We start from the raw sequence: 57,671 nt of genomic DNA, 5'->3' as shown, positions 1-57,671 counted from the left end.
GTGGGTGCGCGACTACCGGGTCGACGGCTTCCGCTTCGACCTCATGGGTTACCACAGCGTAGGGACCATGGCGCGCCTGCGCGAGGCGCTGGCCGAGATCGCCGAGGACGCTGTCGGCCACCCGATCTACCTCTACGGCGAGGGCTGGAACATGGGGGAGGTCGCCGACAACGCCCTCTTCCGGCAGGCCCGTCAGGGCCAGCTCGGGGAGCTGGGCATCGGCACATTCAACGACCGCGTGCGCGATGCCGTCCACGGCGGCTCCTTCGAGCAGGCCGACCCGCGGGCGAATCAGGGCCTGGGCAACGGCGAGCTGACCGCCCCCAACGCCCTGGAGAACCGCGATGAGGAGCAGGTGCGCCACGACCTGGCCTGGCGAAGCGACCTGCTGCGGCTGTCCCTGGCCGGCAACCTGCGCGACTACGGGCTCGCAACCTCCGACGGGCGGTGGCGCCGCGGCGAGGAGATCACCTACGGCGACTCCCCGGCCGCCTACGGCGACCAGCCCATCGATTCGATCGCCTACGTGGCCGCCCACGATGACGAGACCCTCTTCGACCGCCTCACCTACAAGCTGCCGCTGGGCACCGCGATGGCCGACCGGGTGCGCATGAACACCCTGTGCCTGGCGGCCATCACCCTGGGGCAGTCGCCGTGCTTCTGGGCGGCGGGCTCCGAACTGCTGCGCAGCAAGTCGTTGGACGCCGACTCCTACAACTCCGGCGACTACTTCAACGCCATCGACTGGACCGGTCGGGACAACGGGTGGGGTCGGGGGCTGCCCCCGGCGAATCGCAACTTCGAAACCTGGATCATTCAGGCCGAGATCCTCATCCGCGACGACCTGCGCCCGACCACCCACGACATCGCCTCCGCACGCGCCCAGGCTCTCGATCTGCTGCGGCTGCGGCGCTCCACCCCGCTGTTCTCCCTGGGATCGGCCGAGCTGATCCGCGAGCGCGTGAGCTTCCCGACGGCCGGTCCGCAGGCGCAGCCGGGCGTCATCGTCATGGTGATCGACGACGGCGCCGGGGAGGCGGACGTGGACCCGGCGCTGGACGGGGTCGTGGTGGTGTTCAACATGACGCCCCGCGAAGTCAGCCAGCGGGTCGACGCCCTCGTGGGTCGTTTCCTCGAGCTCTGCGACGTTCAGGCGGAGGGCGCCGACCCGGTGGTGCGCGACACGCGCTTCGACTCGGCCACCGGCACGGTGACGGTGCCCGCGCGCACGGTCGCCGTCCTCGTCGAGGCCTGAGCGGGAGGCCGTCTCAGACGCCAGCGGAGGGCGCCACAGTCTCGGCGCCCTCCGCCTCGCCGGCCCCCTCCCGGGCGGTCGAGGGCTCACCGGCGGTCGTCGCCTCCTCGACCCGTCCGCCGTCACGTCGGTTCTCGGCGCGCGACCGCCCGCGCCAGGCCCCGACGGCGACGAGCAGCAGGCCGGCGAGGATCCAGCCGAGCAGCACCCACGGCGCCAGGCCCATGCCGCGCCCGTCGAAGTAGGCGGCCGAGCGCAGCCAGGTGCCGGCCGCCCCCACGGGGAGCATCTGCCCGAGTGCGCCCCAGCCGCGGGGGAGCCACTGCGGCCCCGTCGCCAGCCCCGACAGGGGGTTGGACACGAACATCATGACGACCGCGCCCAATGCGAAACCCGCATACCCGGCCACGGCGTGCAGTCCGATGAGGGTCAGGCAGATGGCGGCGATGCCGGCGGTCAGGCCGGCCCAGGTGAGCCAGAAGCCGCCATCGACCGCGCCGAACCAGGGCTGCAGCACGACAGTGGCGATGAGGGCTCCGGCGGCGGCGATGGACACCGCCGCGATCACCCGCTTCCAGGGGGCGGCCGTCAGGACGATGGCCAGCAGAACCGCCGAAGCCATGCCGCCGAAGACGAGCGGCAGGCCGATGGAGGTCAGACCGGCACCGGTCGGGTCGCCGCTCGCCAGGGGGGCGACGTCGACGACTTCGACCGAGTCGGCCGCGGCGGCCCGGGCTTGGGCCTGGGCCACCTGCATCTGAGTCTCGTCGGCGCCCTGTGCCTGAGCGGCGGTCGCCGCGGCGGCGCCGGCCTGCTGCTGGGCCTGAGCCTGCAGACCGGTGGCGAGGTTCTTGAGCAGCGCCGCGTAGGGCGACCCGGCGCCCGAGGCGGTGACGACCTCGATGCCGTCGGCGCTCGCGGCGATTCCGCCGATGGCGTCGCGATCCTGGACGGCGCGGGTGACGGCGTCGGCGTCGTCGACGACCGTGACGTCGAAGGAGCCGGGTGCCGCGGCCTCGAGGCCCGCAGTCAGCTGCTCGCGCTGCTCGGCCGGGGCTGCGACGGCCAGCGGCAGGTCCTCGGCCCCGGAATTGATCGCGGGAGCGAGGAAGGCCAGGAGCATGAGGAGGATAACGACCGGCACGCCGGCGGTGACGGCCAGAAGCATCCTCGTACTGCCGCGGCGGCCGGATGATGCAGAGGACATGAGAACCCCTCTCTCGTAAGTGGAACTTACCGTTCCGGAAACAAACGGATCATATCCCTCCGCATATAGTGGTGCAAGGCCGCCGCCCCACGACCGTCGGGACCGGCGAGAGCGAGAGAACAGGAGAACCGCCGTGCGCGCCGACGCCGTCGCGAACCGTGAGGCGATCATCACCGCCGTCATCAAGCTGTGGGCCGACGCCGGCACCGGCGTCCCTCTGCGCGCCATCGCCTCCGAGGCGGGGGTCGGCATCGGCACCCTGTACCGGCACTTCCCCGGCAAGGAGGATCTGGCTCGCGGAGTCACCGACGCCGTCGTCGCCTCCATCGACCGGATCGCGGAGCGCTACGACGACAACCGCCGAGAGGATCCCGCCAGCGCCTGGCGCGACTTCGTCGCCGAGCTGGTCTCGCTGCACCTGGGCCGACTGATCCCGCAGCTCGTTGCGGACCCCGATCTCGCCGCGAACGCCGCGTGGGCGGAGCGCGCCCGCCGGCGCGGTCTGGCCCGACTCGACGCCGTGCTCACTCATGCGAAGGCGGACGGGCAGGTGCGCGACGACGTCGGCGCCGCCCACCTCCAGATCGCCGTCGCTCAGATCTCGTGCCCGCTGACCGACTACGCGGACCGGCTGGTTCCCGGCTGGGACCGCTGGCTCGTCGAGGTTCTCCTGCGCGGCCTGCGCCCATGAGGCCGGGGCCCGGAATCATGCGGCCGACGCCCCGCGCCGTCACCGCGGCGGGCGGACCCGATGCGGTCGCTCAACGAGCGCGGGAGGGGTCCGCCCCTCGACCGCAGTTGACAGCGCCGCCGCATCGCACGCTACGCTGACTGCATGATTGCCGCGACGCTCGTGACCCGTGCCCTGCCGGTGCGCGCCCTGGTCATGCGTCGAATGCACATGCGCTGACAGCGCCAGCCGTCGCTGTTGCCCGAATAACGGTCAGAGTCCGAGCCCTCGTGCGCCTGCGCGCCGTCGGTTCGTCGCACTCCGCGGAACCGCTCCCGGCGGCCCGTGTTCATCCTTCTCCGCTCGTCGCACGCGCCCGCCGCCCGACGGCGCCGCCGCGCGTGCTCGTCTCAAGGAACCGATCAGCCATGTCCACGCTCCCCCTCGTCCTCGACTCCGCCCTCTCCTCGCGCCCGGACGCCGCCCTCGGCATCAGTGCCGCGTCGGACGCCGGCGCCGGTGCGACCCCCTCCCCCTTCGACGTCGTCCACGACCGCACCGGCACCGGCTCCCTGAAATGGGATTTCGCCGCCGAGCGCGGCCGCCCCGCCTCGGCACTGCCCCTGTGGGTGGCGGATATGGATCATATTGCCGCGCCCTGCGTGACCTCCGCCCTGCTGTGGCGGGTGCGTCACGGCATCTTCGGCTACTCCGAGCCCGACGCCGTCTACAATGCCGCCCTGACCGGCTGGTTCGCCCGCCGCCACGGCTGGCGGATCGACCCCGCCTGGAACGTCGTGACCCCCGGGGTCGTCCCGGCCCTGGCGCTGGCGGTGCGAGCGCTGAGCGCCCCCGGCGATGCCGTCGTCATCGAGGAGCCCGTCTACTACCCCTTCCGGGAGGTTGTCGAGGCCAATGGGAGGACGGTCGCCCCGGTTCCGCTGTCCCGGGACGCCGACGGCGTCTATCGGCGCGACCTGAGCGCTCTGGAGGAGACCCTCGCCCGCACGGGCGCGCGGTTGCTGCTCCTGTGCAACCCGCACAACCCGGTCGGTCGCGTATGGTCCCGCGACGAGCTCGCCGGGTTGGCCGAGGTGACCGGCCGCCACGACGTCGTCGTCGTCGCGGACGAGATCCACGCCGACCTCGCCCTGCCCGGCCACCGCACGACACCCTTCGCCTCGCTGGGCGCGGAGGCGGCTGCTCGGACGATCGCCTGCACCTCCCCGTCGAAAGCCTTCAACCTGGCGGGCCTGCAGGTCGCCAACATTCTCATCCCCGACCCCGGTCTGCGCTCCCGCTTCCGCGTCGAGCTGGACTCGGCCGGCTATTCGCAGCCCAACACGCTGGGTCTGGTCGCCTGCCGGGCCGCCTACGAGGGCGGGGACGCCTGGCTCGACGGGTTGCGCGAGCACATCGCCGCCGCCCGCGAGCACGTCGTCGACCGCCTGGCGGCCATCCCCGGCGTCGAGGCGGCCCCCTGCGAGGGCACGTACCTGCTGTGGCTGGACTGCACCGGTCTGCTCGCGGCCGCGGGTCTGAGACCGGACGAGCTCGACGACTTCGTGCTGGAGGAGGCCGGGCTGTGGCTCGACGACGGCGCGATCTTCGGCGCTGGCGGACGAGGCTTCACCCGTATCAACGTCGCCTGCCCGCGCGCCACGCTGGATGAGGCCCTCGATCGTCTCGAGGCCGCAGTGGCGGCCCTGCTGTCCCGTCAGGAGCACCGGGCCGCGGCCGATCGGCGCCCTCCGGCGGTTCCCGCCGCCTGAGCCGCCGCGATCGGTCGTGCCCGAGCCGAACCAACCCGACCTCCCACCGCCTCACACGCCTTAGAAAGACCTGCACCATGACCACCCCGACGACCGCCTCCTTCACCGTCCCCGCCCAACAGGACTCCCTCGCCCACGGCGAGAGCTCCGGCTGTCGCGCCGTACCGCTCCACCATCACGCCTCCTGGAGCGCCGAGCCGCCGGCCTGGGGCCTGGGCACGATGCTCGCGCACGTGGGCACCGCCACCGATCCGGCGACCGGCGCGATCACCACCCCCATCCACCTGTCAACCGCCTTCGGCCACCCGGGCCTGCGCGAGTCGACCGGCTACGACTACACGCGCACGGCCTCACCCACCCGCGACGTCCTGCAGGACGCCCTGGCGCGTCTGGACGCCGGAACGGCAGCCTTCGCCCTGTCGTCGGGGATGGCGGCGGTCCAACTGGCGGTCGAGACCCTCGCCCCCTACGGCGGTCGGGTGGTGGCGCTGGAGGACCTGTACGGCGGCACCTACCGCTACCTCCAGGTGCTGGCGGAGGAGGGCGCCTACGACGTCGACTTCGTCATCGGCGAGGAGGGCCTGCGCGGGGCGCTGAAGAACCCGGCGTCCCTGGTCATGATCGAGACGCCGACCAACCCGATGATGGCTGAGATCGACATCGAGCGCGTCGCCGGCTGGGCTCACGCCGCAGGCGCCCTGCTGGTGGTGGACAACACCTTCTACACCCCGGTCGTCTGCCGGCCGCTGGAGCGGGGGGCCGACGTCGTCGTCTACTCGGCCACGAAGTACCTGGGCGGGCACAACGACGTCATGGCCGGCGCCGTCGTCGTGGCCGACCCGGAACTGGGCGAACGTCTGATGTACCGGCTCAACACGACCGGCGCAACGCTCGGCCCCTTCGACTGCTTTCTGCTGCTGCGCGGGCTGAAGACCCTGTCTCTGCGCATGAAGCGTCACGAGGCCAACGCGCTCCTGGTGGCGGAGTTCCTGGAGGCGAGCGAGCACGTGAGCCGGGTGCTGTATCCAGGGCGCTCGGGCATGGTCTCCTTCGATCCCGCCGACGACGTCGATATCGCGGTCTTCCTGGAGACGGTGCGAGTGTTCACCTTCGCCGAATCCCTGGGCGGAGTGGAGTCGCTGGTGACGTGTCCGAGCGTGCAGACGCACGCCGACGTGCCGCCCGCCACCAGGGCCGCCTACGGGCTGACGGATCGGCTGCTGCGTCTGAGCGTGGGCATCGAGGACGCCGAGGACCTGGTCGCCGACCTGCGACAGGCCCTCGAGGCGGCCGCAACGAGCGGTAGCGACTGATAGCACGCAGCTCCGACTGATTCCTGCACCTGCGATATGGCGAACAACGGCAGAAATGACTCGCGCATGCCCTCATCATGGTTGCATCCAGGGCTCCTCGCCGTTTTCAATGAAGTGATCGAAACGCGTCCTTTAACGGCAACCGGACGCAAGCGCCACGTGACCCGTACCCGGTCAACGACAGTGCGCCCGAGCGACATGTATGGTAGTCGGCCATGAGCAGCACGTCGCGCCGGGTCCCGTCGGGTCGAATCCGCACTTGCGATCGCGCCGACCAGGATCGGGGAACCGAGGCCTTCATAAGTCTGACGCTCAGTGCTCCAGCTCTTCTCCTCGGCTTCGTCTTACTGATCGAGTATTCTCCTCCTCTCGCCGTCATGCTCTTCTCGATCGGCTTGGGCCTCATGCTGCACGGGGCCGGCCGGCTCGCGCTGCGCCGGCGGACTCGCACATCAGACAATCGTTGGCGCACAGGCAACGGCTGCATATGCTTCGGGCCGTCCTGGGGATTCCTCCTGTGGGAGCAGCTTCCGCCTTCGGCGATCACGGTCGGCGCCATCTCGACCCTATGCATCATCTACGCCTCGCACGACGCCCATTCCGACCGGACCGGCACGCTGATTCTCTCGCTGGTCCTGCTTACGACCACGGTCTTCACCTGGGCGCCCATGCCCTTCAATCCACCGCGAACTCCCGAACTCGTCCTCGACCCCACCGGACTATGGCTGTGGCCCGACGGACGGTACCGCACATACATTCCATGGGACCGGCGGCCGGCCGTCGCAGGGCGAATACGCCGTCATGCGCAACCGTGCGCCGTCATCACCCTCGACGTCGGCGACCCAGTATATGTCCCCATGTCTCCCGTCCCTATGAACTACGTCCAGCTGCAGCGGCTCGTCGAGTTCTACACCAACCACCCCGAATCGCGCGCCGAGCTCACCACCGACCAGGGCCTGATACGCGTGCGAGCCCTCATGCGCGCCCCCGTCTGGGAAATCGAGGAGACCATGCGCCCGGCCCCGGGGCCTCCGGTCCGATTCGCGACGCCGAACCCGCCGCCCCTCCCGGGGCCGCAACCCGCGAGCGCGCCGATCGCGTCCCCAAGCCCCCTCCCCGCCGGACCCGTGCCCGCGCCGGTCCGGGGCCCGGCCGCTTCTCCGACCGACTCCGCGGCCGCCCCGCCCGAGGGCCGGGCAAGGCCCGGAGCTCCGGCCCCGCCCGCGGCGCTCGCCTCGCCCCCGGCTCCGCCCATATCACCCCCCGACCCCCAACGGCTCTGCCCGCCCTCGACTGCGGGAAGGCGGACCGCCGCACGCTCGATACGCCGTTGTACCTCGCACTGCACGCCGTCGTCGTATTCCTGTTCTTCGTCTCCGCCAACGTCGGCCAGGACACGGCGCTCGCGGTCCTCGTCCCGGGAATCTGTCTTCTCCTCCTGCTTCACGCGGCGGCTCTGCGGGCAGCGCAGATCCCATTGAGAAGCGCTCGCCGTCACTGGGTCAGGGACGCCAGGGGCATTTGGCTGCCCGAATCTCGGATCCTCCCTCTCACCAGGCATCTGGGAGCGCTGGCCCTCGCCCTTCTCGCGCTCGTCGGCTACTGGACGGCCGCCATCGACGACAACAGCCGCAGCCGCGAACATGTCCTCATCCCGTCCCTAGCCGTTGCAACGGCCTGCCTCGCCGTCGCCGTCACCACCTGGTGGAGAACCCCGCTGCCGCGTTCGGGTCCGGGGATCGTGCTGAGCCCCGACGGGTTCCGCACCGCACCGGGCACGCGGCGCGAGGCCGCTTTCCTGTGGGAGGACGGCCCCCGCGTCGTCGGCGCCCTCACCACTGGCCCCGCACTCGTCCTCATCCCCGACGCCGGCACCCTCCCCGCCGACATGGGCGCCACGCCTCTGACGTACGTCCAGTTGCAGCGGGTGGTGGCGCTGTACTCCGGCCACCCCGAGGTACGCGCCGAACTCGCCACCGACCAGGGTCTGGCGCGCGTGCACTCACTCATGCGCACCCCCGTCTGGCGGGCCGAGAAGTACCTGGCCCCCATCGTGGACCCGCACGTCGGCTCGGCCCAGCCGCCCGTCGGCTCGTACGGGTTCCCCGCACCGGCCGACGCCGCCGTGGGCGCCATCGCAGACGCCCCGCCCGCATCCGACGCGTCCCGCCGACCCCAGCCGCAGCTGCCGTCCGAGACTCTCGACTGCGCGAGCGCCGACCGGCGACGGCTGGCGGCGCCCCGGCGCGCCGCCCTCCAAATCCTTGGAATCGCGGTCGTTCTCGGTGGTGTTCTCGCCACCGATCTGACGACGGCGCTCACTCCCCTGCTGCTCCTCGTTCTCATCCTCTCCCTGCTGCGGCTGGCCGCGCTCCGGATCCTGCAGATCCCTTCGGAGCGCGCCGACCGACAGTGGAGAGCCGGGGCAGGCCGTATCGAACTGCCGCCGCTATGGGCGGCTCCGCTCATGGCGCGCTTGGGTGCGATGGCCCTGTCCGCGATCGCGTTCTCCTGCTGGGCGATCGCCCTGACCGCTGATGCCTCCGAGGAACAGGCGCGTGCGATGTCGATGGTCGCCGCGCTGGTGTGCGTCCTCGTCGCGGGGAGAGCGTGGCGACGGGCCCGCGGACCGCACGGCGGGCCCGAGATCGTCCTCGATCCCGTCGGCCTTCATCTGGCCCCGGGCACCCGTCGTCGGACCACATTCCGCTGGGAGACCCGCCCTCGTGTCGTCGGCGGCCTGCCGTCGGGCGCGATCCTCATTCATGCGCCCGAGGTCGGCCTGGTCCGCGCACCCATGAACGCCGTCGCCGTCGGCTATGTCCAGCTCCAGCAGGTGGCCGACTTCTACTCCGACCATCGCGAGCTGCGCGCCGAGCTCGCCACAGACCGGGGCCTGGCACGCGTGCGCTCCCTCATGCGCATCCCCATCTGATACGACGCCGGGCGGGGTCGCTGTCCGAATCCCGCACAAACGCGATCCGAAGCACCACGAGCCCTTCGCACAACCGCACGGTTCGGGCGCCCGCCCACTCGACCGACGGTGTCCGGCGGATGTTCGTGCGGGATGCGGACACACTCACGGCCAGGACGCCCACGCCTCACCAGCTCACGGGAACCGGCGCCCCCTCCCGGTAGCCGGAGGCCGACTGGATCCCCACGACCGCCCGCTCGCGGAACTCCGGAATCGATCCGGCGCCCGTGTAGGTGAAAGCCGACCGAACCCCCGCCACGATGGAATCGATCAGGTCCTCCACCCCGGGCCGCGCCGGGTCCAGGTACATGCGGCCGGCGCTGATGCCCTCCTCGAACAGGGCTTTGCGCGCCCGGTCGAAGGCGTCCTCGCCCTCGGTGCGGTGGCTGACGGCGCGTTTGGAGGCCATGCCGAAGCTTTCCTTGTAGGCGCGCCCGTCGGCGTCGTAGCGCAGATCCCCCGGTGACTCGTGGGTACCGGCGAACCACGAGCCGACCATGACGTTGGAGGCGCCGGCGGCCAGGGCCAGAGCGACATCGCGCGGGTGGCGCACCCCGCCGTCGGCCCACACGTGCGCGCCCAGCCGGGCCGCCTCGCGCGCGCATTCGACGACGGCGGAGAACTGGGGGCGGCCCACACCGGTCTGCATGCGAGTGGTGCACATGGCGCCCGGCCCCACGCCGACCTTGATGATGGAGGCCCCGGCCCGAACCAGATCGCCCACACCGGCCGCGGTCACGACATTGCCGGCGCACACCGGGGTGCGCGGCACCGCGTCGCGCACCGCCGCAACCGCCTCCACCATGCGGTCCTGGTGCCCGTGGGCGGTGTCGACGACGATGACATCCACGCCAGCCGCCACCAGCTCGGCGGCCCGTCCCGCCGGCTCCCCGTTCATACCGATCGCGGCCCCGATCCGCAATCGCCCCGCCCCGTCGATGGCGGGACGGTAGATGGTGGCGCGCACCGCACCGGAGCGGGAGAGCAGGCCGACGAGCCCGCCCGAGGCGTCAACGACGGGGGCGAGTCTGCGACGGGCGGCGCGAAGGCGGTTGAAGGCCTCGCGGGGGTCGACGCCCTCGGGCAGGGTGAGCAGCTCGGTGCTCATGACCTCGCGGACCTGGGTGAAGCGGTCGACATCGGTCACGTCGTCGGTGTCCACCAGCCCCATGGGCGCGCCCGTGTCCGGGTCGACGACGACGGCCGCCCCGTGCGAGCGCTTGGGGATCAGGCCCAGGGCGTAACCGCAGGTGTGATGCGGCTTGACGGTGACGGGGGTGTCGTACACCCGATGACAGGCCTTGACCCGCTCAACGGTGTCGATGACGACATCGACGGGGATGTCCTGAGGAATGATGGCGAGTCCCCCGCGGCGGGCGACCGTCTCGGCCATGCGCTTGCCGGCGACCGCCGTCATATTGGCGACGATGAGCGGGATGGTGGTGCCGGTGGCGTCGTCGGTGGCCAGGTCCACGTCCGTGCGACTGCCCACGCCCGAGCGCGAGGGCACCATGAAGACGTCGTCGTATGTCAGATCGAAGGTCGGCATGAGACCGTTGAGGAACTCCACGCGGTGAGCCTAACCCTCAATATCGTGACCGAAACGTTATCTCCTCCTTCAGGAGGAGGCGCATCACCGATCAAGAAGAGATAGTAAACACATGAGGCCCTACGTTCAGTCCCTGAAGAAGAGGAGCGCGGTCGCACTGACCGCCATGTCACTGTCATTGATCCTGGCTGCCGGCCAGCCGCAAAGTCCGGATCTCGTCGAGGGCTCCGAAGCGCCGGCAGCCGCATCCGCCGTACCCGCCGCTTCGGGTGGCCCGCCCGGGGCGGCCGACATCATCGCCGCTCCACCGGCGGCCGCCCGACCAGCCGCAGACGATCAGCAGCCGGCCATCCCGGCCGAGCTGACGTCCTTCTACAACCAGGAGCTCACCTGGGCCAATTGCGACGACGGCTCCATCGCCACCTGCGCCACCCTCACCGTGCCGTTGGACTACAACGCCCCCGACGGCCAGACCATCACACTCGCCCTCAAAAGGGTGCGCGCCGCCGACGGCAACGCGGAGAAGGGCACCTTGTTCACCAACCCCGGCGGCCCGGGCAACTCGGGCGTCGGCTCCGTCGAGGGGACCGCCCGCTCCCTGGCCACGAAGGTGCGCGGCCAGTACGACATCATCGGCTTCGATCCGCGCGGCGTCGGGCAATCCGAGCCGCTGTCCTGCGCGGGCCAGAACGCGGGCAACGGCGACGCCGCCCCCGTTCAGCAGGGCGGCATCAATGACGAGCAGCCCGCCGACGCCGCGGCCGTCCAGGGCGAGGATCCCGATGGCGGGGCCGCCGACGAGGATGATCTCACCCCGTGGGCGGACGCTCAGGCCACGGACGCCGCGACCTTCGAGAGTCGGGGCGCCGCCGTATCGGCCAATTGCGCCCAGAACTCCTCGGTCCCCGAGATTCTCGACCACATGGATACCGCCACCGCGGCCCGCGACATGGATGTCATGCGAGGCGTGATGGGCGACTCGAAGCTGAACTACCTCGGCGTCTCCTACGGCACCTACTTGGGCGCCACCTACCTGGATCTCTTCCCCACTCGGGGAGGCCGCATCATTCTCGATTCGGCTATGGACCCCTCGATCAGCCGGGCCCAGATCCACGCGGACAACATGGAGCACAACGAGAACGCTCTGCGCAGCTATGTGGACTCCTGCCTGGCCAGGACGGCGGGCGACGGCTGCCCCCTGAGCGGCACGAGTGACGAGGCCATGGCCCAACTGCAGACCTTCTTGGAGGGTCTCGACGACAAACCCCTGCCGATGACGGCCAACAACGGGCGCGAAACCACTCTCGGTCACGCGCAGGCGCAGACCTACATCCGGTTCATCTCCAACCGGCGCCAGGAGTACTGGTCCTATCTGACCAGCGCTCTGGCCCAGGCCATGAACGACGGCAACGGCACCATGCTGTATCAGAACTACCAGAAGGTGGCCACCGCCTACGACAACGCCGCCACGAGCCCGCCGGTGGCGAGGACGCAGAACTCGAATTACGCCTTCTACGGAGTGCACTGCACGGATTACCCGGACACGGGGGATGCCGCGTCGTGGAACGCTCAGGCCGACAATCTCAAGAAGTCCTACCCGATCTCCTACGACGCGGCCTCCGCCTACACGGACGCCTTCTGCCACGGGTGGGGTCACACGACGACGACCACTCAACCGCATCGCGTCACCGGGCAGGGCTCGGACACGGTGGTCGTCATCGGCAATACCGCAGACCCGCAGACCCCCTACTCGTGGGCGACCTCTCTGGCCGACCAGCTGGAGAACAGCCGTCTGCTGACCGTCAACGACGCCATCCACGGCGCGGTCAACCGCAACTCCTGCGCCTCCGACGCCGTCAGCACGTTCCTGCTGGACGGAACCCCGCCCGAGGAAGGAGCCACCTGTCAGGCCAACCCCCTCGAACCGGTCAAGGATTGACCGGCTGACGGTTCAGTTCGCCCGATTGTCGGCGGCGCCACCTCGATCCGAGGTGGCGCCGCCGACAATCGCGTCGGGATCAGAATTTCCCGGATCACAGTGAGTATGGAAAACGCCCCGCAACCGACTGTTCAGCCGATATCGGGGCGTTGGTGCGCCAGAAGGGATTCGAACCCCCAACCTTCTGATCCGTAGTCAGATGCTCTATCCGTTGAGCTACTGGCGCATGTCGTTTCCGACATTCAGGAAGGTTACTCGGCGCCACAGCACCCGACAAATCGCAGGCCGGTGAGCCTGCGCACACGCGGTGGCCGCCCGACGCCCGGCATCATCGTCGGACGGCCACCGCGTGTGCACCGCCGCGCAGGACTCAGCCTCGCCGCCGACGCACGAGCAGCACGCCCCCGACGACGAGGACGATCGCGACGACGCCGAGGCCGATGGAGGCGCCGGTCCTGGCCAGGGCGCCGGAGCCATGGCCAGTGGACTGCGATGCGACGGAGGCGTCGACGTCGGCCGCTACCGGCGAACCGCCGGCGTCGCCCGCACCGGCGTCACCTGGGTCCGGTCGGCCCGAGTCCGCCTGGCCCGGGTCGGCCGCCGCCGGACCGCTCGGATCCGCCGTCGGGTCGTCGGATCCGCCCGCAGCGGTGCCGGCGACCCGCAGCTCGGCGACCCCGAGAGAGGTCGCCCCGTCCTGACCATTGGTTATGACGACCCGGACGTACCGCGCGCGCACGGGCGCGTCCAGCTCGAGAATCGTCGGGTTGAAGCTGGTCGGATCGATATCGCCGGAGGCTGCGTCGGTCCAGGCGGCCCCGTCCGTGGAGGTCTGCACGGTCCACCGCGTGGCGTGGAGCGCCGAATCGTACCGAACGGGCGTGTAATGGATCGCGTCGACGTCGTAGACGCCGCCGAGGTCGATGTCGTAAGAGGCCTCGGTGGAGGACGCCTCGACGGGGGTGAAGATGTTGTCGTCAGTCAAGGCGGCGGCGCCGTCGGGCGAGGCGACGGACAGCTCGCTCTGGGGGATGTAGCCGTCGGTCTTCCAGTCGATGCTGAAGGTCGGCGAGGTCCACTCGGCCCAGTCGGCGTCCTCGTCGCCGTCGCCGCCGACGGGCAGCGCGCGCACGGTGAGCTGGTACTGGCCGGTGGGCGCCTGCAGGATCCGGCCGTCGACCGTGTAGCTGCCATCCCACACCATGTACACGGTGTCGTTGCGCGTATGCTCCTTCTCGTCGGTGACCGCCGTGCCGAGGTACTCGGTGGTGCCGTCGGCGTTGACGCGTGAAACGGTCAGAGCGGAGCGGTAGTAGGGAACGTCCGGGTGGCTGATGGCCACGACCGGGGAGTCCGTGTAGGCGCCCTGGTCGCTGCGCGCCGAGTCGCCGTAGACGTAGCTCGCCGGATCGATGCTCTGACCGTCGAGGTCGGCCAGGCCGATCTGCGGGCCGAAGACGCCGGCTTGAGCGAGATTGCCGCCCACGCCCTGGAAGGGGACGCGTACGGGCTCGGCCTGCGGGGAGTCGGCGGCCGCGGAGGAGTCGGTGAGCACGATCCAGCCGCCGAAGAAGTCGCCGTCGGCGAGACCGGCCGGAGCCGTGATGGTCGCGTCGACGGTGGCGGTGCCGCCCGCGGGAACCGTGATGGACTGGCCGTCGGTGGAAACCGTCGACGGTGAGTCGGTGCCCTGCTGAGGGGTGCTCGAGGCGCCGGTGACCGTCACGGCGTCCTCATGGGACAGCGCGTAGGTCGCCGAGGACTCGGAGTGGTTGGTCAGGGTGACCGACGCCCGGTAACCGTCGGGGTGCTGCTCGACCTCGCCGATGTTGAGCACCGAGGAGCTGGTCTCGGTGGACGCCGTGATGGCGCCGTCGACGTCGATGAGCCCAGCCCCCTCGCGGGCGAGCGGCTCACGGGCGTCCGCGTCCCCGGCGCCCGCCGCCCAGGGGACGGGGTCGGCGGTGGAGTGCAGGCGCCACGCGACCTGATCGAAGGCGTCGAAGCCGGAGGCGTCCTTGATCTCGGGGTGCGCCTGCAGGACGAGCGCGGAGGCGCCGGCCGTGTAGGGCGCGGCCATCGAGGCGCCGGCCTCGGTCCGGTAGGGTCCGTCGTGGTCGAGCGGCCAGGTGGACCAGATTCGTCCGCCCGGGGCGACGACGTCGGGCTTGAGCTGGAGGGAGTCGTTCAGACCCCAGCTGGAGAAGCTCGAGACGAGTCCGCCGGTGGCCTGGTCGAACTCGGCGGCGTCCTCCCTGTAGGTCAGCGTGGAGTCGGCGTCCAGGGCTCCGCGGATGGCGTCGCCGTCGGCCTGGGAGACGCCCGCCACCGGGATGGTGACCGGGTCACCGTCGCCGCCGACGGAGAAGGGCGGGATCGCACCGGGCTGGTTGTCGTCGATGACGATACCGGCGGCGCCGCCGGCCTGGGCGTTGAGGGCCTTGTCGCGGAAGGCGCAGGCACCGCGTCGGACCAGCACGGTCCTGCCGGTGTAGGCGCCGGCCGCGGGGGCGGTGCACAGCACGGAGGCGTCGGTCGTCTCATCCCCGCCATCGGCGGCCGGGTCCCCGGAGGCCACCAGCGGGGCCCGAGTCCCGTTGTCACGCGAGATCGGGGCGGTGCTGCCCGGGATCTCCGAGTAGAGGTACTTCTGGCCGGGGTTGGTGGAGACCGTCAGATAGAAATCGGTCTCGACGGTGTTGTCGACGCTGCCGACCGACAGGACGTGCTCGGCGGAGGCGGGGGCGCCCATGGTCCACCGGCCGTACTCGCCCTGGTTGCCCTGAGCGGCCGTGACGATCACGCCCTTGGAGGCGAGGTTCTCGGCGGCGACGGCGGTCGGGTAGTCCCGAAAGACGACGAAGTCGGCGCCGACGGACATGTTGACGACGTCCATGCCGTCGTCGGCGGCGCGCTCCATGGCACTGGCCAGAATCTCACTGGTGGTGCCGCCCGTGCAGCCGAAGACGCGGTAGGCGCCGAGCTGGGCGTCGGGGGCGACGCCGGTGATCTGGTCGGTGCCGGGAGCCCCTTTGGCGGCGGCGATGCCGGCGACATGGGTGCCGTGGCCCCAGCAGTCGTCGGGGTAGTCGTCCGGGGCGGGCGTCAAGCGCGTCGTCGCGTCGGCGGCCGGGTCGCCGAAGGCGTTGCCGACGAAGTCGTGACCGGCCACCACCTTCGAATCGGGGAAGTTCGTGGAACCGTCGCCCTCGGCGGGCTCGGGACCCGGAGTGCCGGAGCCGCCGAATTCGACGTGGTCGTAGTCGATGCCCGAATCGATGATCCCGATCTTGATCCCCTCGCCGGTGTAGCCGAGCTTGGACTGGGCGACGTCGGCGCCGGTCATGCCTAGGGCGTTGCGCATCTGAGGCGTGGTGACCTGCTCCTGGCCCTCCTCGCCCTCCTGGACGGGCGCCTGGCCCGCGTCGTTCGCGTCGGCGCCGCCGGCCGGGTCGGCATCCGGGGCCGGGATGTAGATGACGGGCTGAAGAGAGACGACCTGGGCCAGTCCGGCGAGGGACTCGACGTCGGCGTCGCTGCCGACGGAGACGGCCACGCCGTTCCACAGCGTCCCGTACTCCGTGGTGACTCGGGCGTCGATGCCGGCGTCCCGGACCGCGCTGGCGAAGTCGTCCTGCTCGGCTCTGACGGTGTCGGAGGAACCGCCTGCGGCGACGGAGGGCGAGGCCAGCTCGACGAACCAGCGGTTCTCGACGGCGTCGGCCTGAGTGCCGTCGGACAGCGTCGGGCCGGAGGTGATTTTGGAGGACGGATCGCCGGTGGCGGTCTGCGACTGGCCGGGGGCGGCGGCCGTGGTCGGGGCGACGAGGGCTCCGAGTGTCAGGGCCGCGGCACCCGCCGCGACGACGCGGCGAAGCGAGGGGAGGTGACGCACGATTCTTCTTCCTAGCAGGGTTGGGACGGGGCGCAGGTCGGGATGCGCCTGAGGGGAGAGCGGGGTGCTCCTTGCGTTCACCGTACGTTATCGCTTCGAGACCGGTCTGGGAAAGCGTTGAAGCGCACACGTCCGACCATCACGCACCGGCCGAGAGCACCGAGAGCACAACGGGGCGCTCTCGCGCCCGGTGCCCGTCTCGCACTGCCGAGGCGCTGAGTCGGAACCGGGGTGCGGAACCGCGGAGGATGTACGGATGAGAAGCGGAGATGGGGAGATTCGAACTCCCGAGGGGTTTTATCCCCAACCTTCTTAGCAGGAAGGCGCACTAGGCCACTATGCGACATCTCCATGCGCGCTGAGGCGACCGGACGAGACTACCCCAGCGGGCCGGGCCCGGGCAACGGGCCGGGCCCACCCTCCCGGGCCCGGCCTGCCCGGGAGGGGGAGGAGGAGCCGAGCCGCCCGCGCGGTCCATCGGATCGTGCGGGCGGCGCAGGTGGCCGCCAGAGCCACGGGCACGACCAGCAGCAGCGGATCGACGCCGACGCCCACGGCTACGCCGCCGAAGAGCAGCAGAACGTCTCAGGGAAGATCCGCGGCCACCTCCCAGTCAAGCAGACGCACTCCGGGGTGGCCCGGAGCCGGCAGGAGGAATAGGGCCAGGGCGACGGCCAGAGGCACCCCCATGAGCATCCACTGACCGAAGCCGATGGTGACGCCGAGGGCGTCCTTGAGGTAGGCGATGAGAGGGGAACAGGACGAGCGGAACCAGGGCGGTGGCGGGCAGCGGCACCGCCTCGGTCATCCACCACACGCCTCTGAGGACGGCCGCGGCGGCGGTCAACCGCCGGCCGGTTTCGGTCACGCCGGCGGCCTCCTCGGGGTCGGCGGCGCCGATGACAGCGCTGACGGCGTCGGGCGGCGCCCTCAGGGGCGCCGCCCGACGCGGAACCGGCCGCACGTCCAGCGGAGAGGGAGGGATTCGAACCCCCGGTACGCGAGGCGTACAGCGGTTTTCAAGACCGCCACATTCGGCCGCTCTGTCACCTCTCCATGCCCTGACGGGCGAGCGCTCCGACACTACCATCATCGCGTGCCGGGCGACGCCCGCACGGAGCTGCGTCATCCTCGGGAGAAGAGCCCCCGACGACGCCCCTGCCGAACCGGGGCCGCAACGGGCGCGACGGGATCGTCCAGACGCCCCTCGGCCAGGGCCTGCGCGATCGTCGGCCACACGGGCAGACGGGAGGCGAGAGTGGCCTGCAGGGCGTGATACACGTCCGGGTGACCCGCCCAGGTACGGGCGGAGGGACGGTTGTCCCGGTCGAGCTCATGAATCCACACGCCGGGGGCCTCGATGAGGTGCTCCTCGGCGTAATCGACCCACGAACGGTAGCAGTGCTCGTAATGCTCCACCTCGATCTCGCCGCGTCCGTCGTCGAGCAGCGCCTGACGCAGGACCGCCGCGGCGTTCATCCCCTCGCACACCACCCAGTGCATGCGCTCGTGGACGATCGGTTCGCCGTCGAAGCCCGTGGTGTAGACGAAGCCGGGACCTCCATCCGCGCGCCAGCCGTCGGTGCGAGCGCGCTCGAAGAGTTCCTCGGCCGCGTCGAGCATCCAATCGGGCACGGGCAGCGAGCGGGCCACGAGCGCCGCGCGGGCCTGGACGGTCAGGCGGGCCCACTCCAGACCGTGTCCCGGCGTGACGCCGTAGGGACGGAAGGGGTGGGCCGGCTGATCTTTGTTGTAGTCCAGGAGAGGGCGCCAGCGGGCGTCGTAGTGCTCGGGCAGGCGCCAGTCGTTGGCGCGGGCCCGGACATTAACGGCGAAGTCGATGACCTGCACCGCGCGCGTCAGCCAGGCGAGATCACCGGTGACATCGGCCACGGCGAGGTAGGCCTCGACGGTGTGCATGGCGGCGTTGATGCCGCGGTAGTCCTCGGAGTCGGTGAAGTCACGGGCATAGGACTCCACGGGCAGGCCGCAGGTCTCGTCCCACCAGTAGCGGTTCTGCACATCCATGGCGTCGCGCAGCAGCTCGTGGGCCCCGGGGCGGTTGGCGGCGGTGGCCGCGGCGGCGGCGAGCAGGACGAAGGCGTGCTGGTAGCACTCCTTGCGGGCATCGGCATCCACAGGAACCCCGCGGCCCTCGGCGTCCGGCTCGTGACCGACGGCGGAGTGCCAGCCGCCGTGCTCAGCGTCGCGCAGGACCCCGCTCAGGGCGCGCACACCGTGATCGGCGTAGCGCCGGCATCCGGGAATGCCCATGAGCACGCCCAGGGAGAAGGCGAAAGTCATGCGACCGGTGATCCACAGCTCGATGGGGTGGGAGGCGTCGACTCGCCCGTCCTCGCCGATCCACCCGAAGCCGGCCGGGACCGCGGCCCTTCGCGCGAAGTGGAGCAACGCGTGCGTCTCGGCCGCGAGCCAGCGGTTGTGCTCCGGCGCTCCGAACCATCCCAGTCCCATGAGTCCTCCTCGACCCGGTGGTGCTCCCGGCGACTCACATGCCGCAGGGTCGACGAAGCGAACGTTAGCAGGCGGTCAGAGTCCGTGTCATGACCGGTCGAACCCTATCGATCGGCGGGCCAGGCGGCCTCGGCCCGCGCCAGGGCCCTCCTGCTGCCCACCTCGCCGGCGGTCCAGGAGGACAGCGCGTTCCACAGGGCGTCGGTGCCGACCTGCGACGGCATGGAGTCCGAGGCGTCCAGACGGACGACGCTCTGACGCGACTGGAGGATCCGGGTCGCACGGGCGGCGACGTCGGAACTGACCTCATCGACCTCCACGCCGCGGTTGGCTGTGGCCATACCGCCGAGCTCGGCCCGTTCCTGCGCCCACCCGGCGCTGGTGAGGTAGTCCAGGACGGCGGACGCCGCCGCGCTGGTCCCCGTCCGCCCGCGCAGGGAGACGAGGTAATCGCCGCCCACGAGCACAGGGGCGTCCCCGTCCTCCTTCTCGGCGCTGGGCAGGACGAAGGCCGACACGCCGGTGGCGCCGTCGGCGGTCGCACCGTCGGAGCCCGCCGCCTCGACCGCCCCGCCGCCGGAGACGCCGTCGCCCGCAGCACTGGCCGTGGCGGTCGCACCGCGCCCCTCTGCGTCGGTGACGACGGTGCCCGCCGGCAGCATCGACTCGAAACTCGAGGAGGCCATCATCATCAGGCAGGAGCCGTCCACGAGCTCCTGCCCCGCCTGCTCCATGGTCGTGGACAGGGCCCCCTCGCGCCCGCCGGGTACGCGGCCCTTCCCCAGCAGAAGAGAGCCGACGGTATCCAGAGCCCTGACGGCCGAGGGATCGTCGAGGCTGACGTTGTGATCGGCCCAGGCGTCGTACGCCCCCGTGCCGCCGGTGGCCAGAATCGTCTCCTCCAGCCAATCGGTCATGGGCCAGCCGGTCGTATCGCCATCGGCCACCCCCAGGCACCAGGGCGTCACGGAACCATCGGGGTGATCCGCCACGACCTCCTCGGTCAGCGCGACCAGCTCGTCCCACGTGGTCGGCAACGCGTAGTGCGCTCTGTCGAAAGCCGCCGGGGAGTACCACACGAAGGACTTGACCGACGCCATGAGCGGGGCCGCGTAGAAGGTGCCGTTGACGGTGCCCGCCGCCGACCACGCATGGTCCCAGCCCAGCTCGACATTGGCACCCACGGCGTCCGGCAGCGGACTCAGCGCGCCCTGGTCGGCGAGGTCGGCCACGAGGCCGGGCTGCGGGACGACGGCGAGGTCGGCGTCCCAGTCGGTCTCCCCCGCCGCCCGGGCGCGCAGGTTCTCCTCGAGGGAGTCGGTGCCCTCGTGCACGACGTCGATGCCCGTGCACGTCTCGAAAAGCGACAGGGACTGCTCGAAACGCTCCCCCTCGGTACCGGTCAGGGCGGTGGCGATTCTGACGGTGCTCCCCGCCTCATCCCCCGGCGTGTACTGGGAGAAGGACTCGCAGGAGTCGAAGCCGCCGGCCTGGTCATGGGCGTCGGCGCAGGCGGCCGCGCCCGCGCCGGTCAGCGACAGGACGACCGTGAGCGCGAGCGCGCGGAAGGGGGAGATGCGCAGTGAACGCGCCATCAGCTCTGACTCCTTCTTCTTGTCCGCTCGACGACGGCGTCGAGCAGGGCGGCGCAGCCGTCGTGCCACACCGGCCCGGTAACGAGGTCCCCGCAGTCCCTGACCGCCCGGGGGGCCGATCCCATGACGGCTCCGACGCCGGCCCACCGGATCATCTCGATGTCGTTGGCCCCGTCCCCCACCGCGACGACTCGCTCCGCACCGGTGCCCAGGCGCGCGGCGAGCGCCCGCAGGGCGGAGGCCTTGGTGACCCCCTCGGGGGCGACGTCGAGCCAGGCCGTCCACCCGATCGCGTACTCCACCGAATAGAGCCCGCAACCGGCCACGAGCGCGGAGAACTCCTCCACGGCCATGCCCGGTGCGCGCAGCACCACACGAGTCACAGGCTCGGAGCCCATCTCCTGCGGGGGCACCACCCGCTGATCCTCGATGAGCTCGCCGTCGGGGAAGGGACGCGAGACCCTGAAACCGCCGTCCAGGGCCTCCACGGCGATAATGCCGTCGGGTACCGCGCTCGACAGCGCGGCGATGACGTCGCTCGGGTCGAAGGTGACGGAGTCCGCCACCTCGTAGCCGCGAGGCGCGGCGGGATCCATGCGCAGGGTGATCGCTCCGTTGGCGCAGATCATCCACCCGTCGGTCAGACCCACATGGCGGGCCACGGGCAGAGCCGCCTCGATGCCGCGACCCGTCGAGATGACGATCCGGGCGCCGTAGGCGCGCATCCGGGTCAGCGCGGCCATCATCCGCTCCGAGACACGACCATTGACGTCCAGGATGGTGCCGTCGACGTCGAGGGCGACGATGAGCCGCTCGTCGGGAACCAGCTCGGCCGCCGGGTCGGGCGCGCCGTCGGAGCCGGACGCGACGCTGACCGGCCGCCCCGCCCCGGCGGGCAGGGGGGAGAGACGGTCCAGATCCGCCATGCGCGAGCGGACCGCCGTACGGTAGTCGTCGTGGGACAACGGTCGGCCCGAGGTGCGGTCACGGACGCGCTCGCCGGCCGAGCCCCGGGCGACGTCGGCCTCCCGGCCCGCAGCGGGGCCGACGAGCGGCTGCCCGCTCGGAACGATGCCGGTGGAGGGATCCGCCGGGGGGCCGCTCCTGCGCGCGGCGCCGGGATCGTATTCGTTCACGGTGGGTCGCCTCAGGCGACGGGCTCGATGACCTCGAGGCCGCCCAGGTAGGGGCGCAGGCCCTCGGGGACGACAACGGCGCCGTCGCCCTGCTGCTGGTTCTCCAGGATCGCCACCATCCACCGGGTGGTGGCCAGTGTGCCGTTGAGGGTGGCGACGGGACTCGTGCGCCCGTCGCGGCGCTCGCGGATGGCCAAACGACGAGCCTGGTAGGTGGTGCAGTTGGAGGTGGAGGTGACCTCCATCCAGCGGTTCTGCGTGGGCAGCCAGGCCTCGCAGTCGAACTTGCGAGCGGCCGAGGAGCCCAGATCCCCGGCGGCGGTGTCGATGACCCGGTAGGGCAGGCCGACCAGGGCCAGCATCTCCTCCTCCAGGGCGAGCAGGCGCTGGTGCTCGGCGACGGCGTCCTCGGGGTGGACGTAGGAGAACATCTCCGCCTTGTTGAACTGATGGACGCGGATGATTCCCCGGGTGTCCTTGCCGGCGGCGCCGGCTTCGCGCCGGTAGCAGGTGGACCAGCCCATGTAGCGCTCGGGGCCGTCGGTCAGGTCGAGGATCTCGTCGGCGCGGTACCCGGCCAGAGCGACCTCGCTGGTGCCGGTGAGGTAGAGGTCGTCGGCGGGCAGGTAGTAGATCTCGTCGGCGTGGGCCCCGAGGAAGCCGGTACCTCCCATGATCTGCGGGGTCACGAGAGTGGGAGTGGTCATGGGGACGAAGCCGTGGGAGACGGCCTTGTCCAGCGCCGCGGTCATGAGGGCGAGCTCCAGCCGCATGCCCCAGCCCTTGAGGTAGTAGAAGCGGGCGCCGCAGACCTTGGCGCCCCGACGCGTGTCGATGATGTCCAGAGCCTCGCCGAGCGCCAGGTGGTCGGCCGGCGTGAGGCCCTCGGCGGCGAAGTCGCGGGGGGAAGGGCCCTCGTGGCGCAGGACGACGTAGTCCTCCTCACCGCCGGCCGGTGCGCCCTCGATGAGGTTGGCGAACTGGCGGGCGAGCTCGTCGAGGGCGGCGGCGGCCCCGTCCGCGGCGGACTCGGCCTCCTTGACGCGAGCGGCGAGCTCCCTGGCCCGGGCGAGAACGGCCGGGCGCTCTCCGGGACTCGCCTTGCCGACGGATCGGGAGACGGTCTTCTGCTCGGCGCGCAGCGACTCGAAGTCCTGCAGGCTGGTGCGGCGGGCCTCGTCAGCCTCGATGATCCGGTCGACGAGGGCGACGTCGGCGCCGCGGGCTCGCTGACTGGCGCGGTAGGGCTCGGGATTCTCGCGAAGCGCGCGCAGATCGATCATGGGACGAGTGTAGTCAGGGCGCCGCATCGGGCGAGCGGTGGTCCCATGTGACGCCGAACGGCATCCGCCTCGCACAAACCACTTGTGAAACTACTCGGATTCATTGGGTATGACGTAATATTGCTCGCTGAGTCAGGGCTCCGACCGCGGGCCCGACCACCCGCCACTGCCAGGACACGCTCATGCCCACCACCTCCTCCCTGCCCTCCTTCTCCCAGCTGCGGGCCTTCGTCGCGCTGTGCGACTACCAGCACTTCGGCGAGGCCGCCGTCATCCTCGGCGTGAGCCAGCCGAGTCTGTCCCAGGCGATCACCGCCCTGGAGAAGCGCATCGGCGGCGAGCTCGTCGAGCGCACCACCCGCCGGGTCCTTGTGACTCCGCTGGGCCAGACACTGCTGCCCTACGCCCGCGAGGCCGTGCTGGCCGCCGAGGCCTTCAACGACGCCGTCGCCAATCAGGGCGTCGCTCTGACGGGGACGATGCGCCTGGGGCTGATCCCCACTCTCGCCCCCTACCTGGCCCCGATCATCCTCGACGGCCTGCCCCGAGAGCTGCCCCGGCTCCAGCCCGAACTACGCGAGATGGTCACCGGCGACATCCTGGACATGCTGGGCCAGGGCCGGCTCGACGCCGCCGTCATCGCCGTCGACGTCGACCTCCGCCGGGCCGTGGCGATACCGATGTACGACGAGCCGCTCGTGGTCCTGGTGCCCGAGAACCACCCGTGGGCCGGCCGCACGGACGTCGAAACCGACGAGCTGGAGGATCAGCAGCTGCTGCTGCTGGACGAGGGCAACTGCCTGCGCGACCAGACCCTGGCCCTGTGCCAGCGCTACAGCACCCGCCCACCGGCGGCTGTGGCGACGACGCTGTCGACGGTGGTGCGCATGGTGTCCCACGGCGTGGGCATCACCGTCATACCGGAGGGCGCGCTGCGCATGCTCGACGGCGTGGACTACGCGGTCGCACGCTTCGCCGGACCCGGTCCGGTGCGTCGGATCGGCGTCGTCCGCCGCACCTCCTCCTCGCGCGGGGCCGACTTCGTCCGGCTCGCCGACTCCCTCACCCGTCTGGCCGTCGAGGCCGGCCTGCCGATGCTGCCCGTCCAGCCGCGAGAGTGACATTTCGGGTTGAGACCGACGCCGCCGTCGGCGGGGTCGGCCCCGGCCCGAGAAGCCGATCTCAGCACCGTCACCTCTGGTGACTCGCCTCGGCCGGACGATACCCTGAGCCGGCGAGCCGCTGGTGAGTCTCAAGGCGAGGGGCATGACGCCATGGTTGAAAAGGAGGCCGGCGCGAGATCGACATTCCCGTACGAGGTCGACAGCGCCACCGTCAACTTCGGCCCAGAATGTCGATCTCAGCGCGCCAGCACCCCCACCGCCGCTCCCCTGGCCTGCATCGTCGTCAATCCGTCGAAGCCCTCGGCGACCGACGCCGTACGCCGCCGTACCACCGACGTCCTGCGCGGCGCCGGCTACGCGGGCCCGCTCTGGCTGGAGACCACACCCGCCGAGCCGGGCACCATGCAGGCGCGCCTCGCCGTCGCCTCCGGGGCGCGCCTGGTCGTCGCCGCCGGCGGCGACGGGACGGTGCGCACCGTCGCCGCCGGGATGGCGGACACGGGCGTCGACATGGCGATTCTGCCCCTGGGCACGGCTAATCTCGCCGCCCGCAACCTGGGCCTGCCCGTCGGCCGGCTCGACGCCGCGCTGCGGGCCGCCGCGTACGAAACCGCTCGGCCCACGGACCTGGTGCGGGTGCGCATCGAGCCTACCGACGCCCCCTGCCCGCCGCCCGACGATCAGGCCCGGCCCTCCCCGAACGTCGAGCACGTGTCCATGGTGGTGGCCGGGATCGGCTTCGACGCCGGCCTGGTCGCCTCCACGCGCCCCGACCTCAAGGCCCGCATCCGGTGGGGAGCCTATGCGGTGGCCGCGGTGGCCAACCTCGATTCCCCGCACATGGACCTGGTCGTACGAGTGCGTGAGACGAACGGCGCCCAACGAATCGAGCGCCTGCGCGCGCGCACCGTGCTGCTGGCCAACGGCGGCCGGCTGCCCGCCGGCATCACCCTGCTGCGCGAGGCTCGCATGGACGACGGCGTGCTGGACGTCGCGGCGATCGACACGGTCGGCGGGGTGGTCGGCTGGAGCTCCCTGGCGCGTCAGGTTCTGCCGCCCTTCGCGGCGTCCTACTCGAACCCCGCTCACGCACTGGGCCGAGTCACGCTGCGTCGCGGCACCGAAGCGATCGTCCAGCTGGCCGAACCGGCACCGGTCCAGATCGACGGCGAACTGCTCGCACCCACCCGGATCCTGCGGGCGCGCCTCGACGCGGGCGCGCTCCTCGTGCGGCGTCCCGGTTGACCCCGTCGGGCCGAAGCCCTGGAGCCCTCAGAGCGTCCGCCCGTCCAGGACGTCGGCCACCCACGAGCGCGCCACCATGAAATCCTTGTCGCTCGTGCCGGCCGGGACCACGACGGGCCGGGCGTCCAGCCGCGGGTAGGAGCCGAGGAACCGGACCACGGGACAGGTGCGGTGCAAACCGATGAGGGCGGCCTGCACGCGCTCATCGCGCACATGCCCCTCGATGTCGATGGAGAAGCGGTAGCGACCCAGGGAGTCCCCCACCGGACGCGACTCGATGCGGGTGAGGTTGACGCCGCGGGCGCTGAACTGCTCGAGCATATCCAGCAGAGCGCCCGAGCGGTTGTGCGGCAGCTGGACGAGCAGGGTGGTCTTGTCCGCTCCGGTGGGCTCGCCCGCGCGCCTGGGCCGCGCAACCTTGACGAAGCGGGTGACGGCGTCCGGGTTGTCGGCCACCGCCCCGGCCAGAACATCCAGGTCGTACTGCCGAGCGGCCAGCGGGTTGCACAGGACGGCCTGATACTCCAGCGCCGCGGCATTATCGGCCCGGGCCAGAGCGCGGGCGGGAGCGGAGGTGGAGGTGCCGGCGACGTAGGAGACCCCGGGCAGGCGATGATGGACCCAGCCGCGGCACTGCGCCCAGGCGTGCGGGTGAGTGGAGATGGCGCGGACGTCGCCGAGGGCGGTGCCGGACCTACCGGCCAGGACGAAGGTGATGGGGACGGCCATCTCCGCGGCGATGACGAGCGGAGCGGAGGCGACGAGGTTGTCGAGGGTGGCGTTGACGCCTCCCTCGACCGAGTTCTCGATGGGGACGACGGCGGCCTCGGCGGCGCGCTCGCGCACGCGGTCCAGGGCGGTGGGCACATCCTGACAGGGGTCGAGGGCGACGTCGTCGGGAGCGACCTGCCGCAGCGCCATCTCGCAGAAGGTGCCGGAGGGCCCGAGGAAGGACCAGGTGGGAGCGGGGTTCATGGATACAGCCTATTGCCTCCGGTGGACCCGACGGTCCGCCGGAAGTGCCGGAGGCAATAGGCTAGGAGGATGAGCAGCGCCGCCTCCACCATCCGCAAGCACGACGACGTCCCCGGCTCCACCGCTCTGGAGGCGCTCGGCCTGTCCTGGCTGGCCGAACCCATGGCCGACGGCGGCGCCCACGTGGTGCCGGTGACGACGGGGCCGGGCTGGATCGACGAGCCCCGACTGGCCGCCGGCTCGGTGAATGCCTCCGCGGCGGAGGCGTTCGGACGCGCGCTGGCCGTGACGCACGCGGCCGGCGCCCCGGCCTTCGGGGCGGCGCCGCCCGGTTGGAACGGGAGCACCCGGATGGGGCGCTCCCAGGTGCGCGTCCGCCCGTGCGAGCCCGAGCCCGCCGACGCGGCGCCCCGCCGGTGGGGCGAGTTCTTCGCCGACGACCGTCTAGCCCCCTATCTGCGCCCGTGCCTCGACCAGGGCTCGTTGACGCGGCGCGGGGCCGCCGTCATCGAGCGGGTCTGCGAGCGTCTGCACGACGGCGATTTCGACGCCGACCAGCCCGCGCTCGTGGGCCGTGCGGCCCGCGAGCGCGGGGAGAGGGTCGCCGTCGCCCGCACCCACGGCGACCTGTGGACCGGCAATGTCATGTGGGTGCCCGGGGGGACCATCGACTGGGCGCCGCCGCGGGCGGGGCGGGGTCCGTCCCGCCCCGCCGCCCGCCCGGTTGAGGACGGGCCGGAGACCGACATCCCGGGCGGTCGCGGCCGGGGCGACGTCGTCGGCGTTCTCATCGACCCGCTCGCCCAGGGGGCGCACGCGGAGACGGACCTGGCCGCCCTGAGCGTGTTCGGCCAGCGGCACCTGGATCGGATCTATGCCGGCTACGACGAAGTCTCCCCCCTGGCGGCCGGGTGGCGCGAGCGCGTGGGCCTGCACCAGCTCCACATGCTCATCATCCACGCCTTCCTCTTCGGGGCCTCCTACGGCGCCGAAACGGCGTCCGTCGCCCGTCGCTACGCATGAGCGCACCGGTCGGAGCGGGGCCACGGGCTCACGTACGCTAACAGCATGAGCTCGTCCCCCAGGAGGAATCGGCAGCAGCGTTTCGTGCGCACGGTCGTCTACATCCTCGTCCTGGCGCTGGTCGTCGGGCTGGTGGCCACCATGGTGGGCACGGCGCTCGCCGTTGCGGCGCACGCGGCCGGGACTCGGGATGCCGGAGCGGGACCCGATGCGGCCTCCACGAGCGCCGCCGCCTCGGTCGCCGGTCCCACCGCGGCGGAGAGGGGCGAGCGCGCGCCCCTCGTCGTTCTAGGCACCACCGACCTGACATGGGCCGACGTCCTGGCCGCCGCGGGCTCCGGCGCCCCCGATGACGCCGACCGCACGGACGGCGCAGGCGGTGCGGCCGAGGTCGACGACTCCGCCACCGCCGGAGCGGCCGAGGCCCTGCTCGCCTACGCGGGCGGTGCCGAACCGGTCAACCTCGTGACCCGCACCATCGGGGACCGCACGTGCCCGGCCGACGGCTGGCTCACGCTCGGAGCCGGCTCACGCATGCGCGCCGCCGAGCACCCGGACGGCGCGTGCGCCTGGCCGGCGGACCGGACCGGGACCGTGACGTCCGCGGCCGAGGGCGCCACCGCGGGCGGCGCCCTCGCCGGGGTCCTGAACCGCACCAACACGACGATGGCGGCCGTCGGCCGCGGCGGGATCCTGGCTCTGACGAACGAGGGGGGCCCGCCCGCCGAGGACGCTCTGTCCGAGCTCCTGACCGCCGCCGACCCGGCCGACCTCATCCTCGTCGACACCGCGGACGCGGCCGACGGGGCATCCGACACGGCCGGCACGACCACTGCGGCCGACAGCCCTCCCGGGGGCTCCGACGGCGACCGGATCCTCCTCCTGGCCGCTGCCCTGGAGGAGACCCTCGCGTCCGCCCCTGCCGGCACGCGTGTGGTGATCGCCTCGGTCGCCGACGCGACGGATCCGGGGCCCCAGATGGCCGTCCTGCCTGCGGAAACGACCTCCCCGGCGGGAGCGGACAACGGGTTCATCATCGGCGCCTCCACGCACCAGCCGGGCCTGATCCAGTCGACCGACCTCGCCCCGACGCTCTTCCGGGCCCTCACCGGGACCGAAGCCGGAGCGTTCGGGGCACCGCTCATCATGCCCGACGTCGCCGACACCGGCGCCCGCGAGGCGACCGAGGGCGCTGACGGAGCCGGAGCCGACGTCCTCGCAGAGGGGGTCGCACGAGCACGGACGCTGGCTGACAATGCTCGTCACGCCCGTGCGTCCGAGCGCACGGTCATTCCGACGGCCCTGGTGCTCATCGGCGCCTTTCTGACGCTGCTCGTCGGAACGGGGCGGGCGCTGCACGACCGGCGGGCCGCGACGGGTCCGGCGACGGAGACGGACGAGGCCGACGGGGCGCCGCCGGTCAGTTCAATCAGTTCAAGGGGCCGTCCGCTCGTCATCGCCCGGGCGGCCCTCCCGGTGACGGCGCTCCCCGCCGGGATGTGGCTGGCCAACATGCTGCCCTGGTGGCGGGCCGGGGACAGCGCACCGATAGCGGTCATCGGCCTCGCGCTCGGCTGGGCGCTCGTGATTCCGGCCGGCCTGGCCGCCCTGCTGCGGGCGGGGCGCGCGGCGGCCGCAGGCGCCGAACGACTGATGCGGCGGCGGAGGGCATCGCGCCGACCGCTCGCGGGCCCCGATGCACCGGCCGCGCCGGTGGACGTCACCGCCCCCGCCGTCTCCTCTTCCTCCTCTTCCCCGACGCGCACCCCCCGCATGCTCCTGAGTCTCATGGCGCCCGCGGTCACAGCCGCGGTCATTCTCGTGGACGGGGCCACAGGCGCTCGCCTCGGCTTCAACGGGGCGCTGGGGATGAACGCCGTCGTCGCCGGGCGCTTCTACGGAGTGTCCAACACCGCCTTCGCGCTGGCCGCCGCGGCACTTCTGGTCGCGATCGCAGCGTGGGTCGGCCCGTCGGCGGCACGACGCGGGTTCCGGGAGCGGCGGGTGCTCGTGGGGTTCGGCGTGGGGGTTCCCGGCGTCCTGGCACTAGTGGTGGACGGCGCGCCGGCGTTGGGAGCCGACGTCGGCGGAGCGCTCACCCTCGTCCTGGCGCTGGCGGTCCTGGCGGCCGGTCTGGCCGGAGCGCGCCCGGGGTGGACGTGGTGGGTCGTCATCGCGGTGGCCGCGGTGGGCATCGTGGGCGCGTTCGGGGCGGCCGATTTCCTCTTCGGCGGGTCGGGCACGCATATGGGCGGATTCGTCAGGCAGGTGCTCGACGGGACCGCCGGTACCACGATCGCGCGCAAGGCGACCGCCCTCGTCGCGCCCTTCAGGTCGAGCCCGCTGGCGGTGGCGGCGCTCGCCGTCGGATCGGGGATCGCGGCGCTCAGCGCGTGGTGGGCAGTGCGTGCAGTGCGCGAGGCCCGTCGGGGCGAGGGGCCGTACACGTGGCTGACGGTTCCCGGAGCGCTTCCGCAGTGGCTGGGACCGCTCGGGCGGGCGCTGACGGTACTGGCCGTCGTCGAGGTGGCCGTCAACGACTCCGGGCTCACCATGCTCTGCTTCTCGGCGGCCGCGGCTCTTCCGGCTCTCATCGGGGTCCTCGCCGCCGGACTCGCGGCTCCCGCGCCGCGGCCCGCCGGGGCGAACGGGATGGACGGGAGGGACCGGGCCGGGGCGCCCGACTGATCGCGGCGGGCGGACGGCGCCCGATCAGGCGGCCGAATCGGCGGGCCCGGTCCAGGCCCGGTAGGCGTGGAAGGGCGACTGCTTGCGCACGGCCTCGTCGAAAGCCTTGGACGGCACGCGGTGGCGACGCAGACGGCGCCCGAGAATCGCCCGCAGGACGTCCTTGTACTGCGAGGCGCGGTGCAGCCTGCCGGCCGGGTCGTTGCCGGTCACGCGATGGGTGATGTCGCAGGGGACCTCGATGACCGTCATCCCGGCCACGAGCACGTCGATGCTCAGGCCCACCTCGACGCCCCACCCCTCGGCCAGTGGCGCACCCGCCTCGTAGGCCCGTCGAGTCAGGCACCGCTGTCCGGACAATGGCGCCACCGGAGCCCATCCGGTGGTCGAGGCGATGGCGGAGCGGGCGGCCCTGACGACCCGACCGCGGCCGCCGGCCCCGACCTGCTTGGGCGGCACGGCGATGGCCATGTCGGCGACGCCGTCGACGATCGGGGAGACGAGCTCGGAGCAGGCGGCGGCGGAGTCGCCCAGGTCGGCGTCGATGAACAGCAGCAGACGGGCGGGTCCGTCCACGTAGTCGCGCATCCCCACCACGCTGGCGCCGGTCTCCAGGGCGGACGCCTTGCCGCGGGTGACGGAGTGACGGACAGTGACCGCGCCGGCGGCGCGGGCGTGATCCTGGGTGCCGTCGGTGGATCCGTCATCGACGACGACGACGAGATCGACGCGAGGCACTGAGCGGCACGCTCGTACCGTGGCGGCGATGCGATCCGCCTCATCCCTCGCCGGGATGATGACAGCGACCCGTTGCTCAGAGGGCTGGTCAGGATGCAGCTCACGTGATGGCGTCGGACTCACAGGCCCAGGGTAGCCACTGGAAGGCGGATGTCGCTGCCCCGACGGGTCGCGCGCGCCGCCCCGTCACGCCGCGCGCGAATCCGACTGGCGAGCCGCGCATGGCGTCGCGCGTGGCAGCGCGCCGATGATTCGTTCGACGGTCCGTCGAGGAGAGGAGGACCTCGGTCCCGAAACGGCTGCAGAAACTGACCCATCGTCAGGCAGAGCCCCTCATCATAACCTACGTCACAGGACGGTTACATGTTATGTGAGAACATAAAGGCATGGGACCCGTCAACGGCGCCGGGTTCCGCCCTCCTCCCGCGGGGCGATCGTGCGCGACGCACGGGCGCACTCGCCACGGCGGTAGAGTGGACGCGTGCGCAACGCAGTCCGAGACGCTCCGCGCGTCGTCCGCCGTACGCGCCCCGCGCAGCCCTATGATCACGCCGTGGTAACGACAGACTTGACAATGCAGCAGCACCTCGAACTGCAGTTCAAGGCGTCCTCCTCCAACGATCTCATCGACGACGGGCTGAGGACCATCCGAAGCGGCCGCCTGACGGCGACGAACCGCGACCAGGTGCTGGCGAGTCTGGCCGCCGGTCTCAGCCGGCTCTACATCCTCATCCTCGACTTGCAGCGTCTCGAGCCCGATCATCCGCCGAAGCGCCGGGAGAGCGGAGCGGAGGAACCTCTGTGCGAGCTCGGACTGGCCGATCTGCACACCATGCTCTTCGACCTGCTGGGGCTCCATCCTGGACGGTCGCGCGGGACCGCCGACCAGTGGTTGTGCCGGCTGAGCGCCGACCCGGTCGTCATCACGCTCGTCGAGGCACTCGACGAATATCGGGACACGGCGGCGGGCTCGCCTTCGGATCCGGACGCCGCCTGGACGGGAGTGCGCAGGGCCGTGGACCTGGACCCGGGCGTCCTGAGCCGCCGGCTTCGCTCGGAGATCGACGACGGCAATCCCCAGGACCGGGTCTCCACGGGGGAGTACGAGAAAGCCTGGGGCGACCGGCTGGTGACGGCCGTCGAGGGCATCCGCGCCACTATCGACGTCTGCAGCCGGGAGGGTCTGCTCGGCGGTCCGGCTCAGAATCTGGGCGGGAGGTCCACCCGACGGCGTCACGGGCCGATGGCGGCCTAAGACCGCTGGGGTGTACCGGACCCGAGGCCATCACGAGTCCATCAGGAGATGCGTCCATCGGTAACGAACCGCTAACGTGGTACCGGATCCTCCGACGGTGCGGATCCGACACGTCGCACGGCGCCGAACGGTGTTGAGCACGACCGGTGTTCTCCGAACAACCACTCCGGCACCGCGGCGGCGAGCGCGGCGCCGCACGAGCACATAAGGATGATGACAGTGCAAGGACTCCCGCAGGTACGAGCAGGCGAGGACGCGGGCGGCGCCGTGGTGCCGCCGCTGTCGGGGCCTGTGCGCGTGGGCGATTACGCGCGTTCAGCATCCCTCGCGGCCAGCGGCGAGACGCAGTCGCAGCAGCTCCTCCCGGGGGGGATGGTGGCTCGGTGGGACACTTCGTCGGCCAGGTGGCAGTCCGCCGGGCAGTCCTGGGGCAGCGACTTCGACCTGTACGCGCTCCCCGCCGGAGCGGTGTGGTCGTTGCTGGTCCCGCGGACCGTGGCCTGCCCGGAGGGCTTCTCCGCCATGTCCGACCGAGGCGCCTGGGGGATGGCACTGCCCCGGGAGGCCATCGTCGACGGCTTCCGAGCTGCGGCGACGGCACTGCTCGACGGCACCCGCGTACGTCTGCTCGACGTGTGGGGCGACACGGCCCGGGTGAGCGCGGATGAGCGCGACGCGCTCGGCGACTGGGTGAGGCTGTCGAGGCTGACACAGGTGGTTGTGGAGCAGACCCGGGTACTGACGGGAGCCGACGGCGAGCTGACGGCGTCGGTGCCCGACAGGTTCATGGACTGGCGCGTGGTGCTGCCGCGAGGCTTCGACGGCACCGCGGCGGGCGCCGCCGGAGCGGCGCCCGAGGTGTCGCTGCCCCATTGGACGCCGTCGTTCGTCGGACCGGTTCCGGCATCGGGGCAGACCTTCGCCGTGCACGGCGGAGTGCCGTTCAAGGCCTCCGTGTTCCACGACCGCGACGGCGTGTACCGCGAGCCGGTGACCGTCCTGAAGGCGGACCCCTACTATCCGTGCCCGACGGGATTCGGCATCGACCGAAACTACAGCAAGTGGTGGATGACCGAACCGATCGCGACCTCGCAGCTCGACGGCACGTTCTCGGTGGCGCGCGTACGGGCCATGTGGCGGGGCAGGCATATCGAGGTGCGGCATGTGGCGTACGCCTACGCCTACGTCCGGGAACTGGAGCACGTCCCGGGACGCCAGCGGCCGGCGCGTCAACCGGGACTGGCGCAACTGGACGCGTTGGAGGGGCCGGTGCGCCTCGATGAGCTCGAGCATGTGCGATTCAGCGTCTCGGTCAAGACCCGGCTCCGCAACGACCGACCCTGGCAGTTCCTGGAGGCGTGGGGTCTGAACCCGTACCTGCGGACCTGGGGGGCCGTCCATCTCGAGCGCGGCGCCTGGCAGGCGTGGCCGGCGCCCGCCGCGCGCACAACCATCGCGGCCTCTTCTCGTCGACGCCTGCGCACGGCTTCGTACGCGACAGCCTGAAAGTGACGCCCGAAACTCGTAGGGTGTTCACAGGTTAATAGAGGCCTATATTCAGGTCTGTCCGCTTTCATAGTAACTGCCGCCGGACGGTACGGACCGTGAGGGTTGGGGAACCCGAGGACCGGCTCGTACCGAGAGTCGTCGGGGTTGCAGGGAACCCCGACGCTCGCTCCGGCGAGGGAGGGCATCGCCTCCCTCCGGGCATTTAGGGACCCCGGAGGAGAGAGGCCCCTCGATGGCAGGGGCCCGCGATACCGGGAGAGACAACCCGGTATCGCGGGCTCAGCCCGCAACAGTGCATGGAGACTCGGCCGCGCCCGCCTCAGGCGACACTCGCCTCGTATACGCTCTCGGCGGTCGCCGCGAGCACGGAGTCGAACTCCTCCTGGCTCTGGGAATCGCTCAGCCCCTCGAGCAGAGCGCGCGAGAAGCTTGCAATAAGACCCGGATTGCGGGCCAGGCGTGCATTGGCCTCGCTGCGCTCATAACCACCCGACAGCGCCACGATGCGCATGACGCGCGGGTGCTTCATGAGCTCGGAGTAGCGGCCGTCAACGGTCGGGATGCTCACCTTGAGCATGACGTCGACGCCCTCGGGCAGGGCGTCGAGATGCTCCGTGAGCGCCGCGATGAGCAGCTCCTCCGCCTCGGCCTTGTCGGCGGCGTGAATATCGACCTCGGGTTCGATGATCGGGACCAGGCCGGTGGCGCTGATCCGCTCGGCGATCTCGAACTGCTGGTCGACAATCGCCCCGACCCCCTCCGGATCCGCCGCCAGGATGACCGAGCGCATCTTGGTGCCGAAGATCCCCGCTCGGACGGCGCGCTCCAGCAGCTCGTCCAGGCCCGGGATCGGGTTCATGATTCTGACGTGACGGTCCTCCTCGGCCAGGCCCTTGTCGACCTTGAGGAAGGGGACGACCCTCTTGATCTCCCACAGGTACTCCGCGGTAGGGCGCCCCTGGACTGATCCGTCCATGGTTCTCTCGAAGAGGATGGCGCCGATGATGCGCTTCGAGGTGAAGGATGGCGAGGTGATGACGCGGGTGCGCATGGCGTGGACCAGGTCGAACATCTCCGCCTCGGAGGCGTAGCGCTCCGGCCCGACGCCGTAGGCGGCCAAAGCCTTGGGTGTGGAGCCTCCGGACTGATCGAGCGCGGCGATGAAGCCCGCCCCGTGTCGCATCTGCTCGGCCTGCTGCTCGTTCATGATGACTCCTGTGATCCGGCATGCCGCGATGTCTGCGCGGTCGGGTCCGATCGGCCCGTGACCATCACTTTACACAAGATTGATTCTCATATACACATCTATACGCATTGTGCACGACTCTCATGCGGATGCCGTGCTCCCGCGGACCACGAGCTCGGTGGGGATGAGGATCTGCCGGGCTCCACCCCCGACCCCGGAGTCCACCTGCTCGAGGACGAGGCCGACCATCTCCGATCCCGCTCGTCGGAAGTCCTGACGCACGGTAGTCAGAGGCGGGAAGCTGTACTCCCCCAGGGACAGCCCATCGAAACCGACCACCGAGACATCCTGCGGCACGCGCCGACCGTGCTCGTGCATGGCGCGGATGAGCCCGATCGCCACCTCGTCGTTGGCGCAGAAAACGGCCGTCACCTCGGGTTCGGCGGCCAGGCGCTCCCCGGCCGCGTACCCACTGGCGGCGGTCCAGTCCCCCTGCACCGGCTCGGGCGCCGTCAGGCCCGCCTCCCTCAGGCGGGCCGCCCATGAGGCCGAACGGATGAGGGCGGACTGGGAGTCCTCCGGCCCCGCCACATGATGAACCGTGCGATGGCCGAGGCCCAGGAGATGATCGACGGCGGCGCGCACTCCCCGCACCTGGTCCGCCGAAGCGGAGGGGTAGTAGCCCACGAGAGCGGAGTCCGAAACGGCGACCGGCAGGCCCGCGGGCAGCACCAGGTGCTCGCGGCCGGCGCGCCCCGCCTGGACCACGACCAGACCGTCGACGGCCTGGTCGGCCAGATGCAGCACGGCGGTGCGCATGTCCTCGGAGGCCGGACGCTCCACCTGCACCATGGTGACGGTGTACCCGGCCTCCCAGGCCGCCGCGAGCACGCCCTCGGTGGTCAGCGCCTCACCTGTGCGCTCGATGTGCTGAGTCACTACTCCGATCGTCCGGAAGGAGCCCCGGCGCAGCGCCTGGGCGGCGCGGTTGGGCGAGTATCCGAGACGCTCCATGGCGTGCAGCACTTTCTCACGGGTGTCCGGCCGCACGTTCCGGGCGCCCGCGGTGACCCGGGAAACCGTCTGCGTGGAGACGCCGGCGAGACGGGCGACGTCCGAGACCGACGGCGCGCCGGAGCGGCCCCGTCGCTTCGATCGTTGAGTCCCACCCATGGCACGAGGCTACCAACAGCCTCCGCAACGGCCGAAAGTCCTCTATGTTAGCGATTATCAATGAATTTCCATTTCGACTCATTGAGCATGATCACCCCCTGCACAACGGGGCAAAATTGCAGGCGACACAACCCTCCTCCGTATGTTAACGTTGACATCACTGACCAGTCTCTCCACCCTGCCTGCGGGTCGACGCCGTCGTCGGGCCCGCAGGCGGGGAGGCGTCGAGCGGCTACGCGCTTCCAGGCCGCCCGACGCCTCCTCCGGCCGCTCAAGGAGCTCCCATGACGATCGTCCCCAGGCACTACGAGGACCTCGGCGTCCTCCACGAGAACACTCTCCCGCCGCACGCCTACTACGTGCCGGCCTCGGCGGCCCTCGCTCCCGACGGCATGAGCGGCCCTGATGCCCGCGACCGCTCCGACCGCCTCCAGCCGCTGAGCGGCACATGGCGGTTCCGCTACCACGAGAGCGTGGCCGACGTCGCCGACGAGTTCTGGGAACCGGGCTACGGCGCGGACGGGGAGCTCCGCGGCTTCTCCCCGATCCCGGTGCCGAGCACGTGGCAGCACCAGGGCTACGACTGCCACCAGTACACGAACGTGCGCTACCCGATCCCCCTCGATCCGCCCCACGTCCCGTACGACAACCCGGCGGGCGCTTATCTGACCGATTTCATCCACACGCCTGACCCCGACGCGCCGACCGTCGCGCTCACCTTCGAGGGCGTGGACTCCTGCTTCTACGTGTGGCTCAACGGACGGTACGTGGGCTACAGCCAGGTCTCCCACGCCACGAGCGAGTTCGACGTCACCGACGTCGTCCGCCCGGGCGTCAACCGCCTGGCCGTTCTCGTGCTCAAGTGGTGCGACGGCACCTACGTGGAGGACCAGGACAAGTTCCGCACCTCCGGCATCTTCCGCGACGTCTACCTGCTCAAGCGGCCCCGGGCCGCCCTTTTCGACTACGTGACCACAACGACGCTCTCCCCGGACTCCGCCGCGGTGAGGGTGCGCGGGTCCTTCCGCGGCGGCCCCGTGCCCACCACGCTGAGTCTGCACGACGCCGAAGGCCGGCTCATCGCCGAGGCCCCGCTCGCGCCCGACGACGAGGGCGGGCGGACCCCCGACGACGAGGGCGGGCGGACCCCCGACGACGGAGAGGGCGGCGGCCCGGTGCTCACCCACCGCGCCGAGCTGGTGGTGCCCGCCCCTCGCCTGTGGACCGCGGAGGACCCCTATCTCTACACCCTGACGATCAGCTGCCCGAACGAAGTCATCCGCGACCGCGTCGGTCTGCGCGAGGTGAGCACCAACGGGCCGGTTCTCATCATCAACGGTGCGCCGATCAAGCTGCGCGGCGTCAACCGGCACGACTCCGACCCCGTCACCGGACCCGCGATCGATCTGGACCACATGAAGCGCGACCTGCGACTGATGAAAGAGCACAACATCAACGCAGTCCGCTCCTCCCACTACCCCAATGACCCCCGCTTCTATCAGCTGTGCGACGAGTACGGCTTCTACGTCATGTCCGAAGCGGACAACGAGAGCCACGGCACCCAGACCCAGTATCTGGCGGACGACTCCTGGCCCAACGTCGTCGAGCACTGGAACAGGCGCATCGCTAACAACCCCGACTGGATCGAGCCCACCATGGACCGCGTCCGGCTGTGCGTGACGCGCGAGAGGAACCGCCCCTCCATCATTTCCTGGTCGGCGGGCAACGAGTGCGCCTACGGATGGACTTTCGAGGCGGCCCTGCTGTGGATCAAGCAGACCGACCCCACCCGCGTCACGCACTACGAATCCGCCTACTACCGCTCGAAGGATCGTCGGTACGACTACTCCAGCATTGACCTGTACAGCCGCATGTACCCGAGTCTGGATGAGATCCGCGACTATCTCGACGCCGACCCGGACAAGCCGCTCATCCTCGTCGAGTACTGCCACGCCATGGGCAACGGCCCGGGCGACCTGGAGGAGTACTGGGACCTGATCCGCTCCGACGAGCGACTGTGCGGAGGCTTCGTGTGGGAGTGGTGCGACCACACCGTGCGTGCGGGAACCACCGAGGACGGCCGCCCCATCCACCTCTACGGCGGCGACCACGGCGAGGTAGTGCACGACGGCAACTTCTGCGTCGATGGGCTGGTCTCATCCGACCGGGTCCCCCACACGGGGCTCAAGGAGCTGTGGAACGTGCAGCGCCCCGCCCGGGTCACCGATCTCGATCTCGAGCGGGGCGGCCTCACGGTGCGCAACGATCTCGACTTCACCGATCTGCTCGAGTTCACCGAGCTCACCTTCGACCTCACCTGCGACGGCGAGGTGCTCGCCTCGGGCCCCCTGCCTCTTCCCGGGCCGGTTCCTCCCCATGCAACAGCGACCATTCCGCTGCCGCGCCCCGTCCTCGCGAATCTGCCGGCGTCGGGCCGCTGCTTCCTGACCGTCTCCTACCGCCTCGCCCGCGACCTGCCGCTCCTCGCGGCCGGTCATGCCCTCGGCTTCGACGAGGTGGCATTGCCGACGACGGACCCGCGCCACCGGCTCTCCGCCCGCCTCCTCGACAGCACCGGGGGCTCCGGGTCGGCGCCGCGGACCCAGACGACCCAGAAGGCCGTCACCGTCAGCGGGGACGGGTTCGTCCACCGCTTCGATCCCCGCACGGGTCTGCCCGCCCGGATGCTCGTTGACGACGTCGACCTGCTCGACCGGCCGACGGAGATCAACATCTGGCGCGCCCCCACCGACAACGACCGCGGCGCGCAAGTCGACTGGCGCCGGGCCCACTACGACCGGGCCTACGCCCGCGCCTACTCCTGCACCGCCCGCACCGTGGAGGACGCCGTCGTCGTCGAAGCCGAGATCGCCGTCGTCGCCCCCACGGTCCAGCCGATCCTGCGCGCCGGTATCCGCTGGACGGTGCGCGGCGACGGCGCGCTCGACCTCGTGCTGTCCGCCCGCCGCGACCCCGAGTTCCCCGCCCTGCCTCGGCTGGGCCTGCGCCTGTTCCTGCCCCAGGAGATGAATCGGATCCGCTACTTCGGCCTCGGACCGCAGGAGGCGTATGCGGACAAGCACCGCGCCTGCCGCCACGGCCTGTTCGAGGCGGACGTCGACGAGCTGCTCGTCGACTACCTGCGCCCCCAGGAGAACGGCAGTCACGCGGACTGCGACCTGGTGGCCGTGACCGGGCCGCGCGCCGAGCTGACCGTCGCCGGCGCATCACCCTTCTCCTTCAACGCCTCCCGGTACACCCAGGAGACCCTGGCGGCCGCCCGCCACGACATCGAGCTGCGGCCCTGCGGGCACACGGTGCTGTGCCTGGACGCCGCGATGGCGGGCATCGGCTCGGCCAGCTGCGGGCCGGCGCTCCAGGAACGCTACCGGGTCGACGCCGAGCTCACCCTCCACCTCCTGCTGGCCCCCTCCACCCGTTGATCATCCCGATTCCCAATCCGCACAATGAGGTGACACCCCATGAATGAGAAGAAGTACCTCACGTGGTACAACAAGGTGGGCTACGGCTCCGGCGACGTGGCCGGGAATGTCGTGTACGCGCTTCTATCCGCCTTCGTCATGATCTACCTGACGGACACCGTCGGCCTGAAGGCCGGGGTTATCGGCACCCTCATGATGCTCTCAAAATTCTTCGACGGCTTCTCCGATTTGATCTTCGGCGCACTGCTGGACAAGACTCAAACGCGCATGGGCAAGGCGCGCCCCTGGATGCTATGGGCCTTCATCGGATGCACCGCCATGATCATCGCGATCTTCGCCATCCCGCCCTCGCTGGGAGACACCGCGAAGTACGCCTGGTTCTTCATCACCTACACTCTGCTCAATGCGGTGTTCTACACGGCGAACAACATCGCCTACTCGTCCCTGACGGCCCTTATCACGAAGAACTCCTCTGAACGCGTGCAGATGGGCTCGATCCGCTTCATGTTCGCTTTCGGGACCAATCTGCTCATCCAGACCGTCACCGTCGAGGGGGTCAGGCTGCTCGGCGGCGGCGCCGAGGGGTGGCGCATCATTGCGATCATTTACGCGCTGCTGGGTCTGGCCGTCAACACCCTGTCGGTATTCTCGGTGCGCGAGCTTCCCCCCTCCGAACTCCTTGAGACCGAGAACGAGGAGGCGACGAAGGCCGCTGAGAAGGTCACCCTGCGCGAGTCCGGCAAGATGCTGGCCGCCAATAAGTACTACCTCATCATTCTCATTGTGTTCGTCATGACGCAGATGTTCACGGCCACTCTCAATATGGGCATCTACTTCATGACCTACATCCTGGGCAATGCGAATCTGCTGGGCGCCTTCGCCTGGGCGATCAACGTCCCACTCATCGTCGGACTGCTGTTCGCGCCCGCGATCGTGGCCCGGTTCGGCGGCATGTACAGGGTGAACATCGTCGGTTACGCGGTCGCCGTAGCCGGGCGTTCGGGCGTCATCGTCGCCGGCTACATGGGCAATCTGCCGCTCATGCTCCTCTTCTCCGGCGTCGCGTCCCTGGGCATGGCCCCGCTGCAGGGGACCCTCAACGCCCTCATCGCGGAGGCCAGCGATAACACCTTCCTGCGTTTCGGCAAGCGCATCGACGGCCTCATGTTCTCCTGCACCTCGCTGGGCGTGAAGATCGGGTCGGGCGTGGGCACCGCACTGGCCGGCTGGCTCCTGGACGCCTCCGGCTACGTCAATCCGACCGACGCGATTCCCGAGCCGGACCAGCCGCACTCGGTCATCGCCATGCTCTACTTCATGTACCTGTGGATCCCCACCATCGCCAACGCGATCATCCTGGCCCTGCTGTGGAGGCTCGACGTCGAGGGCGCCAACGAGCGCCTGCGCGCCGAGGCCGAACAGACGGCCGATGAGGAGTCGGGCAGGGACAAAGAGTTCCAAAGAGTTCAAGAATAAGAAGTCCGCGGTCTGAGTCGAGCCTGTCCCGGTCGCCTTCGGGCGGCCGGGACCGCTTCTTCCCGCCACCGGGAATGCGAGACGGCGTTCATCAGCGCCGGTCGACCAGGACGCCTCCACCTAAGATGCAGACGTAATGCATTCTCCTTATCCGTGGTCTCAGGCGGTGCGGCCCGGGGCGGAGCGGCTCGGGTTTCGCATCAGGGTGCGAGCGGCCAGGTGGACAAGCGGCTACAGATTCACCTGACGGGATATGACGCCGGCCCTGGCACGGCGGGCGGCGGCGTCCAGCGGAGAGTCGTCGGCCAGGGCGGCGTCCAGGCGATCGGCCATGGCCCGCATGGGCGCGGTCAGCTCCTCGGCCTCCGTACCGGGCACCAGCTCCCACACGGGAATGGCCAGACCGCAGGCCCGAAAAGCGCCGACGAAGCGTGCCCCCTCCTCCAGATCCGATGCACGGGCCGCATGGACGCGGGCGAAGGCGTTGAAGAAGGCGTCCTCGTCCTCACCGCGCACCCAGCGCACGAACTCCTTGCCGTTCAGGCGGCACCAGTAGGCGTGCTCGACGCCGGGCACAGCAGCGGTCGGAGTGATCTCCTCCTCGGCCTTCTTCAGCGTGCGCAGCACCTGCGGATCATCCGCGGCATCCGCACCGAGCCAGAAGTCGAAGGTGTTGTGCACCTCGACATGCGGGACGATCTGCGGGTCGAGGATGTCCTGGAGGCGCTCGCCGGGCTCGGGCAGGCCGCTGGTCGTCAGAGCCGTCCCGGCCTCCAATTCGAGGGCGTCGAGCAGGGCGGCGGCGACGTCGCGGCTGGCATCCCCGGAGTACACGGTCGTCTGCGTGGCGACGAGAACCTCGCCGTCGGCGCGCTTGAGCGCTCGAGCGAGCTCGGGCAGCAGGGTGACGAGCTCGACGTCGCCCCCGCCGTGCTCGGCGTTCACACGCACGGTCATGGTGGCGGCGGGGATGATCTGCATCATCGCGACCAGGTCGGCCTCGCCCGCGAGCCCTTCGAAAGGACGAGCCTTGAACGGGATGCGCTTCTTCGTGGGCGCCTTAGTCGCGACGTCGGCACGACGCCGCCGGCGGTTCTTCTTGGACATGACGGCCACACTACCGGGCGGACGTGGACACCAGGGGGCCGGTGAAGAGAATCGTGCGCACGGCTGCGCGCCCGTCAGAAGCTGGAACTGGAGCCGGCCCCGTCGAAACCCCCGCCGCCGGAGAAACCTCCGCCGCCGGAGACATCGCCTCCCATGAAAAGACCGGTGTCGCCGGGGAAGAAACCGCCCCTTCTGTTCCTGATGTTGGAGGAGGGCGACCAGGTCACCGCCGAACTGTACCCGGCGACGAGGCTGGAGACCGGCGTCGAGAACTGCAGGAACAACCCGGTGCCGGCCCGCTGCGCCCCGCAGGCGCGGGTGCCCGGGGAGGAGGGGGTGATGCGAATGGTCGAGGCCGGGTCGTAGGTGACGATGCGACCATTGTCCACCCACCGCCCCATGTAGCTGTTGCTCTTGCTCCAACCCCGACCGCCCTGCGAGGACTCATAGCGACCGAGACGACGGTCGCGGTAGGAGGACCTGTCGGCCTCCAGCGCCCGGCGCGCCAAGGCATCGGTGCGCATGCGCACGGCTCGGGAGATGGCATCGAGCTCGTCGAGCGCCTTCGCGGGGGACAGGGCGCCCGACGCGAGCTCATCGGCCATGGCCGCCAACCGTCCGGAGCAGTGCACCCGCCAGGTGCGTTCCTGCTCCACGTCCATATCACCCCGGGTCTGTCGTATCGCCAGGCACAACCTCTCGAAGGAAGCCAGATCCTCTTGAACGGGACCCTGCTCGTTGCGCCAGGCCTCCCGCCAGCCCGCGGACATGGTCAGCAGGTCGGAGGCGTGGGAGATCGTCTCCTCCAAGGACTCCAGTCCCCCGATCTGCGCGTCGAGATCCTCGGCGTCCTCCCGCCGCTCCCGGAAGAACCAGGCCGCCCCGCGCGGCTTACCGAACTTCTGGAAGGCGCGGATCAGTCCGGCGTAATGGTCCTCGAACCAGGCGAAGCGGGCCAGGACCTGGGCTCCGTGGGCCTCCCCCGATGGGATAAGACCCGCCTTGGCCCGCGTACTCCCGTAGCCGGCGGTGACCCGCGTGTAGTGGTCCAGTGCGCGGGAGTAGGCGGCTCGGGCCCGGCTGCGACCCCTGATCATGAAGAACGTCAGGGTGAGCCCGCCCGCTATTCCGATCCCGGAGAACAGGAGCTTCTCGCCCTTCCGCCTGTCCGAATGATCCACGATATCGGAGGCGGAGCGGGCCATCTGCTCGATGCCGGTCTCCCACTGCTGATCCCTGAAGGAATCCTTCCCCGCGGCCTGGATCTCCTGCTGCCGCGAATAGCTGACCTTGACGTCCTCCCCGAAGTACGTGCCCACCTTGCGTCCGGACGGCGAGAGCCCTAGGATGACCAGGCCGTCCGCCCAGCGCGTGGGGTGGTAGTGGGAGGAACTGATCCACTCGGGGTGCTTCTCACGCGCGTAGGCCAGCACTGCGGTGTCGAAGTCGCTGCCGGAGCCGGTGTCGAGCGTGACGACCACCAACGTCGTGATCGTGCGGAAATGCAGCTTCTCCAGAGCGGAGACGGTGGCGTCTCCCTGGAGAACGCCGGCCTCATCGCAGACCTCCACGTTGACGGCACCGGCCCCGCTGCCGGAGGCCCGGAAGGCCAGCAGCGGCACCCCGACGACGAGCAGGAGGACGAAAACGATCTCGACCGTCAAGCATGCGACAGCTCGGGTTCCGCCCCATCGGACCAGTGGGTCGCTCATGATGTCCAACGGTAGTCATCGACTGCGCCCGTCAGGACGGTTCCGACGACGGAAGAACCGGGGGAGAACTACCCGGGCAGTGGACACGGGCCGGGAGCGGGGGCGCGCCGCCCCGGTCGGCCGCCGGGGACGCGGGCCGTGGGCCCAGGGGCGGACGGCGACCGCCTCGATCTCGACGGCCGCACCCAGCGGCAGCGCGGCCACGCCGAAAGCGGCGCGGGCGGGCAGCACCGGAGCGGTGAAGAAGCGGGCGTAAACGTCGTTGACGGCTGCGAAGTCGGCGATGTCGGTCAGCAGGACGGTGGTTTTGACGACGTCGTCGTACCCCAGCCCGGCCGCCTCTAGGATTGCCCCGATGCTGGTCAGCACTCGCTCGGCCTGAGCCCGGACGCCGCCGTCGACGAGCGCGCCCGTGGTCGGGTCCAGCGGCACCTGACCGGAGACGTGGACGATGGCGCCACTGCCCTCCCCGGTCGATACGGCCTGGGAGTAGGGGCCGACGGCGGCGGGGGCGCCGGTGGTGGCAACGGCGGTGATGGACGCGGGCATGGGGGACTCCTCGACTCCTCATGGGGTTCAACGGTGGCTCATCGGGCGCGCAGCGGTAACGGCCTGTCACGAACGCGGCCAGCCTACAGCCGGGTGCCGTGCGGAACCCTCCGGCCTGCTCGGTCCGAGCCCCGGACGCGGCGGGCCGCAGGTCCGGTCGAACCGACCACGGACGGGCCGACACGGAAAGACACCGAAAAAACGCGGAAAGATGCGGAAATCAGACCAGGGGCGAGTCGCGAGGACGGGGACGCCGCATGCGTGCTGCCCATGACTTCCACTGGGCCGTCGTGGGCCACCATGGTGAGACGGTCCGTCCAATTCCCGGGATTCCCAGGACACTTCCAGTGGCCGGTGACACACTGCTTCTATGCATGAACGAGCAGGACTCCCCGCACAGCCCGACGACCTCATCGACGTCGACGACGTCGTCTCCGCCTACTACGAACTCGTCCCCGACCCCGCGAACCCCGCCCAGAAGGTCATCTTCGGCACGTCCGGGCATCGCGGATCCTCCTTGGATACCGCCTTCAACGAGGCCCACATCATCGCCACTACGGCGGCGATCGTGGAGTACCGTCGGTCCCAGGGCACCGACGGCGTCCTCTACATCGGCCGCGACACCCACGCCCTGTCCGAGCCGGCCTGGCGCACCGCCATCGAGGTGCTCTCCGGCGCGGGCGTCACGACCGCCGTCGACGCCCGCGGCTCCTATACGCCCACCCCGGCCGTCTCGCATTCCATTCTGCGGGCCAACGGCGCCGGCACCGCCTCCGGAGTGCGCACCGCCGGACCGGGTCTGGCCGATGGCATCGTCATCACCCCCTCCCACAACCCGCCGCGCGACGGCGGCTTCAAGTACAACCCTCCGCACGGCGGCCCCGCCGACTCCGACGCCACCAGCTGGATCGCCGAGCGCGCCAACGAGCTGCTCACCAACGGCTGGCAGGACGTCACGCGGATCCCGATCGCCGAGGCACTGGACGGAAACTACGTCATCCGGCACGACTACCTGGAGACCTACGTCGCCGACCTCGAGAACGTCATCGACATGGACGCCATCCGCGACGCCGGAGTGCGCATCGGCGCGGACCCGCTGGGCGGAGCCTCGGTGGACTACTGGGGGGCCATCGGCGAGCGCTACGGCCTGGACCTGACCGTGGTCAACCCAAAGGTGGACCCGACCTGGCGCTTCATGACCCTGGACTGGGACGGCAAGATCCGCATGGACTGCTCCTCCCCCAACGCCATGGCCTCGCTGCGGAACACGATGACGCCCGATGACGAGGGCAGGACCCCCTACGACGTGGCCACCGGCAACGACGCCGACTCCGACCGACACGGCATCGTCACCCCCGACGGCGGGCTGATGAACCCCAACCACTTCCTGGCCGTCGCCATCGAATACCTGTTCACTCACCGTCCCGGCTGGGGTGAGAACTGCGCCGTGGGCAAGACCCTGGTGTCCTCCAGCCTCATCGACCGGGTGGTGGCCTCCATCGGCCGCCGCCTGGTGGAGGTGCCCGTGGGCTTCAAGTACTTCGTGCCCGGACTCATCGACGGCTCGGTGGGCTTCGGCGGCGAGGAGAGCGCCGGGGCGTCCTTCCTGCGCAAGGACGGCTCGGTGTGGACCACCGACAAGGACGGCATCATCCTGGCCCTGCTGGCCAGCGAGATCATCGCCGTCACCGGCAAGACGCCCTCGCAGCTGCACGCCGAGCAGGTCGAGCGGTTCGGCGCCTCCGCCTACGCCCGTATCGACGCGCCCGCCACCAAGGAGCAGAAGGCCGAGCTCGCCGCCCTGTCCCCGCAGGACGTCACCGCCACCGAGCTCGCCGGAGAGCCGATCATCGACCGTCTCGTGCGGGCGCCCGGCAACGGGGCCGCCATCGGCGGCCTGAAGGTGACCACCGCCGACGCCTGGTTCGCCGCGCGCCCGTCGGGCACCGAGGACGTCTACAAGATCTACGCCGAGTCCTTCAAGGGCGAGCAGCACCTGGAGCGCGTCCAGAAGGAGGCCGCGGAGGTCGTGGCCGCCGCGCTGGGCGAGTAGTCGATCGGGGTCGGGCCGGAAGGAAGAAGCCGCGATACTGGAGGCATGACGCCAGGTACCCCCTCCCCTGACGGCCGCACGCCCGGCGAGGCCGGGGCCGAGGCCGAATCGGCTCCGGGCGGACCCGCACTGCGCGAGGTCGGGCCTCCCCCGCCCACCCGGCCCGCAGCCCCCGACACCCGGTCCGCGGCCGACGGATCCGAGCCCGGCGATGCGGGTCCCGCGGCCGCAGCACCCGCGGGACCGGGGCTCGCCGCAGCGGTCCGCTCGATCCTGGCGGCTCTGTCCTGCGGTGCCCTCCTCGCGGGCGCCGTCGTGCTCACCCTCGCCTGTCTGTGGCACAGCGCCCTGCCCCTGAGTGTCGGCGCGGGCATCCTCCGCTCCCTGGGGGCACGGCTCATCGGGATCCTCGCTCTGTGGGTCGTCGGTGTCGCGATCCTGGGGCGAGCGCCCGCGGGGGAGCGGGCCCGGCGTTCATGCGCCGCAGGCCTCATCGCCGCCGAGATCTGCCTGACCTGGTGCGCCGTCGCAGCGCCCCGGGCCCTGTGGTACGAGCTCCTGGCCACCACGACCATCCCGGCCCGCCACGTCCTCGCGCTGGCGGCCGCGGGCGCGTGCCTGGGAACCGCCGCCATCATCGATCTCCTGCGCCGGGCATCGGCCGCGCGTCCCGCGCGCGGGCTTCGCCCGGCACGACGAGCCGCACGCCGCTGGAGAACGATCCTCGTCGTCGCCTTCATCGACTGCCTGGTCTGCGTCCTGACGGCGGTGCTCGTAGTCGACGGCGTCGTCGGGCTCGCCCGCGCCCCTCGGCCGGACATCTCGACGACCACGGCCGCACCCCTCACGCTGCCGGCGCGCCCCGAGGCCGTCTCCGGGCGCACTGTCTGGCAGAGGACGGCGAGCCCGGAGGACCTCGTCGTCGGCGCCGCGGGGCCCATCCTCGTCGAGGCCGGTGCGCTGCGCGCTCTCGATCCGGCCGACGGTTCGGTCCTGTGGAGCTATGAGCGTCCAGGCGCCGAGCTCGCACCGTTCAGCAGCACCACTGGACTGCTTCAGAACACCGGGGCGAGGGCCATCGTCAGCCCCGACGGCCGGCACGTCGCCATTCACATCACCACTGAGAAGTCGAGCCTCGCGCACAGCGACGCGGCCGTCATCATCGTGCTCGACGCCGTCACGGGCGCGGTCACCGCCCGGATCGCCTCCGAAGCCCTCACGCCGTTCCAGCTCACGGACGCAATGGGCTTCGATGGAACCCGCGCCTTCGCTCTCAACGGGGGCAGGAGCTATGGGCCTTCACCGAACCTCCGGACCGGGAGCTCATGTACTCGGGAACGGCTGGACATGAGGCACTCATCACGTCGATCACCACCGAGGTCGAGTCGAGCGCGGTTCCACTCGTCACCCTCACCCTCGAGCACGACGGGGGCCGCGGGCATTCCGTCACCCTCACCCATGTGCTCACGGACCCGGTCTCGGGACGGCTCGCCATCGCCGACGACTGGGTCCCCCGACTCGCCGAGGACGACGCGGCCCGAGCCCTGTCGGACGCCGGGTCCCTGCTCGACGCGACGACGACGGGCGAGGAGCCCGCACCCCTCCAGCTCGACTGGCGGGCCCAGGCGGTCCGCCTCGACGACGTCATCTCCGACACGATCGAGCCCGTGGACCTCGGGTCCGGCTCGGGAGCCAATGCAGGAGCCACGACCGCCTCCGGCGACCTGTGCCTCATGGGGGCGCGCAGCTCGAATGCGCTGACGGACTTCCACGGGTCGGCCGACCTGCTGCGCTCCTCCATCGTCCCCGTCTCCGTCGTGCTCGACACGGCCACCGGACGAGCCGTCATCGCGCAGGACGATCCCGGTCTCGGCTCCGCTGCGGTCGGCTCTGCAACGGACGCCCGGAGCCTCGGGCTCGCCTCGCTCGTCGTCCGGCCGGGCGACGGCGGCGCGGGGGTGAGCATCCCCGCCGGTCCGGGCCCCGTCGACGGCGCAGCCGGGCACCTCGGCAGCCCGATGCAGCAGCTGACCGGAACACCGGCGGGCGAGGACGTCTGGGCGCTCGAGGCGCCGGGCGCCACTCTGGTCCTCGCCCCTCAGGCGGAGGGGGATGCCCCGGACGCCGCTCCCGACGCGCCCACCCACATCGTCTACGGGGTGAGGAACGGATGATGGGATGCGAGGCCGCAGTTGCCCGACCGGCCCGCGCCGGACTCCTCTGCTGAATCTGCTGAATGAGCCCATGGTCGGGACCGGCCGACCCGTCCCGGCCGGCGGCTCATCCCCGCCTCCGGGCCCGTCCGAACCCGGGACGAACTCGTCATACCGACGTCCGGTCCGGACCACGATGATGTCATATCATCGAAATGTGACCCCTGATACAGACTCTCCGCATCCCGTCCCCGTACCGACCCGTCTCGTCATCACTCTGCGGGCACTGCGCTGGAGCGCGCTGGCGACCCTCGCGCTCGCGGGGATGCTCTGGTTGGCCTGGCGCCCCCGCACCACGATCAGCCCGGCCCTCCCGACGGGCGCGATCTGGACGGCCGCGGGCTGCGGCGCCGGAGCGTGGATCTCCGCTTTCATGCTGCAGCGGAGCGAATCCGTCGAAGGAGCCTTTTACAACGACAGACGCCGCGCAGGACGCGTGATCATCGTCGTCGACGCGCTTCTGGCCGCCATCCCACTCCTCGCAGCGGGGTGGGTCGCGACGGCGGCTCTGCACCGATGGGTCGAGATCCTGACGGTGACCGGGCTCAATACCGAACGTCCGCTGACAGCCGCTCTCATCTGCCTCGCGACAGGAGGCGTGATCGCCACGGATATCCTCCTGCGCGGCGTGCGAGTCCACTCGGCCTTCACCGCCATGTCGGCCGACGGGTGGCCGCCTCCCGGACTCCCTCGGCTCCTGCGCGGAGGCCGGGGTCGCCAGTGGGCCCTGGCGGCCGCCGCGTTCCTCGCGCCGATCCTCACTCTGGGCGTCGTGAGCCAAGCCGCGCACAATTGGACCTCGGCCGCCACCACGGTGACCGCCGGGCCGATCGACTCCGCCGATCTGCCCGCCCGCCCTCACTCCATGGCCTCCGAGGCCGCGTGGTCACGGGAGGAGAGTAGTCTCCTCGACGTCGCCGCCGGAGCGGCCGGCCCCATCATTCTCACCACGACCGACGTGATCGGCCTCAACCCCGAGGACGGCTCCACGCGCTGGAGCTATCATCGGGAGGGAATGACACCTCGGCATTCGGACACCAGCGACGCCGCTCCATTTCAAGAGCACTACCTGGTCGCGAGCCCGGACAGACGCTATATCGCACTGCGACTCGAGTCGGATAAGAAGCTCGTCGGCCGCACCACTCTAGTAACAGCAGTCATCCTCGACACGGTCACCGGCGTCGCAACCGGCGAACACCCCTCCTCACCCGACGGCGCTCTTCAGCTCACCGACCACGCCGTCCTCGACGGCGAGACCGCCTACTCCCTCACCGACGGCTCACGCCTGTGGTCCATCAGCAGCACCGGCGACAAGGGCCATCCGTGGGTCGGCACGGCCGGCAGTTCGACCTTCATCCTCAGCACGAACGCGACGGGCAACCCCAACAAGACGACCCGCCGCAGTACGTCTCCGAACGTCGAAGGCACCTCCGTCGGGCTCACCGTCGTCCCGGATACGGACCCCTCGGCCACCACCACGATGGACGGGATCGCCACCGACCCGCTGCAGGGCGGCCTTCTTGTCCAACAGGGGTGGGTGGCGGTCTACTCCGACGGCGTCCCCACGACGAACACCGGATCCGACACCGAGGGATGGTCGGTGCAGGCCGCGAGCCTCGACGGCCTGGCCGGCATCGAAGGGGCGGACACCCGACGCATCGACATGGGCCGAAGCGTTGGTCTCAACACGCTCGCATCCGAAGCATCCGGCGATCTGGTTCTCTATCCTCAACCCGTGCCGTGGAAGCGGGGAAGCGAGTACACGTCTTTCGAATTCACGGCACCGACCGCGGGAGCGATTCTGGATCCGGCCACAGGCGCGCTCGCCAGCGGGACGACCGCATCGGGCCTGGCCGGCGCCGCCGTCGGCATCACCCCCGAGGACGACGGCGAGAGCATCAGCTTCAACTTGACCGCGGCGCCCGGCGACGGGAGCGCCGGCGTTCGCATCCCGGTGGACGGCACCATGTTCCACGATCCACGAGACGATGGCTCCAACCCCGGGCTCAGCGATCTGGGCAGCGTGTATGGCCGCATCGCCCTCAGGGACGTCGCCGCTATCTCAGCACCAGGCGCCACCGTCCTGGTGCTGGCGACCGGACCGGGCTACCTGGGGAGAACCAGTGTGCGTCTGTACGGCGTGGGACGAGGCGACGCATGAAGCCGAGTATGAGGAGGCGCCCTCCCCGCCGAGTCCTCCGCACCGCAGTCGCCGTCGTCCTGGTCTCGATGCCCGTGGGCGCCTGCTCGATCCCCGAATCGAACGCGCCCGCTCCGCGGAACGTCACCATTACCGCGCTCACCCCCGAGCAGGCCGAGGAGGCCGTCGGTCAGGGCGGATACTCCTCCCCGCACACGGAGCCCATGCCCACTGAGTCGGGATGGGTTCAGGTCCTCGACGAGCTGCCCGCCGACGGCCGGACCGGCGCATCCCTCATCATCAGCCGCGATGAGAACGAGGCGGTGCAGTGGGCCGTGAGCACCGATCGTCCAGCGGCCTCGTCCGACGTCCTCGAGAAGACCCACGCCCCGCAGGCGCGCACCGACAGCATGGGGAACAATCTCCTAACCATGACCAACTACGTCTACGGCTATGCGATCTCCGATCCCAGTGGCGCCCGCATGTCTCTCATCCTCGCCCCCGACGAGACCGACGGCGACACCCCCGACGAGACCGACCGCGACGCCCCTGACGAGACCGACCGCGACGCCCCTGACGAGACCGGCTACAACGCCGCGAAGAACGCGAAGGAGGACGAGGATTCGAACGCCGCCATCGCCGAGCAGCGCAGCCACGTCCTCGTCCTGGACACCGCCACGGGCGAGACGGTGCGGGTCGTGGAGGTCGACGGGATGGTCCTGGGGCAGGCGCTGACGTCCAACGAGCTCGTGGTCGAGACGGCGCAGAGATACTTCCCGGGCGACAGCGGTCAAGGCGCCCTCCACGTCTTCTCCCTGACCGACCCCGCAGCGGAGCCCTTGACCCTGCCCACGGACAAGTGGGTCGTCGGCTCCGGGGCGAGCTCGGTGCTGCTGTCGCAGCGACCCCCCGCCGACCGCTGCCTGAGGACCGCCTGCGGTCCCACCACGCTGACCGTCCTCGGCACCGACGGCACCGAGCTCACCACCGTCACCGGCGTCGACGGGCTCTTAGACAGCCGGAACATCCGCCGCTTCACCGACCCGGCGGCCGCCGTCGCCCTGACGTTGAACGAGAACGCCCTGCCCCGCAGGGAGTGGGAGGCCGCATGGGACGGCCTGGAGGTCGAGATCATCCCGTTCGACGATGTCGCGCCGTGAGCGCGGGGCCGGGCCCATGCGGGTGAAAACCACAGGGACGGTCCGGGCCCGCAGCAGGAGGACCCGAGCCGGCGCAGCCGGGAGATGACGGCTGTGCCGTTGAAAGCCGGGGTTCACTAGGCTGCCCTGCGTGACCCAGCAGCGCCCGTCCGAGCCCTCCGACCGCCACGTCGAGTACGTCGCCGCCGACGCGGAGCCGCCGGGTCGGCCCGCCGCCTCCGGCACCGGGCCGATCGCACGCGGCAACATTCCCCACCAGCAGTCCCTCCCCGGCCCGGACGACGACGTCCTCCTCGCCACCGGCAGACCCCGTCGCCCCGCGAGCACGCGCGAAGGAGAGACCCTCATCGACTCCGAGAGACGCAGGCAGGAGAAAATCCGACGGCAGCCGGGCCGGCGCGCCTGGACGCCGAACCAGCACGGCGCCTGGTCGATGCTCGTGATGCCGCCGATCGTCGGCTGGGTCGTGGGCGGCATCAGCTGGGTGAACCTGCTGTTCCTGCCCGCGTGGTGGGGCGCCTACCTGACCTACTGGGCCTGGTCGCAATGGCTGCGCACGCGGTCCGCGCGCAAGCGCAGGCTGCTCGTGCCTCCGCTCGTGGTCTACACCGGGTGGACCGCTCTGCTCGGACTGGTGACGCTGGCCGCGGCGCCGTACCTGCTGCAATGGGCGGTGCCGATGCTGCCGCTGTTCGCAATCGCACTGTGGGAGGTGTGGCGCGGGCGTGAACGGTCGTTGCCCTCCGGGCTGGCGACGACGGCGGCCGCGAGCCTCATGGCCGCGGTCACCTACTCGCTGGCCGTGCGCGGCGCGGGCGGATTCCTCGGAACCGGTGGGGGCGACGGGGCCGGGCTTCCCGGGGCGAGCCCGAACGGCGAGCTGGTGGGATGGCCGTGGATGTGGTTGGTGACGGCGTCGACCGCGGCCTACTTCTGCGGGACGGTGCCGTACATCAAGTCGATGATCCGCGAGCGCTTCAACAACCGTCTGCTGGCGTGGACGGTGGCGGCCCACGTGGCTGCCGCGGCGGCAGCCGTGTGGCTGGCGGCCGGCGGGTGGCTGCCGTGGGCGCACGCGGTGCTGTGGATCGTGCTGGCGGTGCGGTCCCTGGTCATGCCGCGCTGGCAGTGGACGCTGGTCAAACGGCGGCACCGTCCACTGCGGCCGGGGACGATGGGACTGGTCGAGCTCGTGCTCGAGATCGTCTTCCTGGTGACGGTCGCGACGTCGTAGCCGTCCGCCGCCGCGGGGTCGTGGGGCGGGCCCGTCCCCGTGGCTTCGCCGGGAGCCGCGGGCCCGCCGGACCCAACCGATTCCGGCGTCGAATTCGGAGGCGTCCATCAGCGCACGTCCCCCCAGGCGGCCGCGGCCGTGAGCACCCGGTCGTTCTCCTCGTGCGTGCCTACCGAGATACGCACGCCCTCCCCGACGAAGGGTCGCACGAGCACCCCGGCGACCCTGAAGTGCTCGGCCAGGCGGGCGGTCGCCCCGCCCGCGCCGAGCCAGTAGAAGTTGCCCTGAGCGTCGGGCACCGTCCATCCCTGTTCGCGCAGCGCCGCAACCACCCGGTCGCGCTCGGCGGCGACCACGCCCGCCCGCCGAGCCGTGACGGCCAGAGCCTCGGGCCGGCAGGCAGCGATAGCGGCGGCCTGCGCCGGCAGGCTCACCCCGAAGGGCGTGGCCACGCTCCGGATCGCACTGACGATCGCGGGGGCCGCCACGAGGTAGCCCACCCGCATGCCGGCCAGGGCGTGCGCTTTGGAGAAGGTCCGGGAGACCACGAGGTTCGGGTAGCGGTTCAGCAGGGCGAGCCCGTCCCCGACGGCCCCGTCGGTGACGAAATCGAGGTAGGCCTCGTCGACGAGCACGAGCACCCGCTCGGGCACGCCGTCGAGCAATGCGACCAGCTCCGCCTCGCGCAATGCCGGGCCGGTCGGATTGTTGGGCGTGCACGCGATGACAACGCGGGTGCGCGGCGTGACGGCGTCGATCATGGCCGGCACGTCGTGGCGGCCGTCCGCGGTCACCGGCACCTCGATAGCCCGCGCCCCGGCCACGGCGGCGCAGATCGGGTAGGCCTCGAAGGAGCGCCACGGCATGACGACGTCGTCCCCCTCGTCGCACACGGTGTCCAGCACGTGCTGGATCAGGCAGACCGACCCGTTGCCGACGACGACCCGCTCGGCGCTCACACCGTGGCGCTGGGCGACGGCGGCGACGAGCGAGTCCCCCGTCATCTCCGGGTAGCGGTTGGCCTCGGACGCCGCCTCGGTGAGGGCCGCCAGCACCTCGGCCTGCGGGGGGAACGGCAGCTCATTGGACGAGAGCTTGGCGGTACGGCCGGACTCCGGGCGCGCCCCGGGCACGTAGGCGGGCAGACGGCGGACGGCATCGCGGATGTGAAGAGGGGCGGCGGGGGCGGCGGCACTGCTCATGGCGTCATCCTCCCACCATGACGCCGTGACGCGGCGGGCATCGGGACGGGCCGCCGGGGCGGTCGGGAGAGCGGGCGCCCGCCCACGCCCGCCCGCGAGCGGGCAGCCGCACAACCTCACGGCCATGACCCACCGTCAAGAACCCCACGCCCGCCCGCGAGCGGGCAGCCGGCCGAACACGTTCAGCCGGCTTCCGGACGCGCTGTGGAAGAATCATCCGCATGGAGCTTCTTGCACGCGCAGTCGGTAATGCCGTCGGCCTGTGGCTGGCCGTCACCCTGATGAAGGGGATGAATGTGCCGGGTGCGCCGACGCTGCTGCTGACAATCGTCAACCTGCTCGTGGTCGGACTCGTGCTGGCCCTGGTCAATTCGCTGATCAAACCGGTGGCGCACGTCGTCGCCTTCCCCTTGTACGTGCTGACATTCGGGCTGTTCGCCCTCGTGGTCAACGGGGCGCTGCTGCTGCTGACGAGCGCTATCACGGACCGGCTCGTCGGAGTCGGCGCGAATGCGGGCGTCGCCTTGGGGCTGCATGTGGACTCCTTCGGGACGGCGGTGCTCGGCTCGATTCTCGTCTCCATCGTCTCGGCTCTCGTGGTGGGCGTCATCGACAGGGAGGACTAGGGACCGACGGGGCCGGGGCGGCGTTAGTCGCGCCAGGGTCTCCCATCCCTCCATGCCTCGGCCTCCTGCTCCTTTAGCGCCCGAAGGGCATCGGCCAGGTCGGAATCGTCGGGTCGTGCGGGTACACCGGTCGTCTTGCGGGTGATGTCGAAGACGATCTCGCTCGTCGTCGCCCCCTCCTCCCCTGCGCCGGTGAGCGATCTCAGCTGCTCGGTCCACGCATCGACAGCCGGATCCCCGCTCATGCCCTCCACGGTGTCGGCGTAGACAGTGCTCGCATGCGGGTAGCCCTCCAGGTTCGAGCCCGTGGTATCCACGGTGACGACGGTGCGCGTGGGCGTGCGCGGAGTGGGCGCCCCGTCCAGAGCCGGCACGGCGTCGGCGCCGTTCTCCAGGTGCAGGGCGTTGACATTCTCGGGCAGGTCCGCGCCGGCGGTGGGCCCGCCGGCGGTCAGCAGGTTCGTGACGTTGTAGCGTTCGGCGATGGCGGGGTTCGCAGCGATGTTCGTGGCCACGATGGCCCCCTGCGAGTGGCCGTAGAGGCCGACGGGCTCGTCCGGCCCGATCCCCGCCTGCCGCATGGCGGTGACCACGGCGCTCTCCATGTCGTTGGGCGCACCGGCCACGGCCTGCAGGTTGGTCAACAGATCCTGCGGGTTACTGCCGCCCAGTCCCCAGTCGGTGGTGCCGGGCACGACGACGACCCACGACCGGCCGCCGTCGGCGTGCGTGGTCCGCAGGACCCCGACGACGCCGCTGGAGGTGTCCTCATCACGCTTCTTGAGCGAGTCGCTGTAGCGGATGACATCCGACGCCGCGCCCAAAGGCCGGTTCACCCTCGTCCCGCTCAGCCCGAGGAGGGGCACGCCGGTGCCCAGCGCCATCGGGTCCCGGGAGGAGGGAGGAATGGTGACGGCGGGGCCGCCGTGCGCGGCGACGACGGTGCCGGTCGGCTCGCCGTAGCGCTTGGCGGCGACCTGAGCCGAAAGCCCGGACATGTAGTAGACGACCCGCTCCATCGGGGTCAGCGACGACGTGGGCTCCATCCGCCCGCCGCCGGACAGGACCCTCTCGGGGAGCTTCTTACTGATCTCCGGGTCGAGCCGCTGGACGACGCCGGCCAGGTAGGTCTCGACGGCGGCCGCCTCCCGGCCGGTGGAGGCCCTTCTGGCGTAGTCCACCAGGATGGCGAGGGTCAGCAGGTCCTTCTTGACCCACTCCGACAGATCGGCGTCGGACATGACAACGGCGAGGTCGTCCAGGCCGTCGGCGAGATCGCCGCCGGCGTGAGAGGTCAGATCGGGGTTCGTCACACCGGCGCCGACCAGGTAGCCGACCAGGGGCAGGAGGCTGAGAGTCGCGCCTGTGGCCGCCAGGAGGCCCATGACCGTCCAACCGGCCGCCCCGGCGTCACCGACGCCGAGGACCACGTCGTCCTCGGCGCCGGTGTAGACGTTGACGCAGGCCGTGACATCGGCGGCGAGGCCGCGCAGGCCGTCGGCGGCGTCCTGAAGGGAACCGGTCCCCGTGGTCAGGGCCGCGGCGGCGTCGACAGCCCTGGCGCGCAGGGCCTCGAAGCCGGGCGTCGAACACGCTCCCGGAGTGCCGAGGGGGCCTCCCTCCGGGAGAGAGGAGGAGGGCAGGGAGGGGAAGTCGATCAACGGAACCGGGCGGGAACCGGCCGCGGCGTCGGACAGGGGACCCGTCCTCCTGCCGGTCGGGGCGACCGCGTCGCGCGCCTGCGTCTGCGCCCTCAGCGCGTGCGTGCGCGCGTCGTCGAAGCACTCGGCGGCGGCGGTGAGCGCGGCGGCGAAACCGGTCAGGGCGTCGGTGTCGACCGCGTAGGCGCCGCCGGCCACGACGGCGCCGACCCCGGCGGTCATCCCGGGCCAGCTCAGCGCGGCCGAGCCATCTCCCCCGCCGACGGCCGGAGGGTCGACGCGGTCCCGCCGAGCCGAGTCAGTCGTCGTAGCGGTCATCCGACACCTCCGCCCTGCCCGCTCGCGTCATCGAGCAGTGACATGGCGCTGATGGCCGCGTTCAGGAGCGGAGTGAGGCCGGCGAGCACGATGCGCAGGTCATCGAGCTGCCTCTGGCAGGCGCTGGAGGCGGCGCCCGTCCACCCGGCGGGGACGGTGGCGGGAACGAGTGAGACTCCGGCGTCGATATCGGAATCGGCGAGGGCGATATGCGCAGCGGTCATGACCCGACGGTACGATGGCCGGAGGCCGGCCCGCTGAGGGCTTGTGGACGGAGTGCGGCGGGGGACGCACGAGCCGGCCTGTGGAGCCCCCGCACGACGCCGGCCCGGGCGCCGGCGGAGCCGAGGAGCCGGCCCGGAGCCCTCAATCGCGCGCCAGGAGCCTGCGGTCGCGGACCGTGCCCACCCGCAGCGCGAGCAGGCAGACGACGTCGACGCCCACCGCCAGCGCCGCCAGCGCCCACCAGCTCGGGTCCGCCGGCCACGCCCGCACCGCCGGTGCGGCGACGCCGGCCGCGACCACGATGGCGAGAGCGAGCACAATGCGCCACCGGGCCCGCAGGAGCCGTCCCAGGAGCAGCAGGGCACCGGCGAGACTGCCGACGCCCACCGCCGTGGCCGCCGTCAGTGCCGCGTGCGCGGCTCCCGCCGCAACGAGCCCGACCAGCAGAGCCAGGCCGATCGCAGTCAGGACGATGTCGAGCACGATCAGCACGACGCCGGTGCGCCCGCCCGCCCGCAGGTCCGGCGCCGCAGCGGCCCGCCCGGGGCGCAGGACGACCGCCGCGGCGGCCGC

37 protein-coding genes, 3 tRNA genes and 1 pseudogene (1 of these 41 only partly in view) are annotated in these 57,671 nt (G+C 70.9%); 20 read left to right on the top strand and 21 right to left on the bottom strand.

All coding sequences use genetic code 11. From position 1 onward, the window contains the following. A protein-coding gene (gene pulA / locus HMPREF9062_RS02360) for a pullulanase-type alpha-1,6-glucosidase (RefSeq protein WP_009748409.1) crosses the window boundary here: on the top strand, positions 1-1,255 show its end. The gene continues 1,658 nt to the left of window position 1, outside the view; only the last 1,255 of its 2,913 coding nucleotides appear in the window; the start codon falls outside the window, past its left edge; its stop codon occupies positions 1,253-1,255. Positions 1,256-1,268: 13 nt separating this feature from the next. Here pulA and HMPREF9062_RS12050 read toward each other — a convergent pair whose 3' ends face one another. Next, positions 1,269-2,462, bottom strand: coding sequence for a hypothetical protein (locus tag HMPREF9062_RS12050; protein WP_009748408.1), 1,194 nt, complete (start codon positions 2,460-2,462; stop codon positions 1,269-1,271). Between the two features lie 133 nt (positions 2,463-2,595). Between HMPREF9062_RS12050 and HMPREF9062_RS02350 the strand changes: the two genes are divergently transcribed. The 4 genes from HMPREF9062_RS02350 (at position 2,596) to HMPREF9062_RS12045 (ending at position 9,152) form a co-directional block, all read left to right on the top strand. After that, positions 2,596-3,153 (top strand): TetR/AcrR family transcriptional regulator, encoded by a 558-nt coding sequence (locus tag HMPREF9062_RS02350; protein WP_009748407.1) that lies wholly within the window; start codon positions 2,596-2,598, stop codon positions 3,151-3,153. Between the two features lie 407 nt (positions 3,154-3,560). Next, positions 3,561-4,904 carry a MalY/PatB family protein gene (locus HMPREF9062_RS02345; protein ID WP_009748405.1) on the top strand — a complete coding sequence of 448 codons (1,344 nt, stop codon included), beginning with the start codon at positions 3,561-3,563 and terminating at the stop codon, positions 4,902-4,904. Between the two features lie 77 nt (positions 4,905-4,981). After that, positions 4,982-6,217, top strand: a complete 1,236-nt coding sequence (locus tag HMPREF9062_RS02340; protein WP_009748404.1) for a PLP-dependent transferase — start codon at positions 4,982-4,984, stop codon at positions 6,215-6,217. Positions 6,218-7,547: 1,330 nt separating this feature from the next. Continuing rightward, entirely contained in the window at positions 7,548-9,152 is a 1,605-nt protein-coding gene (locus HMPREF9062_RS12045) for a hypothetical protein (protein WP_009748403.1), read from the top strand. A gap of 166 nt (positions 9,153-9,318) precedes the next feature. Here HMPREF9062_RS12045 and HMPREF9062_RS02325 read toward each other — a convergent pair whose 3' ends face one another. Beyond that, positions 9,319-10,761, bottom strand: a complete 1,443-nt coding sequence (locus HMPREF9062_RS02325; RefSeq protein WP_009748402.1) for a GuaB1 family IMP dehydrogenase-related protein — start codon at positions 10,759-10,761, stop codon at positions 9,319-9,321. 91 nt (positions 10,762-10,852) lie between these two features. Here HMPREF9062_RS02325 and HMPREF9062_RS02320 point away from each other — a divergent pair, with 91 nt between their 5' ends. Then, entirely contained in the window at positions 10,853-12,679 is a 1,827-nt protein-coding gene (locus tag HMPREF9062_RS02320) for an alpha/beta hydrolase (protein ID WP_009748401.1), read from the top strand. Positions 12,680-12,829: 150 nt separating this feature from the next. Here the strand turns inward: HMPREF9062_RS02320 and HMPREF9062_RS02315 are convergent. From HMPREF9062_RS02315 to serS, 8 genes are all read right to left on the bottom strand, one after another. Next, positions 12,830-12,905: transfer RNA gene (locus tag HMPREF9062_RS02315), tRNA-Arg, on the bottom strand. A 144-nt stretch (positions 12,906-13,049) separates the two neighbouring features. Beyond that, positions 13,050-16,574 (bottom strand): S8 family serine peptidase, encoded by a 3,525-nt coding sequence (locus HMPREF9062_RS02310; RefSeq protein ID WP_009748400.1) that lies wholly within the window; start codon positions 16,572-16,574, stop codon positions 13,050-13,052. A gap of 264 nt (positions 16,575-16,838) precedes the next feature. Then, positions 16,839-16,925: transfer RNA gene (locus tag HMPREF9062_RS02305), tRNA-Ser, on the bottom strand. 619 nt (positions 16,926-17,544) lie between these two features. Continuing rightward, positions 17,545-17,630 (bottom strand) — tRNA-Ser (locus HMPREF9062_RS02300). Between the two features lie 69 nt (positions 17,631-17,699). Beyond that, a complete protein-coding gene (locus tag HMPREF9062_RS02295; protein ID WP_009748397.1) occupies positions 17,700-19,049 on the bottom strand; it encodes an AGE family epimerase/isomerase in 1,350 nt (449 codons plus the stop codon). A gap of 104 nt (positions 19,050-19,153) precedes the next feature. After that, the gene (locus HMPREF9062_RS02290; protein WP_009748396.1) at positions 19,154-20,644 is read right to left on the bottom strand and encodes an ABC transporter substrate-binding protein; all 1,491 of its coding nucleotides are present in this window, start codon (positions 20,642-20,644) and stop codon (positions 19,154-19,156) included. Continuing rightward, the gene (locus HMPREF9062_RS02285; protein WP_009748395.1) at positions 20,644-21,780 is read right to left on the bottom strand and encodes an HAD family hydrolase; all 1,137 of its coding nucleotides are present in this window, start codon (positions 21,778-21,780) and stop codon (positions 20,644-20,646) included. The genes HMPREF9062_RS02290 and HMPREF9062_RS02285 overlap by 1 nt, the downstream gene beginning before the upstream one ends. 11 nt (positions 21,781-21,791) lie before the next feature. After that, entirely contained in the window at positions 21,792-23,063 is a 1,272-nt protein-coding gene (gene serS, locus HMPREF9062_RS02280; protein ID WP_009748394.1) for a serine--tRNA ligase, read from the bottom strand. A gap of 182 nt (positions 23,064-23,245) precedes the next feature. Here serS and HMPREF9062_RS02275 point away from each other — a divergent pair, with 182 nt between their 5' ends. Both HMPREF9062_RS02275 and HMPREF9062_RS02270 read left to right on the top strand, forming a co-directional pair. Then, the gene (locus HMPREF9062_RS02275) at positions 23,246-24,184 is read left to right on the top strand and encodes a LysR substrate-binding domain-containing protein (RefSeq protein ID WP_009748393.1); all 939 of its coding nucleotides are present in this window, start codon (positions 23,246-23,248) and stop codon (positions 24,182-24,184) included. Between the two features lie 153 nt (positions 24,185-24,337). Beyond that, positions 24,338-25,432, top strand: a complete 1,095-nt coding sequence (locus HMPREF9062_RS02270; protein WP_009748392.1) for a diacylglycerol/lipid kinase family protein — start codon at positions 24,338-24,340, stop codon at positions 25,430-25,432. A 27-nt stretch (positions 25,433-25,459) separates the two neighbouring features. On the opposite strand, the gene pheA is transcribed toward HMPREF9062_RS02270, so the two are convergent. Then, entirely contained in the window at positions 25,460-26,407 is a 948-nt protein-coding gene (gene pheA / locus HMPREF9062_RS02265) for a prephenate dehydratase (RefSeq protein WP_009748391.1), read from the bottom strand. Between the two features lie 69 nt (positions 26,408-26,476). Here pheA and HMPREF9062_RS02260 point away from each other — a divergent pair, with 69 nt between their 5' ends. Then, on the top strand, positions 26,477-27,430 hold the full coding sequence (locus tag HMPREF9062_RS02260; protein ID WP_009748390.1) for a fructosamine kinase family protein: 954 nt from the start codon (positions 26,477-26,479) through the stop codon (positions 27,428-27,430). A 45-nt stretch (positions 27,431-27,475) separates the two neighbouring features. Further along, complete coding sequence (locus HMPREF9062_RS02255; protein ID WP_009748389.1) at positions 27,476-30,118, top strand: hypothetical protein; 2,643 nt, start codon at positions 27,476-27,478, stop codon at positions 30,116-30,118. Between the two features lie 24 nt (positions 30,119-30,142). Here HMPREF9062_RS02255 and HMPREF9062_RS02250 read toward each other — a convergent pair whose 3' ends face one another. Next, positions 30,143-30,979: a glycosyltransferase gene (locus tag HMPREF9062_RS02250; RefSeq protein WP_253270637.1), complete on the bottom strand. Its 837-nt coding sequence runs from the start codon at positions 30,977-30,979 to the stop codon at positions 30,143-30,145. Between the two features lie 430 nt (positions 30,980-31,409). Here HMPREF9062_RS02250 and HMPREF9062_RS02245 point away from each other — a divergent pair, with 430 nt between their 5' ends. Further along, complete coding sequence (locus tag HMPREF9062_RS02245; protein ID WP_253270636.1) at positions 31,410-32,111, top strand: hypothetical protein; 702 nt, start codon at positions 31,410-31,412, stop codon at positions 32,109-32,111. Between the two features lie 213 nt (positions 32,112-32,324). After that, on the top strand, positions 32,325-33,617 hold the full coding sequence (locus tag HMPREF9062_RS02240) for a hypothetical protein (protein ID WP_399501420.1): 1,293 nt from the start codon (positions 32,325-32,327) through the stop codon (positions 33,615-33,617). 322 nt (positions 33,618-33,939) lie between these two features. On the opposite strand, the gene HMPREF9062_RS02235 is transcribed toward HMPREF9062_RS02240, so the two are convergent. Both HMPREF9062_RS02235 and HMPREF9062_RS02230 read right to left on the bottom strand, forming a co-directional pair. Then, on the bottom strand, positions 33,940-34,827 hold the full coding sequence (locus tag HMPREF9062_RS02235) for a fructose bisphosphate aldolase (RefSeq protein ID WP_009748385.1): 888 nt from the start codon (positions 34,825-34,827) through the stop codon (positions 33,940-33,942). A gap of 120 nt (positions 34,828-34,947) precedes the next feature. Further along, the gene (locus HMPREF9062_RS02230; RefSeq protein WP_009748384.1) at positions 34,948-35,979 is read right to left on the bottom strand and encodes a LacI family DNA-binding transcriptional regulator; all 1,032 of its coding nucleotides are present in this window, start codon (positions 35,977-35,979) and stop codon (positions 34,948-34,950) included. Between the two features lie 284 nt (positions 35,980-36,263). Between HMPREF9062_RS02230 and HMPREF9062_RS02225 the strand changes: the two genes are divergently transcribed. Together HMPREF9062_RS02225 and HMPREF9062_RS02220 are read left to right on the top strand one after the other, a co-directional pair. Further along, on the top strand, positions 36,264-39,422 hold the full coding sequence (locus HMPREF9062_RS02225) for a glycoside hydrolase family 2 TIM barrel-domain containing protein (protein WP_009748382.1): 3,159 nt from the start codon (positions 36,264-36,266) through the stop codon (positions 39,420-39,422). 39 nt (positions 39,423-39,461) lie between these two features. Then, complete coding sequence (locus HMPREF9062_RS02220; protein ID WP_009748381.1) at positions 39,462-40,898, top strand: MFS transporter; 1,437 nt, start codon at positions 39,462-39,464, stop codon at positions 40,896-40,898. Between the two features lie 231 nt (positions 40,899-41,129). On the opposite strand, the gene HMPREF9062_RS02215 is transcribed toward HMPREF9062_RS02220, so the two are convergent. The 3 genes and pseudogenes from HMPREF9062_RS02215 to HMPREF9062_RS02205 form a co-directional block, all read right to left on the bottom strand. Next, positions 41,130-42,005: a DUF5926 family protein gene (locus HMPREF9062_RS02215; protein ID WP_009748380.1), complete on the bottom strand. Its 876-nt coding sequence runs from the start codon at positions 42,003-42,005 to the stop codon at positions 41,130-41,132. A 74-nt stretch (positions 42,006-42,079) separates the two neighbouring features. Continuing rightward, positions 42,080-43,717: a DUF5129 domain-containing protein gene (locus tag HMPREF9062_RS02210; protein WP_034254545.1), complete on the bottom strand. Its 1,638-nt coding sequence runs from the start codon at positions 43,715-43,717 to the stop codon at positions 42,080-42,082. Positions 43,718-43,867: 150 nt separating this feature from the next. Next, positions 43,868-44,266 (bottom strand): annotated as a pseudogene (locus HMPREF9062_RS02205) (Rid family detoxifying hydrolase); the annotation flags it as partial. Positions 44,267-44,636: 370 nt separating this feature from the next. Here HMPREF9062_RS02205 and pgm point away from each other — a divergent pair. The 5 genes from pgm to HMPREF9062_RS02180 all read left to right on the top strand — a co-directional run bounded on the left by pgm (position 44,637) and on the right by HMPREF9062_RS02180 (position 53,066). Then, entirely contained in the window at positions 44,637-46,319 is a 1,683-nt protein-coding gene (pgm, locus tag HMPREF9062_RS02200; protein ID WP_009748376.1) for a phosphoglucomutase (alpha-D-glucose-1,6-bisphosphate-dependent), read from the top strand. 1,325 nt (positions 46,320-47,644) lie between these two features. After that, complete coding sequence (locus tag HMPREF9062_RS12785; RefSeq protein WP_034253562.1) at positions 47,645-48,493, top strand: hypothetical protein; 849 nt, start codon at positions 47,645-47,647, stop codon at positions 48,491-48,493. 196 nt (positions 48,494-48,689) lie between these two features. Then, complete coding sequence (locus tag HMPREF9062_RS02190) at positions 48,690-50,693, top strand: hypothetical protein (RefSeq protein ID WP_034253560.1); 2,004 nt, start codon at positions 48,690-48,692, stop codon at positions 50,691-50,693. Positions 50,694-50,701: 8 nt separating this feature from the next. Then, a complete protein-coding gene (locus HMPREF9062_RS12040; RefSeq protein WP_009748373.1) occupies positions 50,702-51,832 on the top strand; it encodes a hypothetical protein in 1,131 nt (376 codons plus the stop codon). Between the two features lie 130 nt (positions 51,833-51,962). Continuing rightward, positions 51,963-53,066: a YwiC-like family protein gene (locus tag HMPREF9062_RS02180; protein ID WP_009748371.1), complete on the top strand. Its 1,104-nt coding sequence runs from the start codon at positions 51,963-51,965 to the stop codon at positions 53,064-53,066. A gap of 107 nt (positions 53,067-53,173) precedes the next feature. Here HMPREF9062_RS02180 and hisC read toward each other — a convergent pair whose 3' ends face one another. Continuing rightward, complete coding sequence (gene hisC, locus HMPREF9062_RS02175) at positions 53,174-54,268, bottom strand: histidinol-phosphate transaminase (protein WP_034253558.1); 1,095 nt, start codon at positions 54,266-54,268, stop codon at positions 53,174-53,176. Between the two features lie 221 nt (positions 54,269-54,489). Here hisC and HMPREF9062_RS02170 point away from each other — a divergent pair, with 221 nt between their 5' ends. Further along, positions 54,490-54,894, top strand: a complete 405-nt coding sequence (locus tag HMPREF9062_RS02170; protein ID WP_009748369.1) for a phage holin family protein — start codon at positions 54,490-54,492, stop codon at positions 54,892-54,894. 23 nt (positions 54,895-54,917) lie between these two features. Here the strand turns inward: HMPREF9062_RS02170 and HMPREF9062_RS02165 are convergent, their stop codons facing one another. The 3 genes from HMPREF9062_RS02165 to HMPREF9062_RS02155 all read right to left on the bottom strand — a co-directional run. Then, on the bottom strand, positions 54,918-56,873 hold the full coding sequence (locus tag HMPREF9062_RS02165; protein WP_009748368.1) for a hypothetical protein: 1,956 nt from the start codon (positions 56,871-56,873) through the stop codon (positions 54,918-54,920). Beyond that, the gene (locus HMPREF9062_RS02160) at positions 56,870-57,097 is read right to left on the bottom strand and encodes a hypothetical protein (protein ID WP_009748367.1); all 228 of its coding nucleotides are present in this window, start codon (positions 57,095-57,097) and stop codon (positions 56,870-56,872) included. The genes HMPREF9062_RS02165 and HMPREF9062_RS02160 overlap by 4 nt, the downstream gene beginning before the upstream one ends. Positions 57,098-57,239: 142 nt before the next feature. Continuing rightward, positions 57,240-57,671: hypothetical protein (locus HMPREF9062_RS02155; RefSeq protein WP_034253556.1), on the bottom strand; the 432-nt coding region annotated here is incomplete at its 5' end.

The sequence above is a fragment of the Actinomyces sp. oral taxon 448 str. F0400 genome (assembly GCF_000220835.1).
Taxonomy (GTDB): Bacteria; Actinomycetota; Actinomycetes; order Actinomycetales; family Actinomycetaceae; genus Actinomyces.
Note: the sequence above shows the minus strand (reverse complement) of the source record. Positions and strands in the feature narration are given on the sequence as shown.

What these genes read in the sequence shown, in the direction of transcription:
- HMPREF9062_RS12050 (WP_009748408.1), bottom strand. Translation starts at nt 2,462, where the DNA reads ATGTCCTCTGCATCATCCGGCCGCCGCGGCAGTACGAGGATGCTTCTG.
- HMPREF9062_RS02345 (WP_009748405.1), top strand. Translation starts at nt 3,561, where the DNA reads ATGTCCACGCTCCCCCTCGTCCTCGACTCCGCCCTCTCCTCGCGCCCG.
- HMPREF9062_RS02340 (WP_009748404.1), top strand. Translation starts at nt 4,982, where the DNA reads ATGACCACCCCGACGACCGCCTCCTTCACCGTCCCCGCCCAACAGGAC.
- HMPREF9062_RS02320 (WP_009748401.1), top strand. Translation starts at nt 10,853, where the DNA reads ATGAGGCCCTACGTTCAGTCCCTGAAGAAGAGGAGCGCGGTCGCACTG.
- HMPREF9062_RS02295 (WP_009748397.1), bottom strand. Translation starts at nt 19,049, where the DNA reads ATGGGACTGGGATGGTTCGGAGCGCCGGAGCACAACCGCTGGCTCGCG.
- HMPREF9062_RS02290 (WP_009748396.1), bottom strand. Translation starts at nt 20,644, where the DNA reads ATGGCGCGTTCACTGCGCATCTCCCCCTTCCGCGCGCTCGCGCTCACG.
- serS (WP_009748394.1), bottom strand. Translation starts at nt 23,063, where the DNA reads ATGATCGATCTGCGCGCGCTTCGCGAGAATCCCGAGCCCTACCGCGCC.
- HMPREF9062_RS02275 (WP_009748393.1), top strand. Translation starts at nt 23,246, where the DNA reads ATGCCCACCACCTCCTCCCTGCCCTCCTTCTCCCAGCTGCGGGCCTTC.
- HMPREF9062_RS02270 (WP_009748392.1), top strand. Translation starts at nt 24,338, where the DNA reads ATGGTTGAAAAGGAGGCCGGCGCGAGATCGACATTCCCGTACGAGGTC.
- pheA (WP_009748391.1), bottom strand. Translation starts at nt 26,407, where the DNA reads ATGAACCCCGCTCCCACCTGGTCCTTCCTCGGGCCCTCCGGCACCTTC.
- HMPREF9062_RS02260 (WP_009748390.1), top strand. Translation starts at nt 26,477, where the DNA reads ATGAGCAGCGCCGCCTCCACCATCCGCAAGCACGACGACGTCCCCGGC.
- HMPREF9062_RS02255 (WP_009748389.1), top strand. Translation starts at nt 27,476, where the DNA reads ATGAGCTCGTCCCCCAGGAGGAATCGGCAGCAGCGTTTCGTGCGCACG.
- HMPREF9062_RS02240 (WP_399501420.1), top strand. Translation starts at nt 32,325, where the DNA reads ATGACAGTGCAAGGACTCCCGCAGGTACGAGCAGGCGAGGACGCGGGC.
- HMPREF9062_RS02235 (WP_009748385.1), bottom strand. Translation starts at nt 34,827, where the DNA reads ATGAACGAGCAGCAGGCCGAGCAGATGCGACACGGGGCGGGCTTCATC.
- HMPREF9062_RS02230 (WP_009748384.1), bottom strand. Translation starts at nt 35,979, where the DNA reads ATGGGTGGGACTCAACGATCGAAGCGACGGGGCCGCTCCGGCGCGCCG.
- HMPREF9062_RS02225 (WP_009748382.1), top strand. Translation starts at nt 36,264, where the DNA reads ATGACGATCGTCCCCAGGCACTACGAGGACCTCGGCGTCCTCCACGAG.
- HMPREF9062_RS02220 (WP_009748381.1), top strand. Translation starts at nt 39,462, where the DNA reads ATGAATGAGAAGAAGTACCTCACGTGGTACAACAAGGTGGGCTACGGC.
- HMPREF9062_RS02215 (WP_009748380.1), bottom strand. Translation starts at nt 42,005, where the DNA reads ATGTCCAAGAAGAACCGCCGGCGGCGTCGTGCCGACGTCGCGACTAAG.
- HMPREF9062_RS02210 (WP_034254545.1), bottom strand. Translation starts at nt 43,717, where the DNA reads ATGAGCGACCCACTGGTCCGATGGGGCGGAACCCGAGCTGTCGCATGC.
- pgm (WP_009748376.1), top strand. Translation starts at nt 44,637, where the DNA reads ATGCATGAACGAGCAGGACTCCCCGCACAGCCCGACGACCTCATCGAC.
- HMPREF9062_RS12785 (WP_034253562.1), top strand. Translation starts at nt 47,645, where the DNA reads ATGTACTCGGGAACGGCTGGACATGAGGCACTCATCACGTCGATCACC.
- HMPREF9062_RS12040 (WP_009748373.1), top strand. Translation starts at nt 50,702, where the DNA reads ATGAGGAGGCGCCCTCCCCGCCGAGTCCTCCGCACCGCAGTCGCCGTC.
- hisC (WP_034253558.1), bottom strand. Translation starts at nt 54,268, where the DNA reads ATGAGCAGTGCCGCCGCCCCCGCCGCCCCTCTTCACATCCGCGATGCC.
- HMPREF9062_RS02170 (WP_009748369.1), top strand. Translation starts at nt 54,490, where the DNA reads ATGGAGCTTCTTGCACGCGCAGTCGGTAATGCCGTCGGCCTGTGGCTG.
- HMPREF9062_RS02165 (WP_009748368.1), bottom strand. Translation starts at nt 56,873, where the DNA reads ATGACCGCTACGACGACTGACTCGGCTCGGCGGGACCGCGTCGACCCT.
- HMPREF9062_RS02160 (WP_009748367.1), bottom strand. Translation starts at nt 57,097, where the DNA reads ATGACCGCTGCGCATATCGCCCTCGCCGATTCCGATATCGACGCCGGA.